The following is a 56953-nucleotide window of genomic DNA, read 5'->3' as shown; positions in this document are numbered from 1 at the left end:
GTGGTGCGGGGACGGTGGTCCTCAATCTTCTTGGACAGAATCTCCTTCAGTTTCGACATACTCTCTCTCCTTTAGTGAAATGAAATCCGGTGGGTTGCAGACCCACCTCGCCAAACTGCCACATACAACCTGAGGAGGACGGCCCGGCGCAAAACAGGCCCGGTATCCCCCCTGAAAGCGATTGCATGGTCGGGCGACCCCGACCGGTCACCCTGATGATCATTCCATGAAAATGAATCCAAACAAATACTGTTCTAACAACTCGATGCCGGGATGTCAAGGGGATTTTGTATACAGTATCCAAACCTCGGCACTTCGAAGGGGGAGGCATTTTCCCCTTGCTTTCCCTTCTCTCCATGCTAGAATGCGTAAAATTTAAGCAGAAATGACCCTTCCCATGAAGATTGCCCGCCTGACCCTCGAAAACAACATCATTCTCGCGCCCATGGCGGGGATTTCCGACCTCCCTTACCGGCAGATCATGAAACGCTTCGGCGCCGGTCTGGTCTTTACCGAAATGGTCAGCGCCAACGGGCTGATTCGCGCCGGAAAACGGACCCGCGAACTCCTCCGATCGGCACCCGACGAGCGCCCCCTCGGGATCCAGCTCTTCGGTGACGAACCGGCGGTTCTGGCCGAGGCCGCGACTCTGGTCCGTGGCGACGGGGAGCTGATCGACCTCAATCTCGGCTGCCCGGTCAACAAGGTGGTCAGCTCCGGCGCCGGCAGCGCCCTGCTGCGCTACCCCGCCAAGGTGGCGCGGGTGGTGGCGGCGGTGCGCCGCTCCACCGACCTCCCCCTGACCGTCAAGATCCGCTCCGGCTGGGACGATTCCTCGATCAACTATATCGAGATCGGCCGCATCGCCGTCGGCGAAGGGGCCGATGCCGTCACCCTCCACCCCCGCACCCGCAGCATGGGGTTCAGCGGCAGCGCCGACTGGGCGGAAATCGGCCGCCTCAAGAAGGCGCTGCCGGTGCCGGTGATCGGCAGCGGCGACATCTTCTGTGCCGCCGACGCCCTGGCGATGCTCGAACGGACCGGCTGCGACGGCATCATGATCGGCCGCGGCGGCTACGGAAACCCCTGGCTGATCCGCGACATCCTCGCCCTGCAGCAGGGGCGCCCGGTCCCGCCGCCGCCCACGCCGGCGGAACGACTGGAGGTGGCGCGAAGCCACCTGGAGCTCAACTTCGCCACCTTCGGTCCCCGCAAGTCGCTTCTCGACATGCGCAAGCACCTCTGCTGGTACTCCCGGGGTCTCTCCGGGGCCGCGGCGTTCCGCACCCTGATCAATCACACCGAGTCGCTGGACGAGATGCGTCAGGTACTCGACGACTTCTTTACCGGCGCCGAAGAGGAAGCCTGAACCATGGCGCGCCCCAACCCTGCCACCGACGCCCAGCTCTACGTGCGGGTTCTCGAAAACATCGACCGGGCGGTGATGGCTCTCGACCGCAGCGGAACCGTCGCTCTCTTCAACCCTGCGGCCCAGTCCTACACCGGCCTCTCCGAGCGCCAGAGCCTGGGGCGGAATTTCGAGGAGCTCTTTGCCGGCCAGGAAGGGATCCTGTACCTGATCCGGGTGGCGCTCCGCGAGGGACGCTCCATCTCCGACCACGAAAACCTCCAGCTCCATCGCCCCACCGCCGCTCCGCTGCCGGTGAGCGTATCGGTTTCGCCGATCTACACCTCCGAAGGGGAGCTGGACGGCGCGGTGCTGATCATCCGCGACCTCTCCCGGGTGCGGGAACTCGAGGATGCGGTCCGAAGAGCCGACCGGCTCTCCATGCTCGGCACCCTGGCGGCGGGACTGGCCCATGAGATCAAAAACCCCCTGGGAGGAATCAAGGGGGCGGCCCAGCTCCTCGACATGGAACTGGCCGAAGAGAGCCCCCTGCGCGAGTACACCGGGGTCATGGTGAAGGAGGTGGAGAGGGTCAACGGCATCATCGAGGAGCTCATGGATCTGGCCCGCCCCCGCCCCCCCCTCCTCACCGCCGTCAACCTGGGGAAGATTCTCAACGACATCGTGCTCTTCCAGAAAGAGGCTCATCGCGCCCGGAACGTCGAATTCGTTCTGCAGCTCGACCCGAGCATCCCGCCGATCCAGGGCGACGAGAATCTGCTGACCCGGCTCTTCCTCAACCTGGTCAAGAACGCCGGAGAAGCCATCGAGCAGAGCGGGCGGGTGGAAATCGTCACCAGGGTCGCCAGCGATTATCATCTCAACAATCCCGGCCACCGCCCGGTGCAACTCATCGTCGTCGAAATCCGCGACAACGGCCGGGGCATTTCCGCTGAGGAGATCGACCGGATTTTCACCCCCTTCTACACCACCAAGAACCGGGGGAGCGGGCTGGGACTGGCGACCTGCCAGAAAATCGTCAACATCCACAGGGGATTTCTCAAGGTGGACAGCACGCCCGGGAAGGGGACGGTTTTTGCCGTCTCCCTCCCCTTCCTCCGTTAACGCCCAAGGTCACAGGAAAGGGACCATCCCATGTCCATTCGACGCATTCTGGTCGCCGACGATGAGGAGAGCATCCGCTGGGTCCTCTCCAAGGCCCTCAACAAGCAGGGATTCCACGTCGATCTGGCCGCCAGCGGCACCGAGGCGATGGCCCTCTTCCGCCAGCACTCCTTCGATATGGCGATCCTCGACATCAAGATGCCCGGCCCCTCGGGGCTCGACCTCCTCAGCCGCTTCCAGGAGGAGAGGCCGGAGACCCTGGTGGTGATCATGACCGCCGAATCGTCCATGAAAAACGCCGTCGAGGCGATGAAGCGCGGCGCCTACGACTACATCACCAAGCCCTTCGACCTCGCCGCCCTCGATGCCATCATCCTCAAGGCCCACAAGGCCTCGGCGGTCACCGAGGAGGTGCACCGCCTTAAGGAGGAGGTCCGGGAGCACTACCAGCTCGAGCGGACCATCATCGGCACCAGCAAGCCGATGCAGGAGGTCTACAAGGTGCTCGGCAAGGTGGCGCCCTCCGACGTCACCGTCCTGGTCACCGGAGAGTCGGGGACCGGCAAGGAACTGGTGGCCCGGGCCATCCACTACAACAGCCCGCGGCTCGGCAAGGCCTTTCTGGCGCTCAATTGCGCGGCGATCCCCCGGGAGCTCCTCGAGAGCGAACTCTTCGGCTTCGAAAAGGGGGCCTTCACCGGCGCCACGGAGCGCAAGATCGGCAAGTTCGAACAGGCCAACGGCGGCACGCTGTTTCTCGACGAGATCGGCGACATGCCCCTGGAGCTGCAGGCCAAGCTGCTGCGGGTCCTCCAGGAAAAGGAGATCACCCGCACCGGAGGCTCCACCGTCATCCCCGTCGACGTGCGCATCGTCGCCGCCACCAACCAGCAGCTGCAGGAGAAGGTCAAGGCCAAGGAGTTCCGCGAGGACCTCTTCTACCGTCTCAATGTCGTCCCCATCACCCTCCCCCCCCTGCGGGAGCGCCCCGAGGACATCCCCCAGCTGATGGACTTTTTTCTTCAGCGCGCCCAGGACGAACTGGGGGTGGCGGCCCGCGGCTTCACCGAGGACGCCGTCGCCCTCCTCAAGCGCTACCCCTGGCCGGGCAACGTCCGGGAGCTGGAGAACACCATCCAGCGCGGCGCCCTCCTCTCCCCCGACCAGATGCTCACCCCCGCCGACTTCCCGGCCCTGACCGGCGGCAACGACCGCGTGGAGGGCGACTCCTCCCTCGAGGCGCTGATCGCCCACAAGCTGCGCACCTCCCTGACCCAGGTGGACGTCAACGAACTGGACAACCTCTACGAAATGGTCCTGTTCCAGATGGAGCGGCCGCTGATCAACATCGTCCTCGAAAAGACCCGCGGCAACCAGGTGCGTACCGCCGAGATCCTCGGCATCAACCGCAACACCCTGCGCAAGAAAATCCAGCTCCTCGGCATCGAAGTCAAGCGGGACTGATCCCCTCCCGACCCCGGAGACTCAGCGCAAAATTGTTACCGGACCCCGGTGAGTTGACTTCCCCTTCTCCCCAGGTCTCGCCCCTCCCGTCGCCGCTGCCGGCGGAGGAGGCCGGGCTTTTCTGCGACAGAACGCCCACTTCCCGACCACCCCCCCTCCCCGCCCCTTTTCCCGCCCCCCCCCTGGACAACTTGGTGCCGCCCTTGCAATTAATCGTCACCAACCTGGGCCCCGCCCCTGCGGGGGGCCAGGCCTCCTGTGATCCGGAGCGGCCTTCCGGCGCCTATCCGGCCACCTGCCCCCATGCTTTAAAGGAGACCAGAAATGACCTCATTCCCCTTTTTATCGGACTCTCCGACTCTGGCCTGGCCCCTGCTCGTTCTTCTGGCCATCACCCTCCTCTATCTGGCGCGTTCCCAGGCCCACCGGGCGATTGCCGCATCGAGCAGGGTCGTCGCCAACGCCCTGCGCCTTACGGCCCGTTCCCTGCGCATGGCCGAAAACAGAATCCGGCTGCGCAACCGCGAAGTTCTCCTGGCCGAGGGACGTGAAGCGGTGGAAAAAGAACTGGAACGCGAATTCCAGCGGGTCGATGCCGTCGTCAAGCGGGATCTGCAGAGCTATCCGGCCTTTCACCGTCACATGGCCGACATCATCACCCGCATCGATGAGGACTACTGCCAGAGCACCGAGGTTCCCCCCTCCCCTCCCTCCTGGGTGACGGCCATCGAGGCGGTGGCCAAGGTTAAAAACGACGCCGACGGCGGCGTGACCGTCATCCTCGAGGGGATTCACAAGACCCTGGAGAAGCACCACAAGACGGCGATGGAGGACTACCGGCGGGCCAGCCGCACCCGTCACGGCCTCCTCAGCAAAATGATGCCCTTCTGGCGCAAACTGAGCAAAACCCTGGAGGAGGTCGGCAAGACCATCACCGGCCTCCAGGAGCGCTCCCGGGTCATCGATTCCAAGATGGCCGAATACGAAGCGATACGCGCCGGGTCCGACAGCGCCGAGCGCCGCCTCTCCTCGTCGTCCCTGACCCAGTTCGTGGTGGCCGGCCTGGTGATGCTGATCGCCTTCGGAGGCGCGGTCATCAACTTCAACCTCATCGCCCTCCCCATGTCGGAGATGGTCGGCGGCGGGAGTTACATCGGCCCGTTCAAGACCTCGGATGTCGCCGCCCTGGTAATCATCCTCGTCGAAGTCTCCATGGGGCTCTTTCTCATGGAGTCGCTGCGCATCACCCGCCTCTTCCCGATCATCGGCATGATGGACGACAAAATGCGGCGGCGCATGATCTGGATCTCCTTCACCATCCTCCTGATCATGGCCGGCGTCGAATCGGCCCTGGCCTTCATGCGCGACGGCATTGCCGCCGACCTTCAGGCCCTGCGCCAGTCCCTCTCCGGAACCGAGGCGGCCGCCGCGTCGTCCAAGAGCCTGATCCCCACCGTCGGCCAGATGGTATTGGGCTTCATCCTCCCCTTCGCCCTGACCTTCGTCGCCATCCCCCTGGAGTCCTTCATCCATTCCGCCCGCACCGTTCTCGGGCTGGCGCTGGCCGCACTCCTGCGGGCCCTGACCTTCCTCTTGCGCCTGGCCGCCAGCATCGTCCACTACCTCGGCAAGACCGCCGTCACCCTCTACGACCTGCTGATCTTTCCGCCGCTGTGGATCGAGGGGAAAATCGCCCACCTCCGCCGGGAGCCGCTCGCTGCGGTCCCGGCCAAGGAGGCCAAACAATGAAGAAACTCGCATTTCTCCTCGGAGCCGCGGCCCTGATCCTCGCCGGGTGTCCCGGCAGCAGCAGCCACACCCGCGCGGTTTATATGCTCCTCGACACCTCGGGGACCTACACCGCCGAATTGAACAAGGCCCAGGCGATCATCAACTACCTCCTCGGCACCCTGCAGCCCGGCGACTCCCTGGCGGTGGCCCGGATCGACACCGGCAGTTTCAGCGAGAAGGACATTGTCCGGAAAATCACTTTCGACGGCCGCCCCTCGGTCTCCACCCAGCAGAAGCGCGACTTCCGCGACGCCATCGACAAGTTCGTCGCCGAGGTCAAGGGGAGCCCCTATACCGACATCACCGGCGGCATCCTGCAAGCCACGGAGACCTTGAACGAAACGGGGGCCGGGAAAAAGACGATTCTGGTCTTTTCCGACATGGAGGAGGAGATCAAGGCGGGATACGTGCGGGACATCCCCTTCAACCTGCAGGGGATCGAGCTGGTCGCCCTCAACGTCACCAAACTGCGGGGGGACATCATCGATCCCCGCAAGTTCATGAACCGGCTCGAAGAATGGAAAGTCAAGGTGGAAAAAGGGGACGGCCGCTGGCGGGTGGTCAACGACCTGGAACGCCTTGAACGGATCCTGCAGTAAATTCCTTCCGGAAATATAAAGAGGCGGGGCGAGCATTATCTGCTCGCCCCGCCTCTCTCACAAAATCGCAAGCCCCGCAGAAGATTCCGGCTCAACCTTCCCCGAAAAATCCCGAGGTCTTTTTTTAGTCCTTGAAGCCGTCGAGGACCTCGGCCCTGAAGGCTTCAAACCCCATCTCATCGATGAACTTGCCGAGCCGGCAGCGCCGGTCCTTGGCCTTGAACCACTGGATGAGGTGGTCGACCGCCGCCAGGGCCTCCCCGTCGCTCGGGATGTTCTCGAGGAGTTTATGGGAGAGACGCGGGGCGCTGCCGCCGTTGCCGCCGACCATGAGGTTCCACCCCTTGGGGGTGCCGATGAGCCCCACGTCCTTGATGCAGACTTCGCCGCAGTCGTTCATGCAGCCGGAAATCCCCATCTTGAATTTCCAGGGGAGCTCCATGCCGTGGTATTTGCGGTCCATCTCCAGGCCGACCTCCACCGAATCCTGCTGACCGCGCTTGCAGTAGGTGGTACCGGGGCAGATCTTCACCGAGCGGACGCAGAGGCCGATGGCCGCCCCCTGCTTCTCCCCGAGTTCGGCCCAGATCTCGTCGAGTTTTTCTTCGGGGAGGCCGACAATGGCGATGCGCTGGGCGCTGGTGAGCTTCAGGGCCTGGGCGCCGTAGCGCTCGGCGACGTCGGCGATCTTGCGCAGGGTTTCCGGATTGGTGATGCCGCCCGGGATGTGGGGGGCGATGGCGTAGGTTTCCTTGTCGCGCTGGATGATCGCCCCCTTCTCGTTGATATCCTTCTTCATGACAAATCCTCTCCAGTCTTTTATTTGAATTCCCGGCGGGGCCGGATCCTTTAGGGGAGCAATATCACCCGAGGGGACGCTCCCTGTCAACCCTTGGAGTCTCCTTCGGGAGGAGGAAGGAAACCCGGGTTCCCCTCTGGGCCTGGCTCTCCAGCCACACCCGTCCGCCATGGGCATCGACGATGTGCCGGACGATGCTGAGCCCCAGACCGAGTCCGCCGACGGCGGAGGCCGAGGGGTTGGCCCGGTAGAATTTCTCGAAGGCCCGGGCCGCCTGGTGGGACGTCATGCCGATGCCGTCGTCGGCCACGGTCACCCGGCAACCGTCGTCTCCCCAGGCGGCGCTGACCCGAATCGTCCCGCCCTCCCGGGAATACTTCACGGCGTTGCTCAGCAGGTTTTCCAGCACCTGCCCCACCTTCCCCCGGTCGGCGATCACCGGTCGGGTTTCCGGGGCCAGTTCCAGCTCGAAGCGCCGTCCGGGGTACTCCTGCCGGTACTGGCCGATAAACAGATGCAGGCTTTCGCCCAGGTCGAAGGGGACCTTTTCCAGATGGATCATCCGCCCCGATTCGACGCGGCTGAGATCGAGAAGGTCGTCGATGATCCGATTGAGGACCTCGGCCTTCTCGAAGATGATACCGAGGAATTCCCGCTGCTCGGAGACGCCGAGCTCCGGTGTGGTCAGGAGCATCTCCGTATAGCCGTAGACCGAGGTGAGCGGCGTGCGCAGCTCATGGGCGGCGGTGGCGATGAACTCGCTCTTCATGCGGCTGAGCTCCCGCTCCCGGGAGACATCCCGCAGACTGGTGATCACCCCGGTCACCCCCCCGGCGCCGTCCCTGATGAGAGAGATCCGTGCCCTGACGATGCGTGGAGTCTCGGGGTCCTCGCCGGCCAGCTCCAGGTCGAGGTCCCCCTCCTGCGCCTCGCCGGCAGAAACCGCCCCCAGTCGCTCCTGAAAGGGGCTTTCGCCGAAAACAGCCCGACTGCAGCGACCCTCGACGGCGGGCAAAGAGACCCCGAGGAGATCTTCGGCCGCGGGATTGAGCAGGACGATGCGCTGATCCATATCGGTGACCATCAGGCCGTCAGCCGCCGAGCGGACCAGGGCGTCGATTTTGGCCCGGGCGCTCTCGGCCACCCCCAGAGCCTCCTGCAGGGAAGCATGGGCCCGGCTTAATTCGGCCGTGCGGGCGATGACCGCCGCCTCAAGCTCATCCCGGGAAACGGTCGTGCGACGCAGATCTTCGACCATGCAATTGAAGGCGGCGCCGAGGGCCCCGAGCTCGTCGCTCCCGGTCACGGCCACCTGCGCCTTCAGATCGCCGGCGGCGATCCGCACCGCCCCTTCGGTCAGGCGGCGGATCGGGTCGGAGAGGCGCCGCGCGAACCACAGGGAGAGAAGGAGCATCACCATGATTCCCCCGAGGGTGAATCCGGAGCTCAGGAGGATGAAACGGTTGGAAATCGCGCCGATGGTCGCGGTGTCCAGGCCGCGGGCAAGAAGAATCCCGTCGAGGACATTCTGGAAGATCACGGAAAGGGAGATCCCCCAGAAGACGACCAGCGAAAGGATCGCCAGAAGGATCTGATTCCTGAGGCTTGAACGGGAGGGGGTTTGGACAGCGGCCATGACGGGAATCCTCCCTTTTTTAGTAGATGACAAAAAGGCCGGCAAAAAAGGTGGCCACCGCGGCGCAGCAGCCGCAGAAGGCCTGAATCAGAGCCTTGACACCATGGTCGCTGTGCAATTCCCGGATATCGGCGCTCAGACCGATAGCGGCCATGGCAATCGACCAGGAGAGGAGATAGATCGGCTGCACGACGGGGAGGAGGGTTTCCTGGTAGAAGGTCGGGAAGGCCATGCTGAGCCGGGTGCCGAGAAGCCCCGCGCCGACGAATACCCAGAGGGTCCAGGGGAGAGACATCCTCTTGCGGGCCAGACTGGACAGGAGGGGGATGGCGACCAGCAGCCCCAGATAGCGCCCCGCCTTCACCGAAAGGGCCAGGGCCGCCAGCTCGGAGGCCGGAATGGCCCCGGAAAGATAGGGCATGTGGCCGACTGCCGCCTTGACGAATCCGGTCAGCTGCAGGACCGAACCGGAGGCGAGGGCGTAGGTGGTCCCGCTGAGGTCGAAGAGGGTTCCGAGAAAGGGGAATATCACGAAGAGGGCGACCAGGGAGGTGCTCGCCACGGCCAGCAGGGAGATGGAAACGTCATCCGGTTCGGCGTCCAGGGCCGGCGAGGTGATGGCGATGGCCGAGGCGCCGCAGATCGCCGACCCGGCGGCGGTCAGATAGGTAATGGTCTTTTTCTGCCCCATCCAGGCGCCGAGGAGGAATATGGTGACGAAGTAGACGAGCATCACCAGCACCAGCAGGCCAAGGAGGGAGGGGCTCAGGGAAAGGTTCCGGGAGAAGTTGAGGTTCTTAACGGCGTAGAAGAAGATCCCCACCGGAATAAAGAGACGATAGACGGGAAGGAAGCTCTCCTGCAGCTGCCAGCGGGAGCCGGTCAGGGCGCGAACGGCAATGCCGGCGACCAGAGAGAGGATCAGGGGATCGGTGAAATAGCTGCCGATGAACCGTTGAAAGAGAAAGAACAGGGTGCCGATGAAGATCGCCAGAAGGATCGCCCTCCTCGAATCCCAGACCTTGCCGACTCTCGCCGTCGCCACCATCGCCCCTCCCTCTCTTTCGAATAAAAATTAACGATTTTGCAGCTGGCTCCGGATAGGCCCACAGGCTCCTAGCTCCGGTCCCTCGGCCACTGGAAGACGAGCTTGGCGCCGTAGTGGCCGAGAAAGACGGCGCAGGCCATCATGGCGCCGAGGAGGGCGAGATAGAGGAGGCGGAGAGCCCCCCCTTCGCTCATCAGCGCCGGGTCTGTGGCGCGGAGCCAGACGGCCGCCGCCCCGAAGATCAGCAGGAAGCTCCCCAGGGCGATCTTCTTGTAGAAGATCGGCGCCCTGACTCCGCCGTAGCGCCTGCGCCAGTCGCGGATGCCGGAAGCCAGCGACAGGGGGAGGCAGGCCACGACCAGGGCCGTCATGTAAAAGGCCGCCGGCTCCAGACAGGGTGCGGCGGTGACAAGGGAGAGGGAGAGAAAGAGAAGGGCCGCCGGCAGCAGGCCATTGGGGAAATGGGCGACGACGGCGTGCAGCACCAGAGTCCGATAGAGATCGCGGAGGAGGCCGATTTTTTCCGCGGCGACGTCCTTCGCCGCCGGAGAAAAGGACGAGGACGCCGTCCCGCAGCGCGGGCAGGTGGACGGAGGTTCGGCCCCCTGGTGCAGATAGCCGCAGACGGTGCATTCCCAGGTGACGACCATGGCAGAACCCTCCTTGAGGAAAAATAAAGGGAATCTTATCCCACCTCGCGCCGGGATTCAATCTCCGAGAAGACCGGAGAGGTTTTATGGTTGAAACCACAGGCATATTCTCTATAATCGGGACATTGTTTTATTCATCACCCCCGTCCCATGCCCTGCGCAGGAGGAGATCAGACCTATGAAAGCTGTGTTGCTCGATGGATTCGGCGATATCGACGTCCTCAAGGTCGGCGAAGCCGAAAAACCGGCGCCGAAGGAGAATGAAGTCCTGATCCGGGTGATCGCGACCTCGATCAACCGTCCCGACCTGGTGCAGCGCCAGGGGAAATACCCCCCACCGGCCGGAGACTCGGAGATCCTCGGCCTCGAGGTCGCCGGAACCATCGAAGAGCTCGGCGACGCGGTCAAGGGGTGGAAGGTCGGCGACCGGGTGATGACCCTGGTCGGCGGCGGCGGCTACGCCGAGTACGCCGTGGCCTACGCCAGCCACCTGATGCCGATCCCGGAGAAGATGAGCTTCGAGGAAGCGGCCTGCGTCTGCGAATCGTATATCACCGCCTTCCTCAACGTCTTCATGATCGGGGAGTTGAAGGACGGTCAGACCGCCCTCCTTCACGGCGGCGGCGGCGGCGTCAACACCGCGGCGATTCAGCTCGCCAAGGCGCTGACCCCCGACGCCGTGCTGATCGTCACCGCCCACCCGGACAAGATCGAGCGGGTCAAGGCTCTCGGCGTCGACCTGGTCATCGACTACACCACCACGGCCGATTTCACCGAAGCAGTGAAAAACTTCACCGCCAAGAAGGGGGTCGACCTCATCCTCGACCACGTCGGCGCCAAGTACCTGGCCCCGAACATGAATTCCCTGGCCTACAAGGGGAAGATGGTGAGCATCGGGGTGATTTCCGGCATCAAGGCCGAGCTCAACCTGGCACTGATGATGGTCAAACGCCAGCAGATCATCGGCTCGGTGCTGCGCAGCCGGCCGGTGGCGGAAAAGGCCGAGATCGTCGCCGAGTTCACCCGCCGGGCGCTCCCCGAATTCGCCGACCGCACCATCGTTCCGATCATCGAGAAGGTCTTCCCTCTCGACCAGGTCGTCGACGCCCACCGGATGATGGAAGAAGACCGCCATTTCGGCAAGATCGTCCTCAAGGTGCAGTGACGGGAGATGGTAGAGGGGAGATGGGAGAGGGCGCTCTCCCTTCTCCCTTCTCCCTTCTCCCTTCTCCCTTCTCCCTTCTCCCTTCTTCCTTCTCCCTTGGATGTCACAACATGTACAACAAAGCACACTTCGACTGGGAGACGCTGCCGCCGCTGACTTCGCCGCGGCGCGACCTCGGGCTCAAGAGCGTCGCCCTCGGGCTGATTAACCTCCCGCCGGGGGAAGGGTACACCTTTACCCACAGTCACCGCGAACAGGAAGAGGTCTACATGATCCTCGAGGGGAGCGGCCAGCTCCTCATCGACGGCGAGCTCATCCCCCTGGCCCCCGGCGACATGGTGCGGGTCGATCCGGCCTCCAGGCGGGCGCTCAACAACGACGGCGAAACCCCCTTGCGGCTCATCTGCGCCGGCGGGGTGGCCGCCGGCTACCCGCGGCACGAGGGGGCGCGCTATCTCATCGACGACGGCATCCCCGACTACGACGACATCCCCCCCTGGTGTGCCGGCGATCCCGAGGTCGCCGCCAACAACGACCGGATCAAGGCCCGCTACCTGCGCACCCTCGCCAGACGCAGCGACGAATCGTGACCGGCGCCGGAAATCTGGTGCTCATCGGCATGCCCGGCGCCGGCAAGAGTACCGTCGGCGCTCTTCTGGCCCGGCGCCTGAACATCCCCTTCATCGACATCGACGAGCTGATGATCGCCCGCCGGGGGCGTCCCCTGCAGAAGATCATCGATACCGAGGGACTACAGGCCTTTGCCCGCCTCGAGGAGGAGACCATTCTCGCCCTGGACGCCGCCGCTTCGGTCATCGCCACCGGCGGTTCGGCGGTCTACAGCGTCGCGGCGATGACGGCTCTCGGAAGGGACGGGACGATCATCTTTCTCGACCTCCCCCTGCAGGAGCTGGAGGAGCGGATCAGCGACATGACCACCCGGGGGATGGTGATCGCGCCGGAGACGACCTTTGCCGAGCTCTACCGCCAGCGCCGCCCCCTCTACCGCCGCCATGCCGACCTGGTGATCGTCCCCGGCGGCCGCAGGCCTGCCGAACTCGTCATCGACATCGAGGACCTGCTCCGCCGCCGCGGCCTCACCCTCGGCCGCTGAAGCCCCTCCCCTTTTCTCGTTTTCCACCGGCGATCCGTCGGAATTTCACCTTCGATAAAAATTCGCCGGCACTTCGACCTCTTTACCCCGGGGGTTCGGCCGCGGGAGCTTCCCCGAACGGAACCGCCACGCCAGGCGGGCACCGATAACGACGCCGAAGCGCTTTTTAAACCAGACCGCCTGTGGCATAATAATCAGGTTTTGCAAACCGGCAAGGAAAGGCGGTTCTTCATGAAGCAAAAACGCGTCAGCGGCATCCTCCTGCACCCCACATCCCTTCCCGGCCCCTACGGCCTCGGCTCCCTCGGCAGTGAGGCCTACCGTTTCATCGATTTCCTCTCCGGGGCCGGGCAGAGCATCTGGCAGATCCTCCCCCTGGGGCCGACCGGCTACGGCGACTCCCCCTACAGCGCCTTCTCCGCCTTTGCCGGCAATCCGCTGCTGATCTGCCCGGAGCGCCTGGTGGAACGGGGCGACCTCGATCCGGCCGACCTCGCCGGAGTCCGCATGCCCGAAGGGGAGGCCCATTTCGGCTTCGTCCAGGGCTTTCTCGGCCGTCTGCTGCACAAGGGCGCGGCCTGTTTCGAACGCCAGGGGGCCGGGGCGCGCCGCGCCGCCTACGAGCGTTTCTGCTCCGAGCAGGCCTACTGGCTCAACGATTACGCCATCTTCCAGGCCCTGCGCAGCCACTTCGAGCACCGCTCCTGGAACGAGTGGCCGGAGGAGATCCGTTGCCGCAGGGACTCTGCCCTGCACTTCTGGGGGGAAGAGCTCGCCGCGACGATCCGGGTCCACAAATACGCCCAGTTCGTCTTCTTCGAGCAGTGGTTCGCTCTCAGGGACTACGCCGCCAGCCGCGGCGTGCGCATCCTCGGCGACCTGCCGATCTTCGTCGCCCTCGACTCCGCCGACGTCTGGGCCAACCAGCACCTCTTCCACCTTAATGAGGAGGGACGGCCGCTCCTCGTCGCCGGTGTCCCCCCCGACTACTTCAGCACAACGGGGCAGCGCTGGGGAAACCCCCTCTACCGCTGGGAGGCGATGGCGGAGGAGGGGTACGCCTGGTGGCTCTCCCGCTTCCGCTGGAATCTCGCCCAGACCGACCTGGTGCGCATCGATCACTTCCGCGGCTTCGAGGCCTGCTGGGCGATCCCCGCCGAAGAGAAGACCGCCGTCAACGGCCAGTGGCTCAAGGTTCCCGGCGCCGAACTCTTCAGGGCCCTGAAGGCCGCCCTCGGCAGGGTGCCGATCATCGCCGAGGACCTCGGCCTCATCACCCCCGAAGTCGAGGCGCTGCGGAGGGAGTTCGGCTTTCCCGGAATGAAGATCCTACAGTTTGCCTTCGGCTCGGGAGCCGACAACCCCTACCTCCCCCACAATCTGGAGAGCGACTGCGTCGTTTATACGGGCACCCACGACAACGACACCACTCTCGGCTGGTGGCGCAAGCTCTCGGGACAGGAACGCGAGGGAGTGCGCGCCTATCTCGGCAGCAGCGGCCGGGACCAGCCCTGGGAACTGATCCGCGCCGCCCTGGCCAGCGTCGGGGCGTACTGCATCATCCCCCTGCAGGACCTCCTCGCCCTCGGCAGCGAGGCGCGGATGAATACCCCCGGGCGGGCGGGGGGGAACTGGGGGTGGCGCTTCTCCCCCGGCGACCTCGGCGTCGACCTGCAGCAGCGTCTCTCCGCCCTGACTGCCCTCTACGGCCGTCACCTTCGCCCTCCCGAGAATGGTCCCTGATCGCCACCCCAAGGGCGAAAGGACTTGTCTCCCCCTGGCGATCCATGCTAAATTGTCCGGCGAATGAAAGAGCGTCAATTTTTACCGCGGGCAGCGTGCCCGGACACTTAACCCACCCGGAGGAAATGTCGTGAAAAAAAGTCTCATTCTCATGCTCGCCTCACTGATCGCCCTGTCCCTCGCCGCCGGTTGCAAGGACAAAACCAAAGCCCCCGAAACCGCGGAAACAAAGGTCCCCGCCGCCGCCGAGCAGAGCGCTCAGGGGCAGAGCGGCACCGTCACCGAGACCATGAATTCGGGCGGCTACACCTACGTCCTGGTCGATACCGGCAGCGAAAAGATCTGGGCTGCAGCCCCTGAACTCCAGGTCAAGGTCGGCGACGCCGTCGTTATCCCCGCCGGAATGCCGATGAAGGACTACCACAGCAAGACTCTCGATCGTACCTTCGACGTCGTCTACTTCGTCGACAGCATCATGGTCGGCGGCGAGCAGGCCCTCGGCGGCGAAGCCAAGATGCCCGAAGGGCACCCCGTCGTCCCCGGCACCGAGCCGGCGGTAAAAATCGAAGGGATCGAGAAGGTCGCCGGCGGCAAGACCGTCGCCGAGGTCTTCGGCGGCAAGGCCGACCTCTCCGGCAAGGAAGTCTCCGTGCGCGGCCAGGTCGTCAAGTTCAGCCCCGAAATCATGGGGAAAAACTGGATCCACCTCCAGGACGGCTCCGGTGCCGAAGGGACCAACGACCTGACCGTCACCACCACCGCCATGGTCAAAGTCGGCGACACCGTCGTCGTCACCGGTCCGGTCATCACCGACAAGGACTTCGGCTACGGCTACAAGTACGAGGTCATCATCGAAGACGCCAAGGTGGTCGTCGAGTAACATCCGACGCTCCTGAAGCAACGAAGCCCCCGGTCCTTTTCGGACCGGGGGCTTTTTTTTATCCAGGGGACCCAACCCATTCAACGCAGAGGCGCTGAGGAGACAGAGGCGGAGAGAGGGGCATGAAAGCAAGGGAACCCCCGGGATTTTCTCTGCGCCCTCCCCTGCCTCTGCGCCTCAGCGTTGAAAAATTCATGACCGCCCCTCAGGGAGACGCCGGGATGATTTCGAAGAGGGTGATCTCCGGCGGAGAGAGGATCCGCATCGGCGGCCCCCAGGTCCCGGTGCCGCGACTGGCATAGAGATGCCCCCTGCCGTCGAGGGGAGAGAGACCGTCCTGCAGGGGATATTCCAGGGCGGTGAGGAAATTGAAGGGGAAGATCTGGCCGCGGTGGGCGTGTCCGGAGAGCTGCAGGTCGAAGAGGCCAAGAGCGAGTCGATTGGGGCGCGGGCGGTGCTTGAGGAGGAGGGTGAAGAGACCCCGGTCCAAACCCTGCAGCACCGGCACCTCGTCGACCGGGCCCCCCCGCGCCGGATCGTCCACCCCGGCGAGGATCAGGCGGTCGCCGGCCGCCACACTTTCATTGCGCAGCACCCGGAAGCCGCTGCGGCGGAGAAAATCGAGGGACTGCTCGAGGCCGGCGTAGACCTCGTGATTGCCGGTCACCGCGTACTTCCCCAGGGGGGGATCGAGGCTCTGCCAGAGGTTGATGAGCTCATCGAGGTGGCTGATCTGGGCGTCGACGATGTCGCCGGTGGCGACGAGCAGGTCGGGCCTGAGCTCCTGCAGCCGGGCGACGATGGGCGCCAGGGCCTCCTCGCGGAGAATCAGCCCGAGATGGAGATCGGAAACCTGGGCGATGCGGATCGAAGGAGAACCGGGCGGAAGCTTGGCGGTGACGATTCGCACCTCCTCCACCCGCAAGTTCGACGCCTCATAGAGACCGTAGAAACTTGCCGCGATCACCGCGAAGAGGACGAGGGCCGCAGAGAGGGCGCCGTGGAGCGACAGCGTTGAAAGGGAGGGGACGACCTTGGCCATCAGGTGGGTCAGCAACTCCCAGGCGCCGAGAACGGCGAAGGCGGCAAAGGCCAGGAAAAGGAGGCCCATCCAGCTGTATCCCACCCAGGCCATCCCCCGTGCCGCCATCTCGAAGCCTGCGCGGTCGAGAAGGCGTACCAGCAGCGGCGCCAGAATCATCGCCGCCATCCAGACCCAGGTCAGAGTCGGCAGGAGCGGATGTCCCTTGAGCAGGGGGTGGAAGCCCCAGAAGACCAGGGCGTGCATGCCGGTGTAGATGGCGAGAAAGGTCAGGGCGAAAAGAATCATCGGTCCCTCCCGGAGTCAGGGGGAAGAAGGAAACGCTGAGGCAACCGGTCACCCCAGCGCAACGTCGAGGATCATCATGAGGGTGAACCCGATCATCACCCCCAGGGTGGCGATGTCGGTGTTTCCTCCCCGCTGCGACTCGGGGATGACCTCCTCGACGACGACGAAGATCATCGCCCCGGCGGCAAAGGAGAGGGCCATGGGGAGGAGCGGTTCGGCCGCCACCACCAGGGCGGCGCCGAGAACGGCGGCGAAAATTTCCACGACCCCCGAGAGCTGGCCGGCCATGAAGCTGCGGCGGCGGGTGAGGCCGTCGCGGAAGAGGGGGACGGAAACGGCCATCCCCTCGGGAAAATTCTGGATGCCGATACCGAGGGCCAGGGCGATGGCGCCCGAAAGGGAGGCGTCGGAAAAACCGGCGCCGACGGCGCCGAAGGCGACGCCGATAGCCAGCCCCTCGGGGATGTTGTGCAGGGTGATGGCCAGCACCAGCAGCGTGCTGCGGCGCCAGCGGGTGGGAATTCCTTCGGCCTCGGAGCGGGGGAAGTTCAGGTGCAGGTGCGGCAGGAAGTTGTCTATCAGGCGGAGAAAGGCGCCGCCGCAAAGAAATCCGAAGGCCACCGGCAGCCAGGCGGGGAACGCCTTCCCCTCCCCCATGGCCAGCGCCGGGGCAAGGAGCGACCAGTAACTGGCGGCAATCATGACGCCGGCGGCAAAGCCGAGCATGGCGTCGAGGGTCTTGCGCCCGGGATTGCGCCCGAGGTAGACGGTCCCGGCGCCGCAGGCCGTCATCCCCCAGGTGAAGAGGGAGGCCAGAAACGCCTGCCCGACCGGATGGATGGAGAGGAGGACGTCGATCAAGATGGTCTATCTCCCAAGCCGCCCCTTTTTGAAATCAAAGGGGGGTGGTTAACCCATAAACGACCGGCCCAGGTACGACTGGATCAGACAGAAGACCCCGTAAACACTCGGCAGGGCGATGTAGAAAAAGGCGTGGGCCACATTCCCCGCCCTCTCGCCGAACCGCTCCTTCATCGGTTGCAGTTTACCGAGTTTTGCCGGGTTGAACAGTCGCAGCGCCAGAGTGACGAGGCCGAACCCCAAAGCCAGGGTCCCGATTACTGCCGCGGAAATATCCATTTTTTCATCTCTCCTTCAGTCTGCAGCCGGGGAACGGCGACCGTCCCGTCGCGAGGTATAGCCGCCGCCGTCGGCCGGCACCAGTTCAAGAATGTTGTTGATGCAGGGGATATGGTCCTCCGGATGGTGGGTCACATAGAGGATCTGCGTGGTCCCGGTCTTCCCGAGGTGGTCGATGAGCTTCAAGACCATCTCCCGGTTGATGTCGTCGAGCCCCTGGCAGGGTTCGTCGAGGATGAGCAGGTCGGGCTGCTTCACCATGGCCCGCGCCAGAAGGACCAGGCGCTGCTCCCCGTAGGAGAGGTTGCGAAAAGGGGTCTCGAGATGCTTTTCCATGTGCAGCATCTTCAGCCAGTCCAGGGCGATCTCCTGCTGCCTTACCGAATAGGGGTGATACATGCCGATGGAATCGAAAAATCCTGAAATGACGACGACCTTAACCGTGGCCCCGACCCGGTACTCCTGCTGAAAGGACGTCGAGACCAGACCGATGCGTTTCTTGATCTCCCAGACACTCTCTCCCGAGCCTTTTTTTATGCCGAAGAGCCGGATATCGTTGGCATAGGCCTGGGTGTTGTCACCGCTCACGAGGCTCAGGAGGGTCGATTTCCCCGCGCCGTTGGGCCCCGTGATCTTCCAGTGCTCGCCGGGGCGCACCGTCCAGTCGAGGCGGTTGAGGATAAACCGTCCATCATAACGGACGACCACGCCCTTCATTTCGATGAGCGGCGTCTGGGCCGGCAGCGCAGACGTCGTGCAGGACGAATCGACTTCTGGGAGACGGGGCGGAAGGGTGTAATGAAAGGCGTGGAATCTGCGCAGGGCCTCCGAGGCGAGGAGGAGATCCCTGGTCCCCGACAGGAGGACCCGGCAGTCCTTCAGGTAGGCGATATGGGTTATTTCCGGGATGATTTCGCTGAAGCGATTCAGCAGCAGAACGACCCGGATCCCCTTGTCCGCCGCGTTGCCGATCAGGGTTTTAAGCAGAGCGCAGGACTCAAGGTCGAGTCCGTCGAAGGGTTCATCCAGAACGAGGAGTTCCGGTTCCTGCATCAGGGCCTTGCAGATGACGACCTTGCGCATCTCTCCGGTGGAGAGAAACTTGATGCCGCGATCGAGAATTTTCGTAAAGCCCATTTCCCGGGCCAGCGCAAGGAGCCTCGGTCCGGCGGCCGCGTCCTCACCGAGAATGAAGGCGCTGACCCTCGTTCCCTGGTCGGCAAACCCCAAAAAATCGGAGTCATCATTGTACCTTTCGAGCTCGAGAATTCGGTCTATTTTTTCAAAGGAGACGTATTCGTTTTTGTCCGTAGTGGAATAGGTACCGGAGATGACCTCGAGCCCGCCGCAGAGGAGGTTCCCCAGGGCGGTTTTCCCCGAGCCGTTGGCCCCGACAATGGCCCAGTGCTCCTCAGGGCCGAGGCGAAGACTGATATCCTCAAGCCTTGCCGTATCGTGGATGACCGCAGTCACCCGATCAAAGAAAATTTCCGACAAATCCGGCTCCAGTTCATTGGGGACAGCCGCTTAGCTCAAAGTCTCTTTTGGCCCCTTCCCCCAGAACAGGGGGGAGATCAGATAGGTCAGGGCAGCGACGAAGGAGATGAGGAGCGGCGCGAGATAGTTGTCACGATGAACGCCCAGAGCCAGCATGAAGAGAAAGGCGCCGAGGGCCAGAACGCGTACGACCCTGGGAATTTTCGGCAGGATGGTGCGGCCGAAGTGGGCGTAGGGGATGCGCGAGATCATCAGCAGGGCGGTGGCGACAACGATGATGCCGCTGACCAGATCGTTGGCTATGAGCACACAGGTGGTTCCCACCGCCAAAGCTCCGGCGGGTGACGGAAGCCCGGCAAAGGTCGTCACGCCCCCCAGTATCCCCTCCTTTCTCTTTTCGACGACAAAGCGGATCAGCCGGTACACGGTCGCTCCGACATACAATCCCCCCAGCAGCATTCCGACCCATAACTGGGCAAAGGATGCCGTGACTATGAGCCCGGCGGTCAGCCCGAAGCTCGTCCCGTCGGCCACATCGTCGAAGAGCTCCCCCTGGGGGGTGGAGCCCCAGCGCTCGGCGGCGCGTCCATCGAAGAGATCGAGAAACTGCCCCAGAAAGACGAGACCCAGGGCGTAGACCGGGGGGTGACCGGTGAGAATCACCCAGCAGCCGGCGAGTCCGCAGACCAGGTTCAGGAGACTGAGAATGTTGGCGTACCAGTAATTGGGGATGAGCTTGAAGATCGTAGAACAAAAGGCGAGACTGGTGCAGATCCAGAGGAGCGGGTTGATGGCCCGGTTCAGCAGCGGCAGCTTGCCGTAGATGAGGACCAGGCCGACGACAATCAGCAGCACCACCACGAGAAAGGTCTTGGCCTTGCCGAAGAGGTTCGCCGCTTTCACCTTGCTGAAGCGGCGGGACGTCTGGCCGATGACGTCAAAGGTCAGAAACAGCCCCACCAAGACCGGGTTGAGCCACCCCAACCAGGCCAGGTACGCCAGCATGGGGGAATACATGAGCTTGTCCGAAAAGGGGTCGATGGACTCCCCCTCCTCGGTATGCAGATCGCATTTGCGGGCGATATCCCCGTCGGTGATGTCGGTGATCATCCAGAAGGTGAAGAAGAGGAAACAGAGGCGCGGAAAACCGAGATACAACAAAGCCACGGAAACAAATCCCATGGGATAACGGGCCCGGCTGATGGCGTTCGGGTGTAGCCAGCGGTGTGCGCGCACCCAGGCGATCTGTTCGGGAGTTCGCAAGAATCGGCTGACGGCGAAGCGTTCCAGGCCCAGCATCAGCAACACGGGCAACGCAATCTCAAGCATAATAGAACTGTAAGTTGTCATATAACCTTTACCCGATTGTATGTTTTTGATTCAGTCATCAGTCGCGGCAGGAACACTGAAGCCAAGCCGTGTCGCCAGATCGATCCCCGTGACCCGCATGTGACGGACGGCCAGATAGCAGATCGCGGCCTTCGCACTGGTTACGGTGCGCGTCAGCTCAGCGGCTTGTTAGCCGACTCTTCTGATGGATCTTCAGGAATCTGTGCGCCGTGCCACACGGCTACAACCCATACCACATCTTTTTTTATCCGATAGAAAAACCGATAGGGTGTAACAATGATCTCGCGGAAGTGACTATCCGAAAATTCCGGGAGGGTTCGTCCGGATTCGGGATAGTCGCGAAGGCGAGAGAGGATTTCCTCGACTTTTTGCCGAAAAGAAACTGCCGCGGACGGCTTGTCGCGGCGGATATAGGCTAATGCTTGCAGGAACTGATCGCGTGCCGAGGGGGTAAAGACGATCCTCATTGCCGTTCAGCCAGCAGAGCATCAGCTTCGGCCAGCACGGTTTCCAGTTCGAAGCCAACGCCAGTCTCAATGTCCCGCTCACCACGAGCAAGCAGTCTCAGGATTTCAAGTTCATGCTGCGTATGCTCGTACTCTCTCATACTGACCATTACAGCGGCGGCCCTTCCTCGCTGTGTGATGAACAAAGGATCGCGTGAAGAGGACAGGCGTTTGATGACGCCGCTAGCGTCCTGGCGGAGATCCGAGATGGGAATAATTTTCGGTGCTTTTGACATTGGCCGTACCTCCTATTGTACGTCTAAGAGTATCACTTGGAGGGGGGTGACGCAACGATGATTTTTTCCGGTTAACGAGTGGTCCTTGTTCTGAGCTTAATGGGTGGAGCTCAGAAGTCATACTCGGGATTCTTTGGGTCGAAGTCGGCGTCTGACAGACGCGCATCCAGATTCAGGTTCTCGTACCCGTAGTTCTCGACAAGCTGGCCGTCCCGGTCATAGATCCTGATCCTCAACAGGATCTTGCTCTCGACATCCTGGTTGATAACAAACTGCGCCCCGTCGTAGTCCTCCGCATTCTCGTAGGAGATGTCTATTACTATGACCTGCGTGTCCCTGCCGTAGACCTTTTCTTTTCCGCGACGGGTGAATGTTAGCACACCAGCCTTGATCGCCTTGCGCATGTTGATCGCAACAGTTTCCAGGAGGAAGCCAACCCCTGTGCTTGTGACCGGGCGAAGGTTGTCTTTCATGAGTTTCGGGTCATCTGGGTCGAGATTGCGGACGATAAAACTGAAAAATCCGCCCCTGTGCGCCCTGATGCGGCCTTTATTCCAGCCCACTATGTACAGTAACTCGCTCCCCTTGTATGGCTCTGTCACCCATTTCATGTACAGCGAATATGGCTTTTTTCTGAACTTGAGGAATATGTTCTCTTCCTCAAGAAGTTTACCCGCTATCCGTTGCTGTTTATGAAAAATGGCGGTGTAACTTTCGACCCTGTCGTAGGCGGCCTCTGCCTCCACGAGCCATTTCTCAGGATCGGGTTGAGCGATTTCACCACCGTGCGCGGCCATAGCGGTGATGACGAACAACGCTGAACAGATGCTCCTGAGCAAAGGGCATATCATTTCAATAATAGGCTTCATTGATTCATATAAGGGTAGTGATAAGCGGTGGCGACGCGAACTTGCGTGTACCACTGAATCATTCGTAAACATCGGCGATATTTCATCCGCATCATTATGTAGCCAAAGTCAGCTCGCCATACGAATTTTCTTGATTCGCTTTTCAGGACGGTTCAATGCCAGGTCGTAGGTTGTCTGGAGGTTGATCCAGAACTCGGGGGTCGTGTCGAGAGCCTGAGCCAAGAGCCATGCCGTCTCCGAAGTGATGCCCCGCTTGCCCCGTATAATTTCATTGATCCGCTGCACGGGAACCTTGATATGTGCCGAGAAGGCAACCTGACTAACACCGAGTTCATCAAGAAACTCTTCTTTCAGGATTTTCCCGGGATGTGTCGGAATGCGATTCGTTGGAATCATAATGATTCTCCTTGACTATTTCCTAGTACCCTGTCACCCATAATCTTTCGCACCTTACTTGCGTCGGGGGCCGCGACCCCCGGGTCTTGTCCCTGAATTAAGCCCATGACTTAAACGGCAAATCCTACGCCCACAACGGCAAGAAGATCGGCAACGCCCACCTGCGTTGGCCCCTTGGACCAGCGCCGGATTCTGCACCTCCCCCGATCCCGCACCTGACTGCGGCCATCGAAGAGGATGGACCACGATTTTTTGAATGGGACGGCATGAGGTTACGCGCGTGATTCCAGGCGGCAGGGAGGACTCGAAACCAGAGCCCCTGCATCAAGAGCCTCGATAAGTGTTTGGAGCAGAATTCGTCTGCAGCCAGAAGTAATCCCAAGCCAGGAACCGGATGACCCTGGGTTGATCAGTCGCTTTTCAAGGAACGAAGGAGATCAATCTTTTTCGTGCGCGGTGAATTTTACCTCTTGACGGCCGGGGGCCTGATAAGTGTTAGGGGATTACTACCCTGGCGAAAAAATGGCTGCGAACAACTGAATTGGCCAGGTAAGGAAATCTAGGGTTAGGCCACCAGCAAATTTCGCGCAAAACACCATATACGCGCTTTTCGCTCTGGATGTTGGTAGAGAATATTCGAGTCTCTTTGGTGTAAATTTGCATTCATTGTAGTAGGCAACGCTTGTGTTAACATGCTCATTGGTAATTAGTATATGCCTGTCTTGCCTCTTTGTTCGGTTGCCATCAATAAAAATATACTTCCCGTCAGTGCCGTAAAATGAGTCGGTAGAGCACTTGTTTCTCTCGTTGTAATTGCTTTCATATAAGTCGTAATCAACAAACTTAAACATTGTATCGTTGTTTCTATTTTTGATGTATTCTGAAGCTGAAATCACAGTAATTGGACTTCTCTCTCTGCCGGTCACGCGCTGTAATGCCAAATCATATTTTAAGTACATATCCTCATTGTTTTTTTCTCTAACACTTATAACTTTTTTAACACCTTTAATATATAAATTAGTTCCACTTAGATATGCCTCAGAAGTACTAATCCATACTTGTCTGAGCAATCCATGCCGTAGTGCCTTCTTGACATAAGCGCCCCCATACCCAACTGTTGGCGCGAAGAAAAACCAACACCCACCAGTAAGGTAGAGAATTAAAAATATAAGGCCAAAAATTTTTTTCTTTTTCATATTACCTCTAACGAGTCTGTAGAAAAAACATTATCACAGGGCCTGAATTATCCCTGATCACAAATTTTCGGGATCTTCCAGTCGAAATCGAGTGAACAACTCAAATTCCTACCGGTTCGTCATTCTGTCAACTTTGCCCCGGAACAAAGCCATTTTCAGTCATCCCAGTGCCCTTTTTCTGCCTTTTTCCTCCCCTAAACCGCCCATCCGTATCTATGAATCTTGAAGATGTTGTGCAACATCGTCATCAGCTTCCACTGACCGTCGACCTTCTCTTTCCCGCGTAATGAGAAGCGTCGCAGTCCAAGGGTCTCGCGGATATTGCCGAAGACCGGTTCGACGATCCCCAGGCGCATGCTGTAGGTGTGGCGGCCCAGGGCGGTGTCGATTTTCTCCTTCATCCGTTGGATGGGTCCGACCTTGGTTTTGTCTTTGGGCAGAGTTTCCAGCAGTACATTGACCTGCCGAGCGCCCTTCTGCTTCACCGAGCGCAGGCACTGCGCCCGCAGGGGACAGTTGTCGCAGTCGGCCTGGCGCCCCATGAACTGCATGAAAACGTGCTGACCTATTTTTGCCTTCTCGCACTTGAGCCACAGCGTCTTTCCGGCGGGACAGGTGCAGGTCTGGTCGTCAAGGTCGACCGCGAAATCCTCGACGGAAAAGCGCTGTTTCGGGGCTTTCGGCTTGACCGGTTCGTTGGCCTTGTGGCGAGCGGCGGTCTGAAACCGAGGGTCGCGGGCGCGGAAAGCATTGTCGGCGATATAGGCGTCGATCCCTTGCGCCTCGAGATGCTCCAGGGTCTTCGTGCTGTGGTAGCCGCTGTCGGCCAGGACCTTGGCTCCGTCCAGGACGTCACTGTCCCCGCCCTGGCTGAGGTTGTCCCGCACCTTCTCGAGCATCGGCTCCAGCAGGCCGTGTTCCTGCCCCTGTCCGTAGGCTTCGGCGGCCACGACCACCTGGTGCTTGCCGTCAACGGCGGCGACGCCGTTATACCCCTGAAGCACGCCGTGACTGGTCTTCATCTTGGCGCTGGCGTTGTCGGTGATGTTGCTCTGCACGACCTTGCCCGAGATTCCCTGGCGGTCTTCGTTCTCGTTCAGAAACTTCTGGATCTTGTGGCTGGCCTTGCGAAGGGTGGCGATCTGCTTCTCCTCGCGCTGGCGCATCGACTCATCCCGGGCGCCCTTTTTGTCTTCTTCCCGGTGCTTTTTGAGCATGTACCCGACGGCCCGCTCGATCTTCTCGCTCTTCTTTTGCAAGTCGGCTTTGGTGCCGCTCCACTCCTTGGAGGCGTTCGACGGGAGCTTGCAGCCGTCGATGGCGAACATCTCCTTGCCGATCAACCCGAGACGGTCGCAGACCATCAGCACCTTGCTGGTCGAGGGACGCTGCTTGCTATTTTGCTATTTCTACCATTATCTGCTTTAACATTGCTGGATCGGCCCTCAATATCTTCTCCCCCCGCTTTGCCGCAAGACTGACACCCGAGGAGCCAAGGTGCAGAAACCTGCCGACTTCCTTCCCCCGATAACCACATTCAAATATCGCAAGATGACAGATAATTCCCCGCGCCGCCGCCGGAGCCCTGGTTTTGCTCGGTCTTCTCACAGCCTCGGGATCAAGGCCCCATAGGCTTGAAACGACTTCAAGCAAACGGGCAAGGGTGACGGTGCTTTGCATTTTCGTCTGCAGTTCGACATGCTGTTTCAGCTCGTCGACGAAATCGCCGCCTCCCAATATCCTTTCATCGAAACTTTCGCATTCGTTATTCTTACGCTCTGTCTGGCTTCGCTTCAATCCCCCGCCGACCAACTCCTCACACTGACCTTTCTTAATCCCCTCCGATACAAATTGTCGATAGTATTGTTGCGCAGTGGAAAGCGTATTGCCGAAGCGTTCCAGAATCGAGTTGGTTTCCTGCCCGGAAAAACTGCGGTTATCCATCAGGACCGCGTGACCGGACCAACGGTAATGATCCAACTCTTCAAGACTCGCCACCATCCCTGCCCGCAGTGGATTGAGGTGAATGTATCTGATCAGTTCCAGCAGATAAGGCTCCTCTTCGCAGACAATGGACTTATAGCGGTTCTGGAAAAGGTGCCCGCAGCGTTTGTGGCGCCGATTGAAGGAGACCGCATATCCGGTCAGAAGCCGGCGCATGAAAGAGGCAAGCGGTGTCGCAGTCGGCATCAACAACATGTGAAAATGATTGGATAAAATAGCCCAAGCGTAACAACGAACGCCAGTTTCGGGGAGCAAAGTGGCGACACGATCCACAAAATTCTGCCGATCGATATCGTCAATAAAGATATCGCGACGCTCAATTCCGCGAACGATTACGTGCTGGAGAAGTCCGGCAATGTCAAGTCTGGCTAAACGTGGCATGGTGGGAATGTACCAGTTGGACAAAATGAATCAATAGAAAAATAACAAGCAGCGTCCCCCGAGAATAGAAAAATAACAAGCAGCGTCCCCCGAGACAGAATCGAGTTGGTTTCCTGCCCGGAAAAACTGCGGTTATCCATCAGGACCGCGTGACCGGACCAACGGTAATGATCCAACTCTTCAAGACTCGCCACCATCCCTGCCCGCAGTGGATTGAGGTGAATGTATCTGATCAGTTCCAGCAGATAAGGCTCCTCTTCGCAGACAATGGACTTATAGCGGTTCTGGAAAAGGTGCCCGCAGCGTTTGTGGCGCCGATTGAAGGAGACCGCATATCCGGTCAGAAGCCGGCGCATGAAAGAGGCAAGCGGTGTCGCAGTCGGCATCAACAACATGTGAAAATGATTGGATAAAATAGCCCAAGCGTAACAACGAACGCCAGTTTCGGGGAGCAAAGTGGCGACACGATCCACAAAATTCTGCCGATCGATATCGTCAATAAAGATATCGCGACGCTCAATTCCGCGAACGATTACGTGCTGGAGAAGTCCGGCAATGTCAAGTCTGGCTAAACGTGGCATGGTGGGAATGTACCAGTTGGACAAAATGAATCAATAGAAAAATAACAAGCAGCGTCCCCCGAGACAACTCTTCAAGACTCGCCACCATCCCTGCCCGCAGTGGATTGAGGTGAATGTATCTGATCAGTTCCAGCAGATAAGGCTCCTCTTCGCAGACAATGGACTTATAGCGGTTCTGGAAAAGGTGCCCGCAGCGTTTGTGGCGCCGATTGAAGGAGACCGCATATCCGGTCAGAAGCCGGCGCATGAAAGAGGCAAGCGGTGTCGCAGTCGGCATCAACAACATGTGAAAATGATTGGATAAAATAGCCCAAGCGTAACAACGAACGCCAGTTTCGGGGAGCAAAGTGGCGACACGATCCACAAAATTCTGCCGATCGATATCGTCAATAAAGATATCGCGACGCTCAATTCCGCGAACGATTACGTGCTGGAGAAGTCCGGCAATGTCAAGTCTGGCTAAACGTGGCATGGTGGGAATGTACCAGTTGGACAAAATGAATCAATAGAAAAATAACAAGCAGCGTCCCCCGAGAATAGAAAAATAACAAGCAGCGTCCCCCGAGACAGAATCGAGTTGGTTTCCTGCCCGGAAAAACTGCGGTTATCCATCAGGACCGCGTGACCGGACCAACGGTAATGATCCAACTCTTCAAGACTCGCCACCATCCCTGCCCGCAGTGGATTGAGGTGAATGTATCTGATCAGTTCCAGCAGATAAGGCTCCTCTTCGCAGACAATGGACTTATAGCGGTTCTGGAAAAGGTGCCCGCAGCGTTTGTGGCGCCGATTGAAGGAGACCGCATATCCGGTCAGAAGCCGGCGCATGAAAGAGGCAAGCGGTGTCGCAGTCGGCATCAACAACATGTGAAAATGATTGGATAAAATAGCCCAAGCGTAACAACGAACGCCAGTTTCGGGGAGCAAAGTGGCGACACGATCCACAAAATTCTGCCGATCGATATCGTCAATAAAGATATCGCGACGCTCAATTCCGCGAACGATTACGTGCTGGAGAAGTCCGGCAATGTCAAGTCTGGCTAAACGTGGCATGGTGGGAATGTACCAGTTGGACAAAATGAATCAATAGAAAAATAACAAGCAGCGTCCCCCGAGAATAGAAAAATAACAAGCAGCGTCCCCCGAGACGGCGAGAGACCGATCGACCGCTTCGCCCATGAAAGTCTGGTGGAAATCAGCGCCGTGCCACCCTACCGCCTGGAGACGGTCGTCACCCGAGTGGTTCCTCCCGATGTTCTGGTGAACTTCAGCGGCAACCGCTACTCGGTTCCCTGGAGGTATGTCGGCGAAACCGTTGAAGTCCAGGTGCGCGGCAGCGAGGTGCTGCTTCTCTTCCGGGGGGAGCCGATTGCTTGTCATTCCAAGCTCGCAGGCTCCGGACAACGGTGTATCGACCCGGCACACTTGCAAGGCCTGTTTCGCAACCCCTGCGAGCGCCCGGCTCCCCATCCGCCGCGTTTTGATCCGCAGTGGCCCGGTGACGACGTGATGATCCGGGACTTGGCAATCTATGACCAAGTTGCCGGGCTTTAGGGAGGTGACGATGACACAGATAACAGACCTCTCCGATGGCTTAAAACAACTGAAGCTGCAGCGTCTCTCCGATCAGATTGATGGTTATCTGCAGGATGCCGCCAAGCAGCAGTGGGGCTATGACGAGTTCCTGCGGCAACTGATCGATGCGGAATTGGCATCCAAGCAGGATAAACGCACCGAGATGGGCACGCGCATGGCGCGTTTTCCCTTCGTCAAGACACTGGAATCCTTCGAATTCGCCTATCAACCGTCCATCGACGCCAAGCGCATCAAGGAACTGTCCTGCTGCCGCTGGGTGGCCAACGGCGAGAACATCCTGCTGCTGGGGCCACCCGGGGTAGGTAAAACCCATTTGGCCGTTGGCTTGGGGATTGAGGCTATTCGCCGCGGTTACCGAACGCTCTTTATCGGAGCCCAGGCTCTGATCGCCAGTCTTGCCCGTGCACACAATGAAAACCGGCTGGAGGACAAACTCAAGCAATACTGCCAGCCCAAACTGCTGATCATCGACGAGATCGGCTACATCCCTATTGATCGGCTGGGCGCCAATCTCTTCTTCCAGCTCATATCCCGCCGCTATGAGAAGGGGGCCATGATCATGACCTCAAACCAGCCCTACTCGAATTGGGGCGAAATCTTCGGCGATCAGGTCATCGCCAGCGCCATTCTAGACCGGGTGCTTCATCATGCCATTTCGATCAGCATCAAAGGTGAGAGCTACCGGCTAAAAGAGAAACTCAAAGCCGGCCTCCTGTCCAAACAGGCGGCAAGAGAATAACCCGAGGGGGGAATTTTCGATGACCGAAAAGGGGGAATTTTCAAAGACCATTGACACACAACAGCACTGAGCGAGTTTTTGCCCACAGCGAGAGGCAGGCCATCAAGCGGTTCCGCAGGACTTCCAAAGTGTGGAAAATTAAAAGTATTGTTCGTATCTAACAGGTTACGCATAAGCGGCGACGACGCGCCGGATTAATGAGTAGGATGCATTCGAGAACAACCCAGCTATTTTTCGTCCGCCTTCATGCTCTGGTTAGGCATTTTTTGTAATGAATCAACAATTAGCAATAGCTTTCTCTCATTCCTGATAACCACCAGTGATATCAAAAGCATTGCAAGAATGGTTACGAACAAAGTTAGGGTCATTAGTGGAAGCAACGCGGCCATTAGTATCACGGTCGAATTTTCAACTTTGCCATTAGAGAAGCTTTCCATAAAAGCGAATGGATTTATTAAATTCGGTGTTTTTATGACCAAGTACAAAGCACCACAAATGAAACCAACGGCACATATGCTGAGCGCAATATAGCCGTATCGATTTAATTTCCTGCGCTCTTGTAAGAATCTAATTTCTTTATTGCTTATGGTCATATTTTTTAAAAGCCTAACGATTCCGGTTAAGCGGCGACGATGCGCCGGTATGGGACTCACCACAATAGAATGCTTAAGACAGCAGGGTCATTTCTTTCTTCCCCTGCCGTTCAGTCATGCAGAGAAGCGTTTTCGGATCGCACGGCAAGTATTTCGTCCGCTTCAACCGCTTGTTCAAGTAAGCCGCTTCGCGGCAGAAGTTCCTAAAATCAACATCTTACATTCCAGCCTTCACACCCTACTTCCCCATCGCCCCCAAAAAAAGCTTCCGTACCAGCCGATCATCTGCTTTTCCTATCCACAAGCCGTATCTGGCGGCGAAACTTCAACTGTGGGAAGGAGAAACGTGATGACCGACTGGTACGAAAAATCAATGCGCGCTCTGCAACTGGCCGGCAAGGGGGAACGCACCCAGCAGGCCTACACCCGGTCCGTGCGCAAGCTGGTGGAGTTCTTCGACAAGTCCCCGGAGCTGATCTCGGAGACGGAGCTGCAGGATTACTTTCTGCACCGCCGTATCGTCGACGAGTGGTCGCCGAACACCATGCGGATCTGCCATGCCGGAATCCGCTTTTTCTTCGCCCATGTGCTGGAGCGCGACTGGCGGACCTTCGACTACCTGGGCGCCCAGAAGGAGTTCCGGCTGCCGACGGTCTTAAGTCGGGAGGAGGTGCGCCGGGTGCTGTCCTGCGTCTACACCTTCCACAACCGCGCCTACCTCTCCACCGCCTATGCCTGCGGTCTGCGTCTGCAGGAGGCGCTGTACCTGGAGATTTCGGATATCGACAGCGACCGAATGATGCTCCACGTCCATCGCGGAAAGGGGTCCAGGGACCGCTTCGTGCCGCTGCCATCGAAAGTGCTGCCGATGCTGCGTTCTTACTGGAAGACTCACCGGCATCCGCGCCTGCTCTTTCCGGCGTTGGGGCGCAATGGCAAGAACGCGGCAAAGGCTCAGTACCCCATGGCGATCAGCAGCGTTCAGGGGGCCATGAAAAACGCCGTGCGGGAGGCGGGCATCCACAAAAAGAACGTGAGGATTCACACCCTGCGTCACTCCTACGCCACCCACCTCCTCGAAGAGGGGGTGAACCTGCGGGTCATCCAGCGCTATCTGGGCCACGCTTCCATCGAGACGACCATGATCTATCTGCACCTGACCCAGAAAGGGAATGAGGATGCCTCTCAGCTGATCAACGCCCTGATGGAGGATCTGCGATGAGCCGCATCAATGAGATCTTCCGCACCTTTGCTCCCGAGTATCTGCGCCGCTTCGGCGACTCCATGCCCGCCGAACACAGAAAGGTAATCGACGCCATCATCAACTGCCGCACAGAGGTCAACGGTTCGGTGGTCTACCACTGCCAGGACTGCAATCAGCTTCACCTGGTGCATCGCGGCTGCGGCAACCGCCATTGCCCGGGATGCCAGAATCACAAGAGCCGCCAGTGGTTGGACAAGCAACTGCGGCGACAGTTGCCGGGGCACCACTTCATGCTGACCTTCACCGTGCCGCAGGAGCTCCGAGGGTTTCTCCGCAGCCACCAGCGCATCGGCTACGCGGCACTGTTCGCGGCGTCTTCGGAAGCGATCAAGGCGCTTTGCACCGATCCTCGCTTTACCGGCGGCGACACTCCGGGCTTCTTCGGCGTGCTGCACACCTGGGGACGCCAGTTGCAGTACCATCCGCATATCCACTATGTGGTCCCGGGAGGGATGCTGGCGAGTCAAAGCGGCCAGTGGCATCCCTCGGCAGTCAATTTCTACCTGCCGGTTCAGGCATTGTCAAAGATCGTCCGGGCCAAGTTCCGTGACCGGATGGCCAAGGCGGAGCTGCTGTCCGAAATCCCGGCCGAGGTCTGGGCCACCGACTGGAACGTCAACTCCCAGGCCGTCGGGAGTGCCGAGGCCTCCATCAAGTACCTCACCCCCTACGTCTTTCGGGTGGCGATCTCCAACAGCCGCATCGTCAAGGTCGAGGATGGCAAAGTCTTCCTCCACTACAGAAAGACTGGCAGCAATCGCCTGCGCACCCTGGCGCTCGACGCCCTGGAGTTCCTCCGGCGTTTCCTCCAGCACGTGCTCCCCACAGGTTTCATGAAGGTGCGTTACTACGGTTTCCTCAGCCCCGGCTCCAAGGTGCCTCTGGAGGAGGTGCGTGCAAGAATCGAGATGGCCTTCGGCTTCGAGCTCACCACCCCGGAGGTGGAGCCGGAGCCACCGCCGCAGATCGTCTGCCGGCACTGCGGGCACGAACTCGTCTACCGCTACTCGATCCTGCCCCACAGACGCCGACTTGCCGCAGAGGTGCCATCGGGATAAGCCGGAACGGAGATCCGCAGCCATATACCAATGAGGGTGGCAGTAGCCCGACGGGTCGTACTCCCGGAACGGGCCGGGTGAGGTTTGCCCAAAACCCAGCAAAATGGCCCGATTCTACTGCATTGAACCCGTTGGGAAAGGCCATGGGCCCGAGAGGATCGCCGAAAAAGGACCATTGATCGTCCCATCCCCCGCTTTCAACACCCGTTCGTCCCCGCCACGAGCCACACCCCACCCCTGACCAAAAAACCAATACCCTTATCTCAAAGATCCGTGCCCAATTGCCGGGCTTCATGAACAATGGATTGAGACGACCTTTCAGGTCGTGTCAATCCTTATGGGTTGGGCGCCCCTAGCAGTTCAGATCGCCTGGAATAGCTCAATTCATTTGTTTTTATTAGTGATTTTGGTAATGATGCTTAAAATTGATTTTTTCATGTAACCACGAAGCTGAATCGTTCGAGGCCGTATTAACTTGTTATACGACGTCGAACGATTCAGCTTCGTTAATTATCATGAATCTTAAATTCTAGCAATTTCGTTCTGTGCTTTTAAGAATATATGAATAATTTTAGCAGGTTGGACGAAGACGAACCCTTGTTAAGGCGCTCAACAGGGAATGGACGGTTACCGCCATATCGGGTATGACGGTTACCGCGCTATCGGTTGAAAATTCCAAAAAATTCAGTATGTTGTTGTTTAGCAGTTTCTAAGGCAGATATCAACAATTTTGAGGGGGGGCTCATGCTGGACGGTTCAAATCATCAATTTGACGCTGTATTCTGGAAAACCTATGCCCATTTTCTTGCCAGCGTAAACGTCAACGCAAAATATCACCACTTTTACATATCCTGGTGCCTGCAGTTCATCCAGTTCATGCAACCGCACCCGATCACCGAATGTCAGCCACAGCATGTCACCGCCTTTTTGACCAACCTGCGCGACAACCCCTCCCTCAAGGATTGGCAGTACAGCCAGGCTCGCTCTGCTTTGTGGCACCTCTTCCACGACCTTTTGAAAATATCATGGGCCACGAACAAACAGCCAGTCCGGCAGACTGGCACCCCTGAACCACACCGTGGGGCACCGGCAAAGCTGTCTGAATCCCATCAAACCACGCTTAAACATCTGCGAAGCACCTTGATCGGGCGCCAGTATGCCAAACGGACCGTTGCCACCTACGTCGACTGGGCCACGCGTTTTCTGGCTTTTTTCCCGCACCGCAACATCGCAGAACTGGACGCGCTTTCCGTTAAAGCCTATTTGACCTACCTGGCCGAGACGCACAATGTCGCGGTCAACACCCAGAAGCAGGCGCTCAACGCCCTGGTCTTTCTCTTTCAGGAAGCATTCGAACGGCCGCTGGGGGATTTTTCCGATTTTTCCCGGGCCAGAAAACCGATCAAGGTTCCGGTGGTTCTGAGTCGCGGAGAGGTCAGTGCCTTGCTTGGCGCGTTGAACCCGCCCTTTTTACTGATGTCTAACCTGCTTTACGGCTCAGGGCTGCGCCTGATGGAGGTTGCCCGGCTGCGCATCAAGGACGTCGATTTCGCTCTCGGCCAGATTCTGGTTCGCGATGGCAAAGGGCGCAAGGATCGTGTCGCCTTGCTCCCCGAGGCCTGCCGCGAGCCGCTCCACCAGCAAATAGCCGAAGCCCGACGGATTCATTCCGGAGACCTTGACCGGGGCTACGGCAAAGTCTGGCTGCCGACAGCCCTGGCCAAGAAATACCCCGGTGCGGCAACGGACTGGCGCTGGCAGTATGTGTTCCCGGCATCACGAATAAGCGTCGACCCGGAATCGGGTGAAATCCGCCGGCATCACTTTGATGAATCGGCCCTCCAGCGTGCGATCAGGGAAGCCGCATGCAACGCGAAGTTGACCAAGCGCGTCACCCCCCACACCCTGCGCCACTCCTTCGCCACCCACCTCCTCGAAGGGGGGTACGACATCCGCACGGTGCAGGAGCTCCTCGGCCACTCGGACGTTTCGACGACGATGATCTACACCCATGTTCTCAACAAGCCGGGGATCGGCGTGCGCAGTCCCCTGGACCGGCAGGCTTGAAGCGCACCTTCCTTCAGTAATCCCACCAAATGCCGAGGATTCCGTCATATGTGGAGGGGGAGCGCCTTATTCAAGCATCCGCTGCCAGTCCTCTCTGCCACCCAATGCAGCGTTATTCGACAGGAAACCAATTTTCCGAGCCTGCGGCAGGCAATTGGCAGGTTCCTTGCTCATCTCACCCCGTGGACCGGAAGAACGCCTTTTTCTTCCAGGGCAAAGAATCTATTCACTTCGCAGACCGGGAGGCCGCCGGACTGCGATTTCCCAGACACTAAAGGATGTGCAATGAACCCAACGCGGGTTAGAAAGACGAATTACCGCACCGTCGTTGGTACGCTTCTGGTGCTGGCCCTGCTGATTCCGGGGGCGGCCCTGGCTGAGGACCCGGCGCTCGAAACCCGAGAGCAAAAGAAGGCGCCGACGGCCTTTGCCGATGAAAAGCCGAAGCCGGTGCTGCATTGGGGGGAAGGGGACGGCAAGAGCTACTTCGTGCCGGCGGTGGATATTCTCGGCTTCGTTTTCCTGCTCAATCAGTTCGACCGGTATTACTTCGACAGCGGAGATTTCGATTCGGACTATTCATCCTTCAAGGAGAACCTGACCGGGGGGTGGGTGTATGACAGCGACCCCTTTGCCATCAACCAGTTCGGGCATCCCTACGCGGGGTCGATGTACTTCGGCTTTGCCCGCTCGGCGGGCCTCGGCTACTGGACCTCCCTCGGCTACAGCGCCGGCGGCAGCCTCCTCTGGGAGCTGGCCGGCGAGACGACGACTCCGTCCATTAACGATGAATTCACCACCGGTTACGGCGGCTCGATCCTCGGCGAGCCGTTGTTCCGCATGGCCAGCCTTCTCCTTGAAAGCGGCCAGGGGAAGCCGGGAATCTGGCGCGAACTCGGCGCAGCCGCCCTCTCGCCGGCCACCGGTTTCAACCGCGCCGCCTACGGCAAGCGCTTCGACGGCGTCTTTCGCAGCAACAACCCGGCAGTCTTCACCCGGCTGCAGCTCGGCGTAAACCTGAACGCGACCGTCCATTCGAACGTGAACAGGAATCCGAACGGGGCCGAAACAGCGGTTCCCCAGAGCTACGAGAAAGGGGAGGCGATCGCCGACTTCACCATCGGCTACGGGCTGCCGGGGAAGCCCGGCTACACCTATTCCCGCCCCTTCGACTATTTCGATTTTCAGTTCACCGCCGCCAGCAGCAACATCTTCGAGAACATCATGAGCCGCGGCCTCCTCTACGGAACAGACTACACAGCCGGCGACAACTACCGCGGGGTGTGGGGCCTTTACGGCACCTACGACTACATTGCGCCGCAGGTTTTCCGCATCTCCACCTCGGCGCTGGCCCTCGGGACGACCGCCCAATGGTGGCTTGCGGAAAAAGTGGCGTTGCAGGGGACGGCCCTCGCGGGAGTCGGCTACGGTTCGGCCGGCACCATCGACGGAATCGGCGAGCGCGACTACCACAACGGCATCACCCCGAACGCCCTGGTGGCCTCCCGCCTCATCTTCGCCGATCGCGCCTCCCTCGACCTGGAAGTGCGCGACTACTACGTCAGCGGTCTGGCCTCGGCGGAAAGCGAAGGATCGGAGAATATCCTCCGCGGCGTCGCCACCCTCACCGTGCGCGTCTACAACCTCCACGGCCTGACGGTCAGATATACGGTCTCGCGACGGGATGCGCAGTATGAGAGCCTCCCCGACACCACCCAGACCGTGGCGGCCGTCAGCCTCGGTTACACCTTTCTCGGACAAACCCGCTTCGGCGCCGTCGACTGGCGCCCCAGAAGCGAGGGGGGTCCTTAACCCCGGAGGACATTTCATCGATGAAAATTTTCATGACCCGCTACCTGCTCGTCACCCTGATCGTCGCGGCTCTCAGTCTGCACGCGGCCCCGGCCTTGGCCCTGGACAATGACATCCTGGCGGCGGACGTCCTGACGGCCGTCATTCCCCTCACCGGCATTGCCGTCGCCTATTTCACCGACGACACCCTGGGGCAGAAACAGTGGCTGCGCAACACCGTCGTCAACCAGGTCTTTATCTCGGCTCTGCGCCTCGGCTTCAACGAGACCTACCTGGGGGAGCGGCCCAATGGCCACAGCTACGGATTCCCCTCCGGCCACGAGGCCTTCGTCATGTCCGGCGCCGCCTTCCTCGGCGAGCGCTACGGCTGGAAGTGGGGGACCCCGGCCTACATGGCGGCCGCCTACGTCGCCTACGTTCGCGTGGACGAAAACAAGCATCACTGGCGCGACGTCATTGCCAGCGGCATTCTGGGATATGGCATCGCCATGCTCACCGTCACGCCGGAAAACGCGACCTACCTGGCCCCGGTGATCGGACCCGATTTCATCGGCATGCGCTGGGAGCGTTCCTTTTAACGACGCCGCCTCGGCCCCTCAGGGTTCCCCGTTTCTCTCCACGCAATACCCCTGCGGATGCCCTTTGGCGTAGGCTGAAAGCTGTTTTTCGACCTGTCGTTTCTCCCTCTTCGACAGGGGCTCGTAGCCGCGGCCGTAGGGCCAGCCGTACCCCCAGCGATACCAGGTGGGGAAGGCCGGATGGCCGCCGACCCGCACGCCGAGGTACATGGTTTCCGCCAGGTCGGCGTCGCCGGTGCGCTCCTGGACGCAGCTGCGGAGGGCTTCATCCGCCCGGACCCGGTCGTCGGCGCTCCCCCCCTGCCAGTAGGCGATATCATGGGTCTGGCAGCAGTCGCACCATCTGTCCCGGTCGGCAAAGGTCCCGTCGGGAAAGAGGCTGCAGCCGTCGCTGGTAAAGGGGACAAGGTCGACCGAGTGGGAGGGACGGGCCCCGACGCAGGACGACAGGGTCGGGACGGTGAGCAGGGCGACAACGACCGCCAGAAGAAGACGGCGGAACGGAGGCGAGACGGAGACCATGGCTTGTTTCCTTCCAATGGGGGCGAGGTGTGGTTGATCGCGGGAGCGGGAAGGATCATACCGACATCGCAGAAGAAATGCAAAAAGGCACCCCCGCGGGGGTGCCTTTTTGCTTCTTATCGACCCGAATTGCGCATCACCCTTCGGCCTTCCACTGGCCGTGGAGGTTGCAGTACTCGCGGGCGACGACCTGGTCGGCACTGAGGTTGAAGACCGCCTCGGGCTTGGCGCCGGGGGTGAGGAACTGCCGGTAGGCCTTGCCGTCGGCGAGGATCTCGATCCACTCGATGTAGTGCTTCTCTTCCATGGGGTGGGGGACGGACCCGACCGTGACGGTGATGGTCCCCTTCCCCTTCTCGATGACCGGGACGTGTTTCTCCTTGGCGGCGTCGACGGTGTTTTCGCTCTGGAGGGTCATGTTCTTGCCGCAGCAGACGAGGGGGGCGGCGCCGCTGTGGAGCACTTCGACGATGTTGCCGCAGACGTCGCACTTGTAGATTTCCAGCTGTTTGGCCATGAGTTTCTCCTTGAGATAGAGGGGGAGGTTCGGTCAGTAGTTTTCGCCGAGGAGTTCGAAGTGGGCCTGGGGGTGGGCGCAGGCCGGACAGTTGGTCGAGGCGGAGTTCCCCTCATGAATGTAGCCGCAGTTGCGGCAGCGCCAGACGACCGGTTCGGCGCGGGTGAAGACGCGGTTGTTGTCGATGTTGGCCAGGAGATCGAGATAGCGCTTTTCGTGCTGCTTTTCGGCGACGGCGATGGCGGTGAAGATGGCGGCGATGGAGTCGAACCCCTCTTCGGCGGCGATGCGGGCGAAGCCGGGATACATCTCCGTGTGCTCGTAGCGCTCCCCGGCGGCCCCTTCCCTGAGGTTTTCGGCGGTGGTGCCGATCACCCCGGCAGGGAAGGTGGCGGTGACTTCGACCTCCCCTCCTTCGAGGAGCTTGTAGAGGCGCTTGGCATGCTCGCGCTCCTGGTTGGCCGTCTCTTCGAAAATGTCGGCCATCTGCACATAACCCTCCTTGCGCGCCTGGGCGGCAAAGTAGGTGTAGCGATTGCGGGCCTGGCTCTCGCCGCAGAAGGCGGTGAGGATGTTTTTTTCGGTGCGGGTGCTTTTCAGGGTCATGGGGACGGCCTCCGGTGGAGTGAAAGTGACGGGTCAGGTAAAACTAAGACAGTTTAGCAGACTTGGGGGATCATGCAAACCCCGGAGCCTCAGAGCCCGGCGCCGCCGAGGAGGAGGGCGCCGAGAAACAACGGCATGGAGAGCTGGAAAAGGAAGTCCCGCGGGGCGACGGCGCAAACGGTGGCCAGGCCCAGCACCCCGAGGGCCGCAGGGGTGGTGATCACGGCAAAGAGCGGCAGAAGGAGGGCGGCGGCGGCCAGGGCCAGGGCCCAGAGGGTGGTGAGGCGCGGCGCCGCGGCGCCGGGGAGAGGCTCGGGGAACCCGGCTTTTTGCCGATCCCCGGGGTAGCGACGAGCGATGAGCCAGAGGTGGGGGATCTGCCAGAGGACCAGGAGGCCGGCGGGGAGGAGAATCCGGAAGTCTCCCGGCGCTTCTCCGGCGGCGGTCCAGCCGATGAGGAGCGGCAGCGCCCCGCAGAGGGCCCCGGGGAGGAGGGCCCAGGGGGTCACCGGCTTCAGGGGGGTGTAGATGCCGTGATAGAGGAGAAGGGCGGCGGCGGCCAGGAGGGCGGGGTTGCCGGAGACTCCGCCCAGCAGGGTCAGGCCGCAGCCCAGCAGGGTCAGGCCGCAGCCCTGCAGGGTCAGGGCCAGGGCGAGGGCGCGCCCCGGAGCGAGGCGGCCGCTGGCGACGGGGCGCAAGCGGGTGCGCTCCATGAGGGCGTCGACCCGCCGCTCCTGCACCTGGTTGAGGGCCGAGGCGCCGCCGGCCAGAAGGAGGACACCGAGGGCGACGACGGCGAGGACCGGCATCCGGAGGGGCGCAGGAGCCAGGGCGTAACCGGCGACGGCCGAAAAAGCGACGGCAAGGCTCAGACGGGGGCGCAGCAGGGGAAGAAACGGCATCAGGGTCGCGTCTCGAAATATTCGAGGAGCTCCTCGAGTTCGTGCTCGGAGATCCTCCCGGCGTAGGAGGGCATCACCGGCGGGAATCCCTTGACCACCTCGGCGGCCGGCTCGAGAATCGCCCGCCGCAGGTAGGCGGCGTCGGCGACCAGGGTGCGCTCCTTGCCGCCGGCGACGACGGTGACAGAGCGGCCGAAGATCCCCTGCAGGGTCGGGCCGACCTTGGCCGAGCCGTCCAGGGAGTGGCAGCCGAGGCAGCCGTAGGACGTCAGCAGCGCCTCCCCCTCCCCTTCCTCCTCGGCGGCGCTCTCCTGCCGGAGCCATTCCTCGAATTCGTGGGGGGTCAGGGCCTCGACGGTGGTGATCATGCTCGAGTGGCCGACGCCGCAGTACTCGGCGCAGAAGATGTCGTAGGAGCCGGGAGCCGGGGCGACAAACCAGACGTAGTTGCTCATCCCCGGCACGGCGTCGCGCTTGATCCGGAAGGCCGGGATGTAGAAGGAGTGGAGGACGTCCTCCGAATGGATCTCCACCCGCACCGGCTGGCCGGCGGGGACATAGAGACGGTCGCTGGTGCGGCCGTTGTCGTAGGTGAAGGTCCAGGACCACATGCGCCCGGTGACGGAGACCTCCATCGCCCCCTCGGGGACGTTGCGCAGGGCGAGGTAGCCGGCCCACCCGTAGTAGAACATCGCCAGCACCAGGAGCGACGGAATCACCGTCCAGGCGATCTCAAGGGGGATGTTGTAGCGCCGCTCGGAGGTCGGATGGGGGTGGCGCTTGCGGTTGTACTTCACCGTGAAGAAGATCATGACGGCGGTGATGCCGAGGAGCATGACCAGGGCGATGCCGAAGATGAAGAGGAAGACCGGATCGACGGCTTCGGTTGTGGTGGTCACAGAAGAGATCACGGCAGGGGCCTCAGCGGTAAAGGACATCGAAAAAGGTCAGGCCGATGAAGATGGCCAGGGTCACCAGGGCGGTGAGGAGACTGAGGCGCAGAAGCCGTCCCTCGTAGCGCATGTGCATGAAGATGCCGATGACCAGCGCCGCCTTGAGACAGGCGATCCCCAGCGCCGCCCAGACGTGGAGCGCCCCGAGGTCGACCCGGGAGACGGCGATGGTGGTTCCGGTGAGAAGAAGGAGGAGCACCCAGACAAGGACCAGGGTGCCGTAGCCGATGATGTGCGTTTGCCGTTGCTCGCTCATGGGGACCCTAAAGAATCAGGTAGTACAGGGGGAAGATGAAGATCCACACCAGATCGACGAGGTGCCAGTAGAGTCCGACGTTCTCGAGGACGGCTCCTTCGCCGTCGCGCCTCCCTCCCCGGATCCGGAAGCCCACCCAGCCAAGGAGCGCCGCGCCGAGGAGCACGTGCAGGGCGTGGAGGCCGGTGGTGAGGTAGTAGAGACTGTAAAAGACGCTCTCGCCCCCTTCGCCGGCAAGGAGGCGCTTCGACCCCGGGTAGATGTCGTGATCGATCTTGGCCCGCCACTCGAATCCCTTGTTGACGAGAAAGATGAGGGCGCAGAGGACGGTGATGCCGAGCATCCCCAGGGTCAGGGAGCGGGCCCCTTTCTGCAGGGCGGAAACGGCGACGGCCACGGTCAGGCTGCTGGTGATGAGAAGGACCGTGTTGGCCGTCCCGAGGACCAGGTCCAGCTCCCCTCCGGCGCGGATGAAGTCCTCCGGGGTGCGGGCGAGGTAGACGCCGTAGAGGAGGAAGAGTCCGCCGAAGAGAAGGAGTTCGGTGAAGAGAAAGAGCCACATGCCGAGCCTGTCGCCGGCCTCGTCCCGATGGGGAGCCAGACTCATAGCACCCCCGCTTCCCGGAAGTCGTAGGGGCCGTGGGTGACGACCGGCTCGACGGAAAAATTCTCCTCCGGCGGCGGCGAGGGGACGGTCCACTCGAGGGTCGCCCCTCCCCAGGGGTTGGCTCCGACGGGTTCGCCGGAGAGGACCCCGCGCAGGAGGTTGCCGAACATGAGGAAGAGCCCGAAGGCCAGGATCCAGGAGCCGACGGTAGCGATCTGGTTGAGGGCGGCGAATTCGGGGAGGTAGTCGTAGTAGCGCCGCGGCATGCCGCGGATCCCGGCCACCTGCATGAAGAAATAGAGGATGTTGATGCCGACGAACATGAAGCCCCAGGCGATGGTGGCGACGCGCTTGTTGTACATCCGGCCGTAGATCTTGGGGAGCCAGTAGTGCAGGGCGGCGAAGAAGGCGAAGCCCGTGCCGCCGAACATGACGTAGTGGAAGTGGCCGACGACGAAGTGGGTGTCATGGACGTGGATGTCGGTGGCGGCGGCGCCGAGGATCAGGCCGCTGAGGCCGCCGATGGAGAAGAGGAGGACGAAGGAGAGGGCAAAGAGCATCGGCGGGTCGAGGGCGATCGACCCCTTGTAGAGGGTCGCCACCCAGTTGAAGACCTTGATGGCGCTGGGGATGGCGACGACAAAGGTTAAAAAGGAGAAGACCAGAATCGCCATGTCGCTCATGCCGCTGGTGAACATGTGGTGCCCCCAGACCAGGGAGCCGGCGCCGGCGATGGCGATGCTCGAGAGGGCGATGGCCCAGTACCCGAAGACCGGCTTGCGGGAGAAGACGGGGATGATCTCCGAGACGACCCCCATCCCCGGCAGGACCATGATGTAGACCGCCGGGTGGGAGTAAATCCAGAAGAGGTGCTGGAACATGATCGGGTCGCCGCCGCGCGCCGGGTCGAAGAGGCCGGTGCCGAGGAGGCGCTCGGCGAGGATTAAAATAAGGGTGATGGCGAGGATCGGCGTCGCCAGGATCTGCACCCAGGCGGTGGCGTAGAGGGACCAGACGAAGAGGGGGAGGCGCCCCCACCCCATCCCCCTGGCCCGCAGGCGGTGCGTCGTGGTGACGAAGTTAAGGCCGGTGAGGATGGAGGAGAAGCCGAGGATGAAGACCGCCGTCACCGCCAGGGAGACGTTGGTGGTGGTGCGGGCGCTGAAGGGGACGTAGAAGGTCCAGCCGGTGTCCGGGGGGCCGCCGCCGGTGAAGAGGGCGGTCAGGGCCAGGAGGGCGCCGGTCATGTACAGGTACCAGGAGAAGAGATTGAGACGGGGGAAGGCGACGTCGCGGGCACCGAGGAGGAGCGGCAGCATGAGATTGCCGAAGGCCGCCGGGATGCCGGGGATGATGAAGAGGAAGATCATGATCACCCCGTGCAGGGTGAAGAGGGCGTTGTAGGTCTGGGCGTCGACGATGGTCCTTCCCGGGGCGAGGAGCTCGAGGCGGAGGAGGAGGCCGAGGACGACGCCGACGAGGAAGAAGCTGAGGATGGCGTAGAGGTAGAGGAGGCCGATGCGCTTGTGGTCGGTGGAGGTGATCCAGGCGAGGATCGTGCTCCCCTCCCCTTTGCGGGCGAGAAAGCCGCGGTCGCTGCCGGCTGCGGATGGGGTCGGGTCGGTCATGGAACTCCTCGGCGGACGGGTCAGGGGTGATCGGGACGAATCGAGCCGGGTACGGAGGGAGGTCTCACTCCCGGCGCCGTCTTCCGGTCAGAAAGAGAAAGAGAAAAAAGGCCGCGGCGGTGGCGATGACGACGGTGGCCGAGACCCGCAGCAGATTGAAGACGTAGCGCTTGCCCACGGCGTCGTAGCTGAAGCAGAACTGCACCAGTTTGCGCACCGTGTTCCCCATCCTCCCCTCCGAGGCCTCGACCAGGGCGAGGGTCAGCTCCATGGGGAGGAAGCTCGTCCCCTGCAGGTAGCGGACGATCTGCCCGTCGCCGTCGACGATGAAGACCGCCACCGGATGGAGAAAGTCGTTGCCCCGGCGGGCGAAGCGGTAGCCGGCGGCGGACGTGAGCGCCTGGATGGCCGGAAGGTCGCCGGTGAGAAAGAGCCAGGCGTCCGCGGGAAAATCCTTGCCGAGGGTGGCGTAGTAGATCGAGCGGGCCTTGGCCGCCGTCGCCGGGGTTTCGGTCTCGTCGAAACTCACCGAGAGGACCCGGTAGTCCTCTCCCGGCTTGAGCCTGATCCCCGGCAGCGCCTGGGCCAGACCCCCCTGGAGAAAACTGCAGACGTTGGGGCAGCTGTAGTAGACGGGGACGATGATCGTCGGACCCGTCACCAGATCCCGCAGGACGACGGTCTCCCCCCTTTCGTCGACAAAGGAGAGGTCGAGGGGGATGTGGGCCCCGAGCCGTTCGTCGAGCCCGATCTCCTCGGGAGGAGAAAGGACCTCGGAGAGGGGGTGCTGAGGAAGCCCCTCGGCGCCGAGGGGGGGAGCGACGGCGAGAATCCCGAGGAGCGCCAGGGGAGCCAGGCGCCGGTACGATCCGGCAAGGGAGCGGGCAGCGAAAAACGACGGCAGCGGCATGGCGCACTCTTTCCACCGGAGGCAAAAGCGCCGGCAAGGGAAGAAAAAAAGTAATGATTCAGTTCCCTTCCGCAATGGCACAGCATGTGGGCTGCAGCTGTTGCTTGCGGGAAGTTAAGTGACAACGTTGGACGCAGGCAATGGCTGCAGACCACACGCGCTCGCTTAGGTGCTGAATAGTTACGAAAAAAATATCTCCAAGGATACTTAATCCTGATGGAAATGCAATCCCTTAGCGCCGTGATTGCGCCGATGCCAAGCTTCTGCTAGCATGGTCGGCATCAACCAAGGAGACCGATCGAATCATGGACCAGCAGAACCGCCTCGACGAACTGGAAATCCGCTTCACCCACCAGGCCCGGGTCATCGATGAACTCAACGCCGAGCTCATCGACTGTCACCAGCGCATTCTCCGCCTCGAGCGGGACAACGGCCGGATTCAGGAGATGCTCAGCTCTCTGGCTCCCGGCCTCACCGAATCCCCGGACGAGTGACCCCCGCCGTGATCCCCGATCTGCGCCGCCACCTCCTCGAAGCCCTGGTCATCGTCGCCCTCGGCGCCGTCATCGGCCTCTCGGTGAACTACCGCCTGATCGGCGCCCTCCTCGAAGGGCGCCTGGCTCCCCCGGCCCCGGTGCCGACCTCGGAGGGCTATCCGGCCCCGATCACCCTCGGCCAGCTGCAAGAGGCCCTGGCGGCGGGAGAAATCGTCGCCGTCGACGCCCGCGATGCCGAGTCCTATGCCGAAGGGCATCTCCCCGGCGCCCTCTCCCTCCCCCTGAAGGAGGCCGAGGCGCGCCTCGAAGCGTTTCGCCTTCGGGTCGACCCGGCGACGGCGCTGGCGGTCTACTGCAACGGCTACGGCTGCCCCGACTCCTTCGACCTGGCGATGAAGCTCATCGCCGAAGGCTACGGCAGAGTCGCGGTCTTCGAAGGGGGGCTTCCCGAATGGCGCGACGCCGGCCTCCCCGTGGACGAGGGGGCGCCATGAAGCGCCTGCGCCCGGTCGTCTACCACCTCTGCCGCCTGACCCTCGGCGGGCTCTTCGTCTACGCCGGCGTCCTCAAGGCCGACGACCTGACCGCCTTTGCCGGCAGCATCGCCGCCTATGAGATTCTCCCCTACTTCGGCAATTACCTCGTCGCCGCCACCCTCCCCTATATCGAAGTCCTCGCCGGGCTCCTTTTGCTGGCCAATCGCCGGGTGGCTCCGGCGGCGCTCCTGCTCGCCGGGCTGACCCTCGTCTTCATGGCCATCCTCCTCTCGGTGCTCGCCCGGGGACTGGAGATCGACTGCGGCTGTTTCGGCGCCGACGGCCGAACCACGCCGGCCATGGCGCTCCTGCGCGACGCCGGGATCCTTGTTCTGGCCCACTTCACCTTCCACCTGCGCGCCCCTCGCCCCTGATGGAGATCCTCCTCATCCATCCGCCGGCCACCAAGGCGGCCGAGCCCCCGCTGGGGGCGGCCGTCCTCCTCGCCCACCTTGCGGGGGCCGGGCACAGCGCCGACGTCCTCGACGCCAACCTCGGCGCCTACCTGCACCTCCTCGACCCGGCGCGACTGGCCGATGCCGCCGGACCGGCACCGGCGACGGCCCTGCGCCGCGCCCTGGGCAACGCCCCCCGGGCCCTGGACCTGCTGCGCTCGGAGGGCGCCTGCGCCTCCTTCCCGCGCTACGCCACGGCGGTGCGCCACCTCGACACCGCCCTCGGCGCCTGGCGGGGGGAGACGGGGGAGGAGCGCCTCACCCTCGGGGACTACCAGCACCGCCTCCTCTCCCCCTTTTCCCCGGAGGATCTGGAACGCCTTGCCCGGGGGGAGGCTTCGACCCTCTTTGCCCCCTATTTCCGCGACGTCCTCCTGCCGCAGGTGGCCGCCTGCGCGCCGCGGATCCTCGCCCTGTCGGTCAACTACCTCCATCAGGCCCTCCCGGCCTTCGAGCTCGCCGGAATGCTGCGCCGCGCCTTCCCCGAGGCGACCCTGGTCGCCGGCGGCGGGCTCTTCACCTCCTGGCAGAAGGCGCTCAAGGCCCTGCCGCAGCCCTTCTCCTGCTTCGACCGCCTCGTCTTCGGCCCCGGCGAGGGTCCCCTGACCGCCCACCTTGACGGAAACGCTCCCGGCGATTATTTCCTCTACGGCAGCGAGGCGGCCACCCTCCCCCCCGACTTCGGCTTCGCCCCCCTGGCCGATTACCTCAGCCCGCACCCGGTCCTGCCGGTCTGCGCCTCCCGGGGGTGCTACTGGCGCGCCTGCCTCTTCTGCCCCGAGGCCGCCGCCCCCACCCACCCCTACGCCGCCGCCCCGGCGGCAACCGTCCCCGATCTCCTCCTCGATCTCGCAAGGCGCCACGGCGTACGGCATTTCCACCTCACCGACAACGCCATCCCCGTGGCGGCGCTGCGCGCCCTGGCCGGGCGCGCCGCCGACCTAAGGGCCCTCTCCTGGCACGGCTTCGTCCGTTTCGAAAAAGCGCTCCTCGACCGGGAACTGGTGAGGGGACTGGCCGCCTCCGGCTGCACCCTCCTCCAGCTCGGCCTCGAGAGCGGCTCCCAGACGGTCCTCGACCGCCTCGGCAAGGGGACGCGCCTCGAGGAGGCGGCGCAGATCCTCGAAAACCTCGCCGAGGCGGGGATATCCAGCTACGTCTACATCATGCTCGGCACCCCGGGGGAGACCGAGGCCGACGCCGAGGCGACCCTCTCCTTCCTCGAAAAGCACGCCGAGGCCGTCACCTTTCTCAACATCGCCATCATGAACCTCCCCCGCGACTCGGCTCTCCTCGACGACCCCGAGGGGTACGGCATCGCCGGCAGCGCCCTCCTCGGCGAGACGGAACCCCTCGGCCTCTACCGCGCCTTCACCCCGAGTTCCGGATGGGACCGGCGGGCGGCGCGGCGCTTTCTCGACAAGCGCCTCCTTTCCTCCCCGGCCATCCGGGCCATGGTCCGGCGCACTCCGCCCTTCTTCACCTCCAATCACGCCTTCTTCTTTCCGCTACCGTCGACTCGGGAGAAGGTTCTGTGCTAGATTAATCGACAAAATTCAAAGATGAAATCTTCAACGCAGAGACGCGGAGAGAAATGAGACGGAGAGAACATCAAGGTCCTGAAAAGGGTTTCAAACCAGATTAAAAAACAAGGCCTTTGCCCTCTCCCCATTCTCTGCGTCTCTGCGCCTCTGCGTTGAAATCTTGAGTCATAGATTCATTATTTTCCACCCTGCCCTTCTAACGACGAGTCCGACCTAACATGGAAATCTGGCAGAAAAGTCTGAAACAGAGCCTGACCGGCGCCGCGGAACTGGCCGAGCGCTTCGGCATCGACCCCGCTCCCCTGCAGGGGGTCATCGAGCGCTACCCGATGCGCATCACCCCCCACTACCTGGGGCTCATCGAAAAAGTCGGCGACCCGATCTGGCGCCAGTGCGTCCCCGACCCGGCGGAGCTCGACGAAAACGAGATGGCCGACGATCCCCTCAACGAGGAGAACCTGGCGCCGTCGCCGGCCATCGTCCACCGCTATCCCGACCGGGTGCTCCTGCTGGCCTCGGGATCCTGCGCCGTCTACTGCCGCTTCTGCACCCGCAAGCGCAAGGTCGGCTGCGCGGCGATGAACCTAAGCTTCGGCGAGGTGATGGCCGGCATCGACTACATCGCCGCCACCCCGCAGATCAAGGACGTCATCCTCTCCGGCGGCGACCCTCTCCTCCTCCCCGACATCCTCCTCAAGGAGATCCTCGAGCGGCTCCGCAGGATCCCCCATGTGGAAATCCTGCGCATCGGCTCCCGGGTGCCCGTGACCTTGCCGGAGCGGATCACCGAGGGCCTCTGCGCCCTGCTGCGGCGCTTTTCTCCCTTCTATCTCAATACCCACTTCAACCATCCGCGGGAACTTACGCCCGAGGCCGCCGAAGCCTGCGGGAGGCTCGCCGACGCCGGGGTCGTCCTCGGCAACCAGACCGTCCTTCTGCGGGGGGTCAACGACGACCCGGCGACCATGGAAGCGCTGCTGCGCGGGCTGCTGCGGCTGCGGGTGCGCCCCTACTACCTGCACCACATGGACCTGGCCCGGGGGACCGGCCATTTCCGCACCCGCATCGAAACGGGGATCGCCCTCCTCGAGGCGCTGCGCGGCTCCCTCTCGGGGATGGCGATCCCCCACTACGTCATCGACACCCCCGGCGGCCGCGGCAAGATCCCCATCGTCCCCGCCTACCTCGAAGAGCTCGGCGACAGCGCCCTGCTGCGCACCCCCGGCGGCGAGCGGATCGCCTTCCCCAACGCCCTCTGAGGGCTTGCCTTGCGGAAACGCCCGGGCGCATAATGAAATTGAAGAGGAAGCAAATCGGGTCCCCTTGACCTCAATAAATGGAGGAGCCAGGGAGTTGGGGTTTAAACTCGGGCGCCTCGAATCCTGCGTGCCTTGAAGCAGACAAAACAAGCAAAGGCGTCGTCAAGGAACCCTCCCGAGACAAAAAAGCCCGACACGAAAGTGCCGGGCTTTTTTTGTCGTCCTGATCCCCGGATTACCGGGCCGCCAGGGGGCCCTGGGGACGGGGGAGGAGGACCCACATCCGCCCCTGCTGCTTCATCCGTCCGGCGTAGGCTCCCGCTTCGTCGCCGCACCCCCAGAAGAAGTCGGCGCGCACCGCCCCCTTGATGGCGCCGCCCGTGTCCTGGGCGACCATCAGCCGCTTCAGGGGGACGCTGCTGCTCGGCCAGGTGGTGGAGAGGAAAACCGGAGCGCCGAGGGGGACGGTCCGGGGATCGACGGCGAGGGAGCGCTCGGCGGTGAGGGGGATGCCGAGGGCGCCCGGCGGCGTCTCCACCCCGGGGGCGAGTTCGTGGAAAAAGATGTAGCTGGGATTTTCGTCGAGGAGCCCGCGAACCTGGGCCGGATTGGCCTGAGCCCAGGCGCGGATGTTCTGCATCGACATCTGGTCGCGGGTCATGGCGCCGCGGTCGAGGAGGAGCTTGCCGATGGAGCGGTAGGGATGGCCGTTCTGCTCGGCGTAGCTGACCATGATGCGGCTGCCGTCGTCGAGGGTGATCCGCCCCGACCCCTGGATATGGAGGAAAAAGAGTTCCACCGGATCCTCGACCCAGCAGAGCTCCTTCCCCCTGGCGGGGAGGGCGGCGCCGTCGAGCTCGCTGCGGCTGTAGTAGGGGACGACCCGTCGCCCCTCCACCCGGCCGCGCAGACGGTAGCTGCCGAGCTCGGGATAGACGGAGGAGAGGTCGATGACCAGCAGATCGTCGGGGACCTTGTAAAGGGGATAGGAAAAGCGGTCGCTGCGGCTGCGGCTCCCCTGCAGATCGGGGGCGTAGTAGCCGGTGACCATGCCGGTGTCGCTGCCGTCGGGATTGCGCACCCGGTGGGGGGTGAAGCAGGTTTCGAAAAAAAGGCGCACCGCCCCGGAATCTTCGGGGTCGAGGGCGGCGGCCTCGACGCAGGGCGTCTGCCAGTCGGGGCGCTTTTTAAGAGCGCGGCAGCTCTTCAAAAAGGCGGCAAAGGCGGGGAGCGGATCCTCCTCGAACCAGCCGTCGACCTCTTCCCAGGAGACGGCCTCCAGGGGCTTGACCTCGACGGGCGGAAGGGGCTCAGGGAGCGGCGGCGGAGGAGACGGGGCGACACAGCCGGAGAGAAGAACGAGCAGGAAAAGGAGGAGGGTTGCTGCGGTCCGGAGAAAAGGCGTCGTTTTCGATTCAGTCATCAAGTTCCTTGGCCTTCACAGGCATCTGTCCGGGGGAGAATCGGCGGACGGAAATCACGATACCCCCTTTTGCCCCGCGGGTCAAATCCCCGCCCCGCCAAAAAGATTGAAGACGGCACCGACGCCGTGGTATGGAATAGCTCTTGGCACCTTCGAGGCCGGAGGCGAGGCCATTGCGATAAAGGAGAAACGCCCATGAAGAGGATAACGACCGGCTACCAGGGGCTCGACGAGATTCTCGACGGCCTGCGCATCGGCGACAACGTCGTCTGGAAGGTCGACTCCATCGACGACTACCGCTCCTTCGTCACCCCCTTCGCCGAGCAGTCGCTCCGCGACGGCCGCCGAATCGTCTATCTGCGCTTCGGCAGCCACAGGCCGCTCCTCGAACCGTCGCCGCAGCTGGAGATCATCGAACTCGACCCGCGCCTGGGGTTCGAGTCGTTCACGACGCGGATTCACGCCATCATCACCGAACACGGCCCGCAGACCTTCTACGTCTTCGACTGCCTCTCCGAGCTCCTCTCGGCCTGGGCCACCGACCTGATGATCGGCAACTTCTTCCGCGTCACCTGCCCCTACCTCTTCGAGCTCGACACCGTCGCCTATTTCGCCCTCATCCGCCAGCGCCACTCCCTGCGCACCATCGCCCGCATCCGCGAGACGACCCAGATCCTTCTCGACCTCTACAATTTCGAGGGCGACCTCTACGTCCACCCCCTCAAGGTCTGGCAGCGCCGCTCGCCGACCATGTTCCTCCCCCACCGCAAGGAGGGGGAGCGCTTCCTCCCCCTGGTGGACAGCTACGCCGCCACCCGTCTCTTCAGCACCCTGGCCGACCCGGGGACGGACAGCGCCCACCGCCAGCTCGATCACTGGCACCACCTCTTTCTCCAGGCCCGGGAGGTCGCCGAGGCCCCCGATGAGGAGGCGGCCCAGACGATGGTCAATCACCTCTGCCGCCACCTCATCGGCCGCGAGGAGCGGATGCTCACCCTGGCCCGGCGCCACTTCTCCCTGCAGGATCTTCTCGAGATCAAGGCGCGGATGATCGGCACCGGCTTCATCGGCGGCAAGACGGTGGGGATGCTCCTCGCCCGCCAGATCCTCCACGGCGACAGGCGGCACCCCTGGCGGGAAAACCTCGAGAGCCACGACTCCTTCTTCGTCGGCTCCAACCTCTATTACACCTACCTGGTGCACAACGGCCTCTGGCCCCTCTTCATGAAACAGAAGACCTCCGAAGGGTATTTCGTCGCCGCCGCCGAGCTGCACAGCCGGATGCTCGAAGGGACCTTCCCCGAGAAGACCCGGGAGGAATTCCAGAAGATGCTCGAGTACTACGGCCAGTACCCGGTCATCGTCCGCTCCAGTTCCCTCCTCGAGGACGGCTTCGGCAACGCCTTTGCCGGCAAGTACGACAGCTTCTTCCTCGCCAACCAGGGGACCCCCGAAGATCGCGCCGCCGCCTTCGAGGAGGCGGTGCGCAAGATCTTCGCCAGCGCCATGAGCGAGGACGCCCTCACCTACCGTCTGCAGCGCGGCCTCGACCAGAAGGACGAGCAGATGGCGCTGCTGGTGCAGCGGGTCTCCGGCTCCTACCGCGGCCGTTACTATTTCCCCGAACTCGCCGGAGTCGGGGTCTCCCACAACACCTTCGTCTGGGACAGGGAGATGGACCCCCAGGCCGGGATGCTCCGCCTCGTCTTCGGACTGGGAACCCGGGCAGTGGACCGCACCCACGATGACTATCCGCGCATTATCGCCCTCGACGCCCCCCAGAAGCGTCCCCATTCGGGGATGGAGGACACCCGGCGCTTCTCCCAGCGGGACGTCGATCTGATCAACGTCGAGAGCAACGCCCTGGAGACCGTTTCCCTCTCCTCCCTGGTCGCCGAGGGGATCGAGTTCCCCCTCGACCTCTACACCGTCCTGGACCACGAAACGATGCGCCACATCAAGGATCGCGGCCGCAAGGAGACGGAGGTCCGGCTGCTGACCTTCGACCGGTTTCTCGCCGATCCGGCCTTCACCTCCCTGATGCAGCGCCTCCTCAAGACCCTCGAAGCGGCCTACGCCTACCCCGTCGATGTGGAATTCACCGTCAACTTCACCCCCGACCGCACCCCGAAGATCAACGTCGTGCAGTGCCGGCCCCTGCAGACCAAAGGGGCGGTGCAGCGGGTGGAGATCCCCGAGAACATCGAGGGGCAGCGGATCCTCTTCGACTGCCGGGGGAACTTCATGGGGGGGCCCCTCTCCCAGGCGATCCGGCGCCTCATCTGGGTCGACGCCGAGGAATACTCACGCCTCAACCTTTCGGACAAGTACGAGGTCGCCCGGCTGATCGGCCGGCTCAACAAACGCATCGGCGAGCGCCGGGAGATCCCGACCCTCCTCTTTTGTCCGGGGCGCCTGGGTACGACCACCCCCGCCCTCGGCGTCCCGGTGACCTTCTCCGAGATCAGCAACATCACCGCCCTGGCCGAGGTCGCCTTCGTCAGCGGCCAGTTGATGCCCGAGCTCTCCTACGGCTCCCACTTCTTCCAGGATCTGGTCGAAGCCGACATCTTCTATCTCGCCCTCTTTCCCGACAGCCGCGAGTGCCTCTTCAACCGCCCCCTCCTCGACAGCCTCCCCAACTCCCTGGAGGCGATGATGCCGGCGAGCAGCGCCTTCAAGAAGGTGGTCAAGGTCTGCAACATCCCCGGCGAGGGACTGCAGCTGATGGCCGACGTCGTCAGCCAGCGGGTGGTCTGCTTCGAGGGCTGACGCAGCGACTGGCTCCGAAGGTGCCTCTCCCCTGAACCGACCATTTTCCAGCAAAGGAGCCAGCCATGGCCGTCATCGAAGTCACCCACCCCCTGGTCCGTCACAAGCTCGGCCTGATGCGCAGAAAGGGGATCAGCACCAAGGAGTTCCGCGAGCTCGCCGCCGAAGTGGCGCGCCTTCTCACCTACGAGGCGACCCGGGATCTGGAGACGGAAAGCAAGACCATCCAGGGGTGGGCCGGCCCGGTGGCGGTGGAACGCATCAAGGGGATCAAGATCACCGTCGTCCCGATTCTGCGGGCCGGCCTGGGGATGATGAACGGCGCTCTCGATCTGGTCCCCAGCGCCCGGGTCAGCGTCGTCGGCCTCTATCGCGACGAGGAAACGCTGGAACCGGTGACCTACTTCAAGAAGCTCAGCGGACGGATGAAGGATCGGACCGCCCTGATCCTCGATCCGATGCTCGCCACCGGCGGAAGCCTCGTCGCCGCCATCGACATGCTCAAGGAGGCCGGCTGCCGGCGGATCAAGGGGCTCTTTCTGGTGGCGGCCCCCGAAGGGCTCGCCCGGGTCGAAGCCGCCCACCCCGATGTCGATCTCTATGTCGCCGCCATCGACGAGCGCCTCAACGAGCAGGGCTACATCATCCCCGGCCTCGGCGACGCCGGGGATAAAATCTTCGGCACCAAGTGACCCCCCGGAAGGAATCCCCATGACCGATCCCGCCCTTTACCGGCTGCGCTGGCGAGACTCCCTCCTCGGCGCCCAGATGCTCTTCGTCGCCTTCGGTGCCCTCGTCCTTGTCCCGCTCCTCACCGGCTTCGACCCCAACGTCGCCCTCTTCACCGCCGGCGCCGGAACCCTCCTCTTTCAGTGGATCACCCGCGGCAAGGTCCCGGTCTTTCTCGCCTCCTCCTTCGCCTTCATCGCCCCGATCATGTACGGGGTGCAGACCTGGGGGATTCCCGGCACCCTCTGCGGGCTCGCCGCCGCCGGCGTCTTTTATGTCGCCCTCGCCGCCGTGGTACGCTGGCGCGGCTCCCGGGTCATCGCGCGGATCTTTCCGCCGATCGTCACCGGGCCGGTGATCATGGTCATCGGCCTCATCCTCTCCCCCGTCGCCGTCAACATGGCCCTGGGACGCAGCGGCGACGGCTCCATCGTCCTGGTGCCGGAGAGCACCGCCCTCGTCGTCTCCATGGGCGCCCTTACCGTCACCCTCCTCGTCTCCCTCCTCGGCCGCGGCTTCCTGCGTCTACTCCCGATCCTCTGCGGCCTGGTGACCGGCTACATCCTCGCCCTCTCCTACGGCCTCGTGGACTTCTCCGCCGTCGCCGCCGCCCCCTGGATCGCTCTCCCCCGGTTCGTCTTTCCCGAGTGGAACAGCGCCGCGATCCTCTACATGCTCCCCGTCGCCATCGCCCCGGCCATCGAGCATTTCGGCGACGTCCTCGCCATCGGCTCGATCACCGGCAAGAACTATCTCAAGGATCCGGGGGTGCATCGCACCCTCCTCGGCGACGGACTGGCCACCGCCCTCGCCTCCTGCCTCGGCGGCCCCCCCAACACCACCTATTCGGAGGTCACCGGCGCCGTCGCCCTGACGAGGGTCTTCAACCCGGCGGTGATGACCTGGGCGGCGCTTGCCGCCATCACCCTCGCCTTTGTCGGCAAGGTCGGCGTGCTGCTGCGCACCGTCCCGGTGCCGGTCATGGGCGGCATCATGCTCCTCCTCTTCGGAGCGATTCTGGTCGTCGGCCTCAACACCCTGGTCCGCGCCGGCCACGACCTCCTCGAACCCCGCAACCTGGCGATCGTCGCCCTGACCATCGTCTTCGGCATCGGCGGCATGAGCGTCACCCTCGGCTCCCTCACCCTCAAAGGGATCGGCCTCGCCGGGGTGCTCGCCGTGACCCTCAACCTCCTGCTCCCCGGGCGCCATCCGGACAAAAGCACCCCTCTGGTCCCTCCGGCTCCCCACTGATTTCCGACCCTGTAGGAGCGGCTTCAGCCGCGATTTTTCGCGCCTAAAGGCAAAGGCAAGACCCGGGGGACGCGGCACCCGACGGTCTTATACTAACCAAAAGGATAAAGTCCGGTGAAAGATCAGACCTCACCGACAACAAAAAAAGGAAGGGCCCGGCAATTGCCGGGCCCTTCCTTTTTGTCGCTTCCGTTCGGATGGAAATTCTAGATCAGGCCCATCGCCACCATCGCCTTGGCGACCTTGATGAAACCGGCGATATTGGCGCCGTTGACGTAGTTGCCGGGAGTCCCGAACTCGAGGGCGGTCTCGTAGCACGTCTCGTGGATATCGTTCATGATATTGCGCAGGCGGTCTTCGGTGTATTCGAAGGTCCAGGAGGCGCGGCTGGCGTTTTGCTGCATCTCCAGGGCGCTCGTCGCCACTCCGCCGGCGTTGGCCGCTTTGCCGGGGCCGTAGGCAATGCCGGAATCGAGGAAGACCTTGACCCCTTCGGGCGTGGTGGGCATGTTGGCCCCTTCCCCGACGGCGATGCAGCCGTTCTTAACCAGGTTTTCCGCATCCTTGCCGTTGATCTCGTTCTGGGTGGCCGAGGGCATGGCGACCTGGCAGGGGATATCCCAGATATTTCCCTTCTCGATGTACTTGGCGTCCTTGTGGTACTTAACGTAATCGCGGATGCGGCGGCGTTCCACTTCCTTGAGCTGCTGCACCAACGCCAGATCGATCCCCTTCTCATGAACGATCACGCCGTTGGAGTCGGAGCAGGCGATGACCTTGCCGCCGAGTTCGTGAATCTTCTCGATAGTGTAGATGGCGACGTTCCCCGAGCCGGAGACGAGGCAAGTCTTGCCGCCGAAGGTATCCTTGCGCGCCTTGAGCATCGCGTCGACGAAGAAGGTGGCGCCGTAACCGGTGGCCTCGGGACGGACCAGGGAGCCTCCCCAGTCGAGCCCCTTGCCGGTGAGGACGGCCGATTCGTAGCGGTTGGTGATCCGCTTGTACTGACCGAACATGTAGCCGATTTCCCGGCCTCCGACCCCGATGTCGCCGGCGGGGACGTCGGTGTACTCACCGATGTGACGGTAGAGTTCGGTCATGAAACTCTGGCAGAAATGCATGATCTCGTTGTCGGACTTCCCCTTGGGATCGAAATCCGAACCCCCCTTGCCGCCGCCGATGGGGAGGCCGGTCAGGGCGTTTTTGAAGATCTGCTCGAAACCGAGGAACTTGATGATCCCCAGATAGACGGACGGATGGAAACGCAGACCCCCCTTGTAGGGGCCGAGGGCGCTGTTGAACTGGACCCGGAAACCGCGGTTGATCTGCACTTCACCCTTGTCGTCCTGCCAGGGAACCCGGAAGATGATCTGACGCTCCGGCTCGCAGATCCGCTCGATGATCTTGTGATCGGCGAACTCGGGATATTTGACCAGGACCGGACCGAGGGACTCGAGGACCTCGCGGACCGCCTGGTGGAATTCGACCTCGCCGGGGTTGCGGCGAACGACCTCCTGAAACATCGGCTCGACCTTTTCATCAATCATCGGTGACATAAAACCTCCTCTTGGTTCAATGAACAGGCAATTATTGCCTGTTTTTTTATCCATGTCCTGATCCGGCTCCCGTCGAGCCGATCGGTCGAAAGGAGATGATTCACGATGTGTGCCATCCTGTCTATTTTTTGATCTTTAACATACAAGATATCGTTTTTGTTGTATTTTTTTCTGCCTATTTTTTCACCACACGTCGACAGGAAGAGATGAACCCCTGTCGACCGTGTCGGCGGAGCACACAGGAAGAGCAGAGCAGGCACTCAGCAAAAAAGGGGCCGGCGATGTCCGGGAGTGGAGGAGAAAAGGGGGTAGGACTCTAGAGCATGTCGACGGGATCGACATCGACGGCCAGGAGCACGCCGGCGGGGACCTTGCGACGCAGGGCGGGGAGGCGACAGAGGAGCCGGCGCAGGGGGGGACGGTCGGGCGCCTTGAGGAGGATCTGCACCCGGTGGCGACCGCGCAGCCTGGCCAGGGGACAGGGGGCCGGTCCGAGGACTTCGACGGTGCCGCAGTCGGCATCGAGCCCTGCCGCAAGGGCGGCCGCCGCGGCTCCGACCTTGCCGGGATCGATGCCGGAGACGACGAGGTTGACCAGGTATCCGAAGGGGGGGTAGCCGAGCTCCCGGCGGCAGACGATCTCCTCGTCGTAGAAGCGCCGGTAGTCATGGGCGGCGGCGCACTGCAGGGCGTAATGCTCGGGGGACCAGGTCTGGATCAGCACCCGCCCCGGTGCCTCGCCCCGCCCGGCGCGGCCGGCCACCTGGGCGAGGAGGGCAAAGGTGCGCTCGGCGCTGCGGAAATCGGGGAAGTTGAGGGTGGAGTCGGCGCCGATCACCCCGACCAGGGTCACGCCGGCAAAATCGTGCCCCTTGGCCACCATCTGGGTCCCGAGGAGAATATCGATCTCCCGGCCGATCATCCGGTCGGCCAGCTGCTGGTGCGCCCCCTTGCGCGCCGTGGTGTCGCGGTCCATGCGGGCGATGCGCGCCGTCGGGAAGGCCGTCGAGAGCTCCTCCTCGAGGCGCTCGGTCCCCGCCCCTTCGGGGCGGATATCGAGCCCGCCGCACCCGGGGCAGAGTTCGGGCGGGGGGACGGCATAATCGCAGTAATGGCAGCGCAGCAGGCGCCGCCCCTGGTGGAAGGTGAGGGTGATTTCGCAGTTGGGACAACGGAAGGTGGTGCCGCAGTCGGCGCAGAGAATGAAGGGGGCGAAGCCGCGGCGGTTGAGGAGGAGGAGCGACTGCCCGCCGGAAGCGAGGTTTTCTTCCAGGGCCGTAAGGAGCGTCTCGGAGAGAGACCCTTCGGGACGCGCCTCCCGCAGGTCGATGAGCTCCACCGGCGGCAGGGGGCGCGCAGCCACCCGCCCGGCAAGGGGAAGGTAGCCGATGGCCCCCGTGAGGGCGCGGTGGTAGGTGGTGAGAGCGGGGGTGGCGCTGCCGAGGAGGACCGTCGCCCCGGACATCTGCCCC

At 62.2% G+C, this 56953-nt stretch carries 56 protein-coding genes and 2 pseudogenes (2 of these 58 only partly in view); 25 read left to right on the top strand and 33 right to left on the bottom strand.

Going from position 1 to position 56953, the window contains the following annotated elements; genetic code table 11:
• Positions 1-59: the beginning of a citrate (Si)-synthase gene (locus DSOUD_RS05025; RefSeq protein WP_053549975.1), read on the bottom strand. It extends 1273 nt beyond the left edge of the window; only the first 59 of its 1332 coding nucleotides appear in the window; the start codon lies at positions 57-59; its stop codon lies beyond the left edge, outside the window.
• Between the two features lie 338 nt (positions 60-397).
• Here DSOUD_RS05025 and dusB point away from each other — a divergent pair, with 338 nt between their 5' ends.
• From dusB to DSOUD_RS05000, 5 genes are all read left to right on the top strand, one after another.
• A complete protein-coding gene (gene dusB / locus DSOUD_RS05020) occupies positions 398-1369 on the top strand; it encodes a tRNA dihydrouridine synthase DusB (protein WP_232426501.1) in 972 nt (323 codons plus the stop codon).
• Positions 1370-1372: 3 nt separating this feature from the next.
• Complete coding sequence (locus tag DSOUD_RS05015) at positions 1373-2473, top strand: two-component system sensor histidine kinase NtrB (RefSeq protein ID WP_053549973.1); 1101 nt, start codon at positions 1373-1375, stop codon at positions 2471-2473.
• A 30-nt stretch (positions 2474-2503) separates the two neighbouring features.
• On the top strand, positions 2504-3937 hold the full coding sequence (locus DSOUD_RS05010; RefSeq protein ID WP_053549972.1) for a sigma-54-dependent transcriptional regulator: 1434 nt from the start codon (positions 2504-2506) through the stop codon (positions 3935-3937).
• 324 nt (positions 3938-4261) lie between these two features.
• On the top strand, positions 4262-5686 hold the full coding sequence (locus DSOUD_RS05005) for a hypothetical protein (RefSeq protein WP_053549971.1): 1425 nt from the start codon (positions 4262-4264) through the stop codon (positions 5684-5686).
• On the top strand, positions 5683-6327 hold the full coding sequence (locus DSOUD_RS05000; RefSeq protein ID WP_053549970.1) for a vWA domain-containing protein: 645 nt from the start codon (positions 5683-5685) through the stop codon (positions 6325-6327). Before DSOUD_RS05005 ends, DSOUD_RS05000 begins: the two co-directional genes overlap by 4 nt.
• A 124-nt stretch (positions 6328-6451) precedes the next feature.
• On the opposite strand, the gene DSOUD_RS04995 is transcribed toward DSOUD_RS05000, so the two are convergent.
• The 4 genes from DSOUD_RS04995 to DSOUD_RS04980 form a co-directional block, all read right to left on the bottom strand.
• Positions 6452-7126 (bottom strand): nitrite/sulfite reductase domain-containing protein, encoded by a 675-nt coding sequence (locus DSOUD_RS04995; RefSeq protein WP_053549969.1) that lies wholly within the window; start codon positions 7124-7126, stop codon positions 6452-6454.
• Between the two features lie 64 nt (positions 7127-7190).
• The gene (locus DSOUD_RS04990) at positions 7191-8762 is read right to left on the bottom strand and encodes a sensor histidine kinase (RefSeq protein WP_053549968.1); all 1572 of its coding nucleotides are present in this window, start codon (positions 8760-8762) and stop codon (positions 7191-7193) included.
• A gap of 19 nt (positions 8763-8781) precedes the next feature.
• On the bottom strand, positions 8782-9810 hold the full coding sequence (locus DSOUD_RS04985) for a YeiH family protein (RefSeq protein WP_053549967.1): 1029 nt from the start codon (positions 9808-9810) through the stop codon (positions 8782-8784).
• Positions 9811-9878: 68 nt separating this feature from the next.
• Complete coding sequence (locus tag DSOUD_RS04980; RefSeq protein ID WP_082351075.1) at positions 9879-10460, bottom strand: rubredoxin-like domain-containing protein; 582 nt, start codon at positions 10458-10460, stop codon at positions 9879-9881.
• A 178-nt stretch (positions 10461-10638) separates the two neighbouring features.
• Between DSOUD_RS04980 and DSOUD_RS04975 the strand changes: the two genes are divergently transcribed.
• From DSOUD_RS04975 to DSOUD_RS04955, 5 genes are all read left to right on the top strand, one after another.
• Positions 10639-11625, top strand: a complete 987-nt coding sequence (locus DSOUD_RS04975; protein WP_053549966.1) for an NAD(P)H-quinone oxidoreductase — start codon at positions 10639-10641, stop codon at positions 11623-11625.
• A 110-nt stretch (positions 11626-11735) separates the two neighbouring features.
• On the top strand, positions 11736-12215 hold the full coding sequence (locus DSOUD_RS04970; RefSeq protein WP_096335472.1) for a cupin domain-containing protein: 480 nt from the start codon (positions 11736-11738) through the stop codon (positions 12213-12215).
• Positions 12212-12739, top strand: coding sequence for a shikimate kinase (locus DSOUD_RS04965; RefSeq protein WP_053549964.1), 528 nt, complete (start codon positions 12212-12214; stop codon positions 12737-12739). The genes DSOUD_RS04970 and DSOUD_RS04965 overlap by 4 nt, the downstream gene beginning before the upstream one ends.
• A gap of 201 nt (positions 12740-12940) precedes the next feature.
• Positions 12941-14482, top strand: a complete 1542-nt coding sequence (gene malQ, locus DSOUD_RS04960) for a 4-alpha-glucanotransferase (protein ID WP_269745867.1) — start codon at positions 12941-12943, stop codon at positions 14480-14482.
• Between the two features lie 130 nt (positions 14483-14612).
• Entirely contained in the window at positions 14613-15362 is a 750-nt protein-coding gene (locus DSOUD_RS04955) for a hypothetical protein (protein ID WP_053549962.1), read from the top strand.
• Between the two features lie 205 nt (positions 15363-15567).
• On the opposite strand, the gene DSOUD_RS04950 is transcribed toward DSOUD_RS04955, so the two are convergent.
• From DSOUD_RS04950 to DSOUD_RS17720, 15 genes and pseudogenes are all read right to left on the bottom strand, one after another.
• The gene (locus DSOUD_RS04950) at positions 15568-16692 is read right to left on the bottom strand and encodes a metallophosphoesterase (RefSeq protein ID WP_053549961.1); all 1125 of its coding nucleotides are present in this window, start codon (positions 16690-16692) and stop codon (positions 15568-15570) included.
• Positions 16693-16740: 48 nt separating this feature from the next.
• Positions 16741-17550 carry a ZIP family metal transporter gene (locus DSOUD_RS04945; protein WP_053552296.1) on the bottom strand — a complete coding sequence of 270 codons (810 nt, stop codon included), beginning with the start codon at positions 17548-17550 and terminating at the stop codon, positions 16741-16743.
• A gap of 51 nt (positions 17551-17601) precedes the next feature.
• The gene (locus tag DSOUD_RS04940) at positions 17602-17832 is read right to left on the bottom strand and encodes a hypothetical protein (protein WP_053549960.1); all 231 of its coding nucleotides are present in this window, start codon (positions 17830-17832) and stop codon (positions 17602-17604) included.
• A gap of 15 nt (positions 17833-17847) precedes the next feature.
• Entirely contained in the window at positions 17848-19329 is a 1482-nt protein-coding gene (modF, locus tag DSOUD_RS04935) for a molybdate ABC transporter ATP-binding protein ModF (RefSeq protein ID WP_053549959.1), read from the bottom strand.
• Between the two features lie 30 nt (positions 19330-19359).
• Positions 19360-20637 (bottom strand): CDP-alcohol phosphatidyltransferase family protein, encoded by a 1278-nt coding sequence (locus DSOUD_RS04930; RefSeq protein WP_232426532.1) that lies wholly within the window; start codon positions 20635-20637, stop codon positions 19360-19362.
• 194 nt (positions 20638-20831) lie between these two features.
• The gene (locus DSOUD_RS17725; protein WP_082351074.1) at positions 20832-21146 is read right to left on the bottom strand and encodes a type II toxin-antitoxin system RelE/ParE family toxin; all 315 of its coding nucleotides are present in this window, start codon (positions 21144-21146) and stop codon (positions 20832-20834) included.
• Positions 21143-21421: a type II toxin-antitoxin system Phd/YefM family antitoxin gene (locus DSOUD_RS04925; RefSeq protein ID WP_053549957.1), complete on the bottom strand. Its 279-nt coding sequence runs from the start codon at positions 21419-21421 to the stop codon at positions 21143-21145. Before DSOUD_RS04925 ends, DSOUD_RS17725 begins: the two co-directional genes overlap by 4 nt.
• A 110-nt stretch (positions 21422-21531) precedes the next feature.
• Entirely contained in the window at positions 21532-22236 is a 705-nt protein-coding gene (locus DSOUD_RS04920) for a DUF1571 domain-containing protein (protein WP_198300368.1), read from the bottom strand.
• Between the two features lie 162 nt (positions 22237-22398).
• A complete protein-coding gene (locus DSOUD_RS04915) occupies positions 22399-22686 on the bottom strand; it encodes a HigA family addiction module antitoxin (RefSeq protein ID WP_053549955.1) in 288 nt (95 codons plus the stop codon).
• Positions 22687-23192: 506 nt separating this feature from the next.
• The gene (locus DSOUD_RS18350) at positions 23193-23882 is read right to left on the bottom strand and encodes a hypothetical protein (RefSeq protein WP_157671770.1); all 690 of its coding nucleotides are present in this window, start codon (positions 23880-23882) and stop codon (positions 23193-23195) included.
• Between the two features lie 194 nt (positions 23883-24076).
• Positions 24077-25255, bottom strand: a pseudogene (locus tag DSOUD_RS04910) (transposase); the annotation flags it as partial.
• 22 nt (positions 25256-25277) lie between these two features.
• Complete coding sequence (locus tag DSOUD_RS04905) at positions 25278-26267, bottom strand: transposase (RefSeq protein ID WP_053549954.1); 990 nt, start codon at positions 26265-26267, stop codon at positions 25278-25280.
• Positions 26255-26848 (bottom strand): transposase, encoded by a 594-nt coding sequence (locus DSOUD_RS04900; RefSeq protein WP_232426499.1) that lies wholly within the window; start codon positions 26846-26848, stop codon positions 26255-26257. Before DSOUD_RS04900 ends, DSOUD_RS04905 begins: the two co-directional genes overlap by 13 nt.
• 61 nt (positions 26849-26909) lie before the next feature.
• Positions 26910-27320: pseudogene (locus tag DSOUD_RS04895) on the bottom strand (transposase); the annotation flags it as partial.
• Positions 27308-27925, bottom strand: a complete 618-nt coding sequence (locus DSOUD_RS17720; protein ID WP_232426498.1) for a transposase — start codon at positions 27923-27925, stop codon at positions 27308-27310. The pseudogene DSOUD_RS04895 and the gene DSOUD_RS17720, both read right to left, overlap by 13 nt.
• A 111-nt stretch (positions 27926-28036) precedes the next feature.
• Between DSOUD_RS17720 and DSOUD_RS18345 the strand changes: the two genes are divergently transcribed.
• From DSOUD_RS18345 to DSOUD_RS04865, 4 genes are all read left to right on the top strand, one after another.
• Positions 28037-28402 carry a Mu transposase domain-containing protein gene (locus tag DSOUD_RS18345; protein WP_157671769.1) on the top strand — a complete coding sequence of 122 codons (366 nt, stop codon included), beginning with the start codon at positions 28037-28039 and terminating at the stop codon, positions 28400-28402.
• A gap of 19 nt (positions 28403-28421) precedes the next feature.
• The gene (istB, locus tag DSOUD_RS04880; RefSeq protein ID WP_423739492.1) at positions 28422-29183 is read left to right on the top strand and encodes an IS21-like element helper ATPase IstB; all 762 of its coding nucleotides are present in this window, start codon (positions 28422-28424) and stop codon (positions 29181-29183) included.
• Positions 29184-30125: 942 nt separating this feature from the next.
• Complete coding sequence (locus tag DSOUD_RS04870) at positions 30126-30998, top strand: site-specific integrase (protein WP_232426489.1); 873 nt, start codon at positions 30126-30128, stop codon at positions 30996-30998.
• Positions 30995-32098 carry an IS91 family transposase gene (locus DSOUD_RS04865; RefSeq protein WP_053549608.1) on the top strand — a complete coding sequence of 368 codons (1104 nt, stop codon included), beginning with the start codon at positions 30995-30997 and terminating at the stop codon, positions 32096-32098. Before DSOUD_RS04870 ends, DSOUD_RS04865 begins: the two co-directional genes overlap by 4 nt.
• A gap of 756 nt (positions 32099-32854) precedes the next feature.
• On the opposite strand, the gene DSOUD_RS18805 is transcribed toward DSOUD_RS04865, so the two are convergent.
• Entirely contained in the window at positions 32855-33106 is a 252-nt protein-coding gene (locus tag DSOUD_RS18805) for a hypothetical protein (RefSeq protein ID WP_232426497.1), read from the bottom strand.
• Here DSOUD_RS18805 and DSOUD_RS04860 point away from each other — a divergent pair.
• From DSOUD_RS04860 to DSOUD_RS04850, 3 genes are all read left to right on the top strand, one after another.
• Positions 32990-34165, top strand: a complete 1176-nt coding sequence (locus tag DSOUD_RS04860; protein ID WP_423739491.1) for an integron integrase — start codon at positions 32990-32992, stop codon at positions 34163-34165. The genes DSOUD_RS18805 and DSOUD_RS04860 overlap by 117 nt on opposite strands.
• 285 nt (positions 34166-34450) lie before the next feature.
• Positions 34451-35977: a DUF3943 domain-containing protein gene (locus DSOUD_RS04855; protein ID WP_053549948.1), complete on the top strand. Its 1527-nt coding sequence runs from the start codon at positions 34451-34453 to the stop codon at positions 35975-35977.
• 20 nt (positions 35978-35997) lie between these two features.
• A complete protein-coding gene (locus DSOUD_RS04850) occupies positions 35998-36555 on the top strand; it encodes a phosphatase PAP2 family protein (protein ID WP_082351073.1) in 558 nt (185 codons plus the stop codon).
• Positions 36556-36573: 18 nt separating this feature from the next.
• Here DSOUD_RS04850 and DSOUD_RS04845 read toward each other — a convergent pair whose 3' ends face one another.
• The 9 genes from DSOUD_RS04845 to DSOUD_RS04805 form a co-directional block, all read right to left on the bottom strand.
• Positions 36574-37077, bottom strand: coding sequence for a hypothetical protein (locus DSOUD_RS04845; RefSeq protein WP_198300367.1), 504 nt, complete (start codon positions 37075-37077; stop codon positions 36574-36576).
• Between the two features lie 136 nt (positions 37078-37213).
• The gene (locus DSOUD_RS04840) at positions 37214-37594 is read right to left on the bottom strand and encodes a desulfoferrodoxin (RefSeq protein WP_053549947.1); all 381 of its coding nucleotides are present in this window, start codon (positions 37592-37594) and stop codon (positions 37214-37216) included.
• A gap of 33 nt (positions 37595-37627) precedes the next feature.
• A complete protein-coding gene (rbr, locus tag DSOUD_RS04835) occupies positions 37628-38200 on the bottom strand; it encodes a rubrerythrin (protein WP_053549946.1) in 573 nt (190 codons plus the stop codon).
• Between the two features lie 89 nt (positions 38201-38289).
• Positions 38290-39102, bottom strand: a complete 813-nt coding sequence (locus tag DSOUD_RS04830) for a UbiA family prenyltransferase (RefSeq protein WP_053549945.1) — start codon at positions 39100-39102, stop codon at positions 38290-38292.
• On the bottom strand, positions 39102-40013 hold the full coding sequence (gene coxB, locus DSOUD_RS04825; protein WP_232426495.1) for a cytochrome c oxidase subunit II: 912 nt from the start codon (positions 40011-40013) through the stop codon (positions 39102-39104). Before coxB ends, DSOUD_RS04830 begins: the two co-directional genes overlap by 1 nt.
• 10 nt (positions 40014-40023) lie before the next feature.
• The gene (locus DSOUD_RS04820) at positions 40024-40311 is read right to left on the bottom strand and encodes a cytochrome C oxidase subunit IV family protein (RefSeq protein WP_053549943.1); all 288 of its coding nucleotides are present in this window, start codon (positions 40309-40311) and stop codon (positions 40024-40026) included.
• Positions 40312-40318: 7 nt separating this feature from the next.
• Entirely contained in the window at positions 40319-40918 is a 600-nt protein-coding gene (locus DSOUD_RS04815; protein WP_053549942.1) for a cytochrome c oxidase subunit 3, read from the bottom strand.
• Positions 40915-42546: a cytochrome c oxidase subunit I gene (ctaD, locus tag DSOUD_RS04810; protein WP_053549941.1), complete on the bottom strand. Its 1632-nt coding sequence runs from the start codon at positions 42544-42546 to the stop codon at positions 40915-40917. The genes DSOUD_RS04815 and ctaD overlap by 4 nt, the downstream gene beginning before the upstream one ends.
• Positions 42547-42610: 64 nt before the next feature.
• Positions 42611-43456 carry an SCO family protein gene (locus DSOUD_RS04805; protein WP_096335423.1) on the bottom strand — a complete coding sequence of 282 codons (846 nt, stop codon included), beginning with the start codon at positions 43454-43456 and terminating at the stop codon, positions 42611-42613.
• A 305-nt stretch (positions 43457-43761) separates the two neighbouring features.
• Between DSOUD_RS04805 and DSOUD_RS04800 the strand changes: the two genes are divergently transcribed.
• From DSOUD_RS04800 to DSOUD_RS04780, 5 genes are all read left to right on the top strand, one after another.
• The gene (locus tag DSOUD_RS04800) at positions 43762-43950 is read left to right on the top strand and encodes a SlyX family protein (protein ID WP_053549940.1); all 189 of its coding nucleotides are present in this window, start codon (positions 43762-43764) and stop codon (positions 43948-43950) included.
• Between the two features lie 8 nt (positions 43951-43958).
• The gene (locus tag DSOUD_RS04795) at positions 43959-44447 is read left to right on the top strand and encodes a rhodanese-like domain-containing protein (RefSeq protein WP_198300366.1); all 489 of its coding nucleotides are present in this window, start codon (positions 43959-43961) and stop codon (positions 44445-44447) included.
• Positions 44444-44863, top strand: coding sequence for a MauE/DoxX family redox-associated membrane protein (locus DSOUD_RS04790; protein WP_053549938.1), 420 nt, complete (start codon positions 44444-44446; stop codon positions 44861-44863). The genes DSOUD_RS04795 and DSOUD_RS04790 overlap by 4 nt, the downstream gene beginning before the upstream one ends.
• Positions 44863-46485 (top strand): B12-binding domain-containing radical SAM protein, encoded by a 1623-nt coding sequence (locus tag DSOUD_RS04785; protein ID WP_053549937.1) that lies wholly within the window; start codon positions 44863-44865, stop codon positions 46483-46485. The genes DSOUD_RS04790 and DSOUD_RS04785 overlap by 1 nt, the downstream gene beginning before the upstream one ends.
• Before the next feature lie 221 nt (positions 46486-46706).
• Positions 46707-47747, top strand: coding sequence for a KamA family radical SAM protein (locus tag DSOUD_RS04780; protein WP_053549936.1), 1041 nt, complete (start codon positions 46707-46709; stop codon positions 47745-47747).
• A 235-nt stretch (positions 47748-47982) separates the two neighbouring features.
• On the opposite strand, the gene mltA is transcribed toward DSOUD_RS04780, so the two are convergent.
• Positions 47983-49170, bottom strand: a complete 1188-nt coding sequence (gene mltA, locus DSOUD_RS04775) for a murein transglycosylase A (RefSeq protein WP_053549935.1) — start codon at positions 49168-49170, stop codon at positions 47983-47985.
• Between the two features lie 195 nt (positions 49171-49365).
• Here mltA and DSOUD_RS04770 point away from each other — a divergent pair, with 195 nt between their 5' ends.
• The 3 genes from DSOUD_RS04770 (at position 49366) to DSOUD_RS04760 (ending at position 53925) form a co-directional block, all read left to right on the top strand.
• Positions 49366-51942, top strand: coding sequence for a PEP/pyruvate-binding domain-containing protein (locus tag DSOUD_RS04770; RefSeq protein WP_053549934.1), 2577 nt, complete (start codon positions 49366-49368; stop codon positions 51940-51942).
• Between the two features lie 65 nt (positions 51943-52007).
• A complete protein-coding gene (gene upp, locus DSOUD_RS04765; protein WP_053549933.1) occupies positions 52008-52634 on the top strand; it encodes a uracil phosphoribosyltransferase in 627 nt (208 codons plus the stop codon).
• A gap of 19 nt (positions 52635-52653) precedes the next feature.
• Positions 52654-53925: a uracil-xanthine permease family protein gene (locus DSOUD_RS04760; RefSeq protein WP_053549932.1), complete on the top strand. Its 1272-nt coding sequence runs from the start codon at positions 52654-52656 to the stop codon at positions 53923-53925.
• A gap of 206 nt (positions 53926-54131) precedes the next feature.
• Here the strand turns inward: DSOUD_RS04760 and gdhA are convergent, their stop codons facing one another.
• Complete coding sequence (gene gdhA / locus DSOUD_RS04755) at positions 54132-55481, bottom strand: NADP-specific glutamate dehydrogenase (RefSeq protein WP_053549931.1); 1350 nt, start codon at positions 55479-55481, stop codon at positions 54132-54134.
• Between the two features lie 316 nt (positions 55482-55797).
• Positions 55798-56953: the 3' portion of a replication restart helicase PriA gene (gene priA, locus DSOUD_RS04750; RefSeq protein ID WP_053549930.1), read on the bottom strand. It continues 1037 nt past the right edge of the window; 1156 of the gene's 2193 nt are visible here — the last part of the coding sequence; its start codon lies off the right edge, out of view; its stop codon occupies positions 55798-55800.

It is taken from the genome of Desulfuromonas soudanensis (genome assembly GCF_001278055.1).
In the GTDB taxonomy this organism is placed as follows: domain Bacteria; phylum Desulfobacterota; class Desulfuromonadia; order Desulfuromonadales; family WTL; genus Deferrimonas; species Deferrimonas soudanensis.
The sequence above is the reverse complement of the archived record's forward strand: the minus strand, read 5'-3'. Positions and strand labels throughout refer to the sequence as shown.

Bases quoted from the DNA above. Each gene is read 5' to 3' on its own strand.
- rbr (WP_053549946.1), bottom strand. From the start codon at position 38,200: ATGACCCTGAAAAGCACCCGCACCGAAAAAAACATCCTCACCGCCTTC.
- ctaD (WP_053549941.1), bottom strand. From the start codon at position 42,546: ATGACCGACCCGACCCCATCCGCAGCCGGCAGCGACCGCGGCTTTCTC.
- DSOUD_RS04820 (WP_053549943.1), bottom strand. From the start codon at position 40,311: ATGAGCGAGCAACGGCAAACGCACATCATCGGCTACGGCACCCTGGTC.
- mltA (WP_053549935.1), bottom strand. From the start codon at position 49,170: ATGACTGAATCGAAAACGACGCCTTTTCTCCGGACCGCAGCAACCCTC.
- DSOUD_RS04970 (WP_096335472.1), top strand. From the start codon at position 11,736: ATGTACAACAAAGCACACTTCGACTGGGAGACGCTGCCGCCGCTGACT.
- DSOUD_RS04940 (WP_053549960.1), bottom strand. From the start codon at position 17,832: ATGGATATTTCCGCGGCAGTAATCGGGACCCTGGCTTTGGGGTTCGGC.
- DSOUD_RS04780 (WP_053549936.1), top strand. From the start codon at position 46,707: ATGGAAATCTGGCAGAAAAGTCTGAAACAGAGCCTGACCGGCGCCGCG.
- DSOUD_RS04830 (WP_053549945.1), bottom strand. From the start codon at position 39,102: ATGCCGTTTCTTCCCCTGCTGCGCCCCCGTCTGAGCCTTGCCGTCGCT.
- DSOUD_RS04900 (WP_232426499.1), bottom strand. From the start codon at position 26,848: ATGCCACGTTTAGCCAGACTTGACATTGCCGGACTTCTCCAGCACGTA.
- DSOUD_RS04980 (WP_082351075.1), bottom strand. From the start codon at position 10,460: ATGGTCGTCACCTGGGAATGCACCGTCTGCGGCTATCTGCACCAGGGG.
- DSOUD_RS04770 (WP_053549934.1), top strand. From the start codon at position 49,366: ATGAAGAGGATAACGACCGGCTACCAGGGGCTCGACGAGATTCTCGAC.
- gdhA (WP_053549931.1), bottom strand. From the start codon at position 55,481: ATGTCACCGATGATTGATGAAAAGGTCGAGCCGATGTTTCAGGAGGTC.
- DSOUD_RS04760 (WP_053549932.1), top strand. From the start codon at position 52,654: ATGACCGATCCCGCCCTTTACCGGCTGCGCTGGCGAGACTCCCTCCTC.
- DSOUD_RS04790 (WP_053549938.1), top strand. From the start codon at position 44,444: ATGAAGCGCCTGCGCCCGGTCGTCTACCACCTCTGCCGCCTGACCCTC.
- DSOUD_RS04990 (WP_053549968.1), bottom strand. From the start codon at position 8,762: ATGGCCGCTGTCCAAACCCCCTCCCGTTCAAGCCTCAGGAATCAGATC.
- DSOUD_RS04925 (WP_053549957.1), bottom strand. From the start codon at position 21,421: ATGTCAAAAGCACCGAAAATTATTCCCATCTCGGATCTCCGCCAGGAC.
- DSOUD_RS04805 (WP_096335423.1), bottom strand. From the start codon at position 43,456: ATGCCGCTGCCGTCGTTTTTCGCTGCCCGCTCCCTTGCCGGATCGTAC.
- DSOUD_RS05005 (WP_053549971.1), top strand. From the start codon at position 4,262: ATGACCTCATTCCCCTTTTTATCGGACTCTCCGACTCTGGCCTGGCCC.
- DSOUD_RS04785 (WP_053549937.1), top strand. From the start codon at position 44,863: ATGGAGATCCTCCTCATCCATCCGCCGGCCACCAAGGCGGCCGAGCCC.
- DSOUD_RS05015 (WP_053549973.1), top strand. From the start codon at position 1,373: ATGGCGCGCCCCAACCCTGCCACCGACGCCCAGCTCTACGTGCGGGTT.
- DSOUD_RS04995 (WP_053549969.1), bottom strand. From the start codon at position 7,126: ATGAAGAAGGATATCAACGAGAAGGGGGCGATCATCCAGCGCGACAAG.
- DSOUD_RS04840 (WP_053549947.1), bottom strand. From the start codon at position 37,594: ATGGCCAAACAGCTGGAAATCTACAAGTGCGACGTCTGCGGCAACATC.
- DSOUD_RS04800 (WP_053549940.1), top strand. From the start codon at position 43,762: ATGGACCAGCAGAACCGCCTCGACGAACTGGAAATCCGCTTCACCCAC.
- DSOUD_RS05010 (WP_053549972.1), top strand. From the start codon at position 2,504: ATGTCCATTCGACGCATTCTGGTCGCCGACGATGAGGAGAGCATCCGC.
- DSOUD_RS04870 (WP_232426489.1), top strand. From the start codon at position 30,126: ATGACCGACTGGTACGAAAAATCAATGCGCGCTCTGCAACTGGCCGGC.
- DSOUD_RS04845 (WP_198300367.1), bottom strand. From the start codon at position 37,077: ATGGTCTCCGTCTCGCCTCCGTTCCGCCGTCTTCTTCTGGCGGTCGTT.
- DSOUD_RS04815 (WP_053549942.1), bottom strand. From the start codon at position 40,918: ATGAGTCTGGCTCCCCATCGGGACGAGGCCGGCGACAGGCTCGGCATG.
- dusB (WP_232426501.1), top strand. From the start codon at position 398: ATGAAGATTGCCCGCCTGACCCTCGAAAACAACATCATTCTCGCGCCC.
- upp (WP_053549933.1), top strand. From the start codon at position 52,008: ATGGCCGTCATCGAAGTCACCCACCCCCTGGTCCGTCACAAGCTCGGC.
- DSOUD_RS04975 (WP_053549966.1), top strand. From the start codon at position 10,639: ATGAAAGCTGTGTTGCTCGATGGATTCGGCGATATCGACGTCCTCAAG.
- DSOUD_RS04865 (WP_053549608.1), top strand. From the start codon at position 30,995: ATGAGCCGCATCAATGAGATCTTCCGCACCTTTGCTCCCGAGTATCTG.
- DSOUD_RS18350 (WP_157671770.1), bottom strand. From the start codon at position 23,882: ATGAAAAAGAAAAAAATTTTTGGCCTTATATTTTTAATTCTCTACCTT.
- DSOUD_RS04915 (WP_053549955.1), bottom strand. From the start codon at position 22,686: ATGATTCCAACGAATCGCATTCCGACACATCCCGGGAAAATCCTGAAA.
- DSOUD_RS04850 (WP_082351073.1), top strand. From the start codon at position 35,998: ATGAAAATTTTCATGACCCGCTACCTGCTCGTCACCCTGATCGTCGCG.
- DSOUD_RS05000 (WP_053549970.1), top strand. From the start codon at position 5,683: ATGAAGAAACTCGCATTTCTCCTCGGAGCCGCGGCCCTGATCCTCGCC.
- DSOUD_RS17725 (WP_082351074.1), bottom strand. From the start codon at position 21,146: ATGAGGATCGTCTTTACCCCCTCGGCACGCGATCAGTTCCTGCAAGCA.
- DSOUD_RS04905 (WP_053549954.1), bottom strand. From the start codon at position 26,267: ATGCCACGTTTAGCCAGACTTGACATTGCCGGACTTCTCCAGCACGTA.
- DSOUD_RS04855 (WP_053549948.1), top strand. From the start codon at position 34,451: ATGAACCCAACGCGGGTTAGAAAGACGAATTACCGCACCGTCGTTGGT.
- DSOUD_RS04950 (WP_053549961.1), bottom strand. From the start codon at position 16,692: ATGATTCTTTTCGCCCTGACCTTTCTCGCCATCTACACCGGCATGCAC.
- DSOUD_RS04985 (WP_053549967.1), bottom strand. From the start codon at position 9,810: ATGGTGGCGACGGCGAGAGTCGGCAAGGTCTGGGATTCGAGGAGGGCG.